The organism is Halalkalibacter urbisdiaboli (assembly GCF_002156385.1).
Taxonomy (GTDB): Bacteria; Bacillota; Bacilli; order Bacillales; family Bacillaceae_D; genus Halalkalibacter_A; species Halalkalibacter_A urbisdiaboli.
The window spans coordinates 1,156,824-1,214,494 of sequence record NZ_MVJM01000002.1; the positions used below are offsets into that span (position 1 = coordinate 1,156,824).

The 57,671-nt window shown below is 39.6% G+C and carries 59 protein-coding genes (1 of these 59 only partly in view); 13 read left to right on the forward strand and 46 right to left on the reverse strand.

Translation table 11 applies throughout. From position 1 onward, the window contains the following. From B1R93_RS23455 to B1R93_RS13350, 3 genes are all read right to left on the reverse strand, one after another. A partial coding sequence (locus B1R93_RS23455; protein ID WP_425348955.1) for a transposase occupies nucleotides 1-514 on the reverse strand: 514 nt, incomplete at its 3' end. Nucleotides 515-859: 345 nt separating this feature from the next. Then, nucleotides 860-1,051: a hypothetical protein gene (locus B1R93_RS22735; RefSeq protein ID WP_133058647.1), complete on the reverse strand. Its 192-nt coding sequence runs from the start codon at nucleotides 1,049-1,051 to the stop codon at nucleotides 860-862. 142 nt (nucleotides 1,052-1,193) lie between these two features. Beyond that, nucleotides 1,194-1,775, reverse strand: a complete 582-nt coding sequence (locus B1R93_RS13350; protein ID WP_088104441.1) for a hypothetical protein — start codon at nucleotides 1,773-1,775, stop codon at nucleotides 1,194-1,196. Nucleotides 1,776-1,920: 145 nt separating this feature from the next. Between B1R93_RS13350 and B1R93_RS13355 the strand changes: the two genes are divergently transcribed. Beyond that, entirely contained in the window at nucleotides 1,921-3,117 is a 1,197-nt protein-coding gene (locus B1R93_RS13355; RefSeq protein WP_088104442.1) for a hypothetical protein, read from the forward strand. Nucleotides 3,118-3,181: 64 nt separating this feature from the next. Here B1R93_RS13355 and B1R93_RS13360 read toward each other — a convergent pair whose 3' ends face one another. From B1R93_RS13360 to B1R93_RS13375, 4 genes are all read right to left on the reverse strand, one after another. Then, nucleotides 3,182-3,724: a hypothetical protein gene (locus B1R93_RS13360; protein WP_088104443.1), complete on the reverse strand. Its 543-nt coding sequence runs from the start codon at nucleotides 3,722-3,724 to the stop codon at nucleotides 3,182-3,184. 206 nt (nucleotides 3,725-3,930) lie between these two features. Beyond that, nucleotides 3,931-4,500, reverse strand: a complete 570-nt coding sequence (locus tag B1R93_RS13365; protein WP_088104444.1) for a recombinase family protein — start codon at nucleotides 4,498-4,500, stop codon at nucleotides 3,931-3,933. 126 nt (nucleotides 4,501-4,626) lie between these two features. Continuing rightward, complete coding sequence (locus B1R93_RS13370) at nucleotides 4,627-5,196, reverse strand: stalk domain-containing protein (RefSeq protein ID WP_088104445.1); 570 nt, start codon at nucleotides 5,194-5,196, stop codon at nucleotides 4,627-4,629. Between the two features lie 14 nt (nucleotides 5,197-5,210). Beyond that, a complete protein-coding gene (locus tag B1R93_RS13375) occupies nucleotides 5,211-5,525 on the reverse strand; it encodes a hypothetical protein (RefSeq protein WP_088104446.1) in 315 nt (104 codons plus the stop codon). 212 nt (nucleotides 5,526-5,737) lie between these two features. Here B1R93_RS13375 and B1R93_RS23030 point away from each other — a divergent pair, with 212 nt between their 5' ends. After that, nucleotides 5,738-5,902, forward strand: a complete 165-nt coding sequence (locus B1R93_RS23030) for a hypothetical protein (protein ID WP_165763815.1) — start codon at nucleotides 5,738-5,740, stop codon at nucleotides 5,900-5,902. Nucleotides 5,903-6,078: 176 nt separating this feature from the next. Here the strand turns inward: B1R93_RS23030 and B1R93_RS13380 are convergent, their stop codons facing one another. The 9 genes from B1R93_RS13380 to B1R93_RS13420 all read right to left on the reverse strand — a co-directional run bounded on the left by B1R93_RS13380 (nucleotide 6,079) and on the right by B1R93_RS13420 (nucleotide 16,371). After that, a complete protein-coding gene (locus B1R93_RS13380; RefSeq protein WP_088104447.1) occupies nucleotides 6,079-7,020 on the reverse strand; it encodes a hydroxymethylglutaryl-CoA lyase in 942 nt (313 codons plus the stop codon). Then, nucleotides 7,021-8,226 carry a CaiB/BaiF CoA transferase family protein gene (locus B1R93_RS13385; RefSeq protein WP_088104448.1) on the reverse strand — a complete coding sequence of 402 codons (1,206 nt, stop codon included), beginning with the start codon at nucleotides 8,224-8,226 and terminating at the stop codon, nucleotides 7,021-7,023. It abuts the gene before it with no gap. Between the two features lie 13 nt (nucleotides 8,227-8,239). Further along, on the reverse strand, nucleotides 8,240-8,959 hold the full coding sequence (locus B1R93_RS13390; RefSeq protein WP_088104449.1) for a FadR/GntR family transcriptional regulator: 720 nt from the start codon (nucleotides 8,957-8,959) through the stop codon (nucleotides 8,240-8,242). A 170-nt stretch (nucleotides 8,960-9,129) separates the two neighbouring features. Continuing rightward, a complete protein-coding gene (gene aroD / locus B1R93_RS13395) occupies nucleotides 9,130-9,906 on the reverse strand; it encodes a type I 3-dehydroquinate dehydratase (RefSeq protein WP_088104450.1) in 777 nt (258 codons plus the stop codon). Between the two features lie 328 nt (nucleotides 9,907-10,234). Further along, nucleotides 10,235-10,975, reverse strand: coding sequence for an IclR family transcriptional regulator (locus B1R93_RS13400; RefSeq protein ID WP_088104451.1), 741 nt, complete (start codon nucleotides 10,973-10,975; stop codon nucleotides 10,235-10,237). A 102-nt stretch (nucleotides 10,976-11,077) separates the two neighbouring features. Then, nucleotides 11,078-11,914: a sugar phosphate isomerase/epimerase family protein gene (locus tag B1R93_RS13405; RefSeq protein WP_088104452.1), complete on the reverse strand. Its 837-nt coding sequence runs from the start codon at nucleotides 11,912-11,914 to the stop codon at nucleotides 11,078-11,080. A 117-nt stretch (nucleotides 11,915-12,031) separates the two neighbouring features. Next, nucleotides 12,032-13,792, reverse strand: a complete 1,761-nt coding sequence (locus B1R93_RS13410) for a thiamine pyrophosphate-binding protein (RefSeq protein ID WP_088104453.1) — start codon at nucleotides 13,790-13,792, stop codon at nucleotides 12,032-12,034. Between the two features lie 2 nt (nucleotides 13,793-13,794). Continuing rightward, entirely contained in the window at nucleotides 13,795-14,790 is a 996-nt protein-coding gene (locus tag B1R93_RS13415; protein WP_088104454.1) for a zinc-dependent alcohol dehydrogenase, read from the reverse strand. A gap of 141 nt (nucleotides 14,791-14,931) precedes the next feature. Beyond that, nucleotides 14,932-16,371, reverse strand: a complete 1,440-nt coding sequence (locus tag B1R93_RS13420) for an aldehyde dehydrogenase family protein (protein ID WP_088104678.1) — start codon at nucleotides 16,369-16,371, stop codon at nucleotides 14,932-14,934. Nucleotides 16,372-16,593: 222 nt separating this feature from the next. On the opposite strand from B1R93_RS13420, the gene B1R93_RS13425 reads away from it, so the two are divergent. Next, nucleotides 16,594-17,943, forward strand: coding sequence for a hypothetical protein (locus tag B1R93_RS13425; RefSeq protein WP_088104455.1), 1,350 nt, complete (start codon nucleotides 16,594-16,596; stop codon nucleotides 17,941-17,943). A gap of 115 nt (nucleotides 17,944-18,058) precedes the next feature. Here the strand turns inward: B1R93_RS13425 and B1R93_RS13430 are convergent, their stop codons facing one another. The 5 genes from B1R93_RS13430 to B1R93_RS13450 all read right to left on the reverse strand — a co-directional run bounded on the left by B1R93_RS13430 (nucleotide 18,059) and on the right by B1R93_RS13450 (nucleotide 23,345). Further along, nucleotides 18,059-19,081, reverse strand: coding sequence for a LacI family DNA-binding transcriptional regulator (locus B1R93_RS13430; RefSeq protein ID WP_088104456.1), 1,023 nt, complete (start codon nucleotides 19,079-19,081; stop codon nucleotides 18,059-18,061). Between the two features lie 175 nt (nucleotides 19,082-19,256). Continuing rightward, nucleotides 19,257-20,528 (reverse strand): TRAP transporter large permease, encoded by a 1,272-nt coding sequence (locus B1R93_RS13435; RefSeq protein ID WP_088104457.1) that lies wholly within the window; start codon nucleotides 20,526-20,528, stop codon nucleotides 19,257-19,259. A 12-nt stretch (nucleotides 20,529-20,540) separates the two neighbouring features. Continuing rightward, entirely contained in the window at nucleotides 20,541-21,101 is a 561-nt protein-coding gene (locus B1R93_RS13440) for a TRAP transporter small permease (RefSeq protein WP_088104458.1), read from the reverse strand. A gap of 129 nt (nucleotides 21,102-21,230) precedes the next feature. Further along, on the reverse strand, nucleotides 21,231-22,280 hold the full coding sequence (locus tag B1R93_RS13445) for a TRAP transporter substrate-binding protein (protein WP_088104459.1): 1,050 nt from the start codon (nucleotides 22,278-22,280) through the stop codon (nucleotides 21,231-21,233). Nucleotides 22,281-22,817: 537 nt separating this feature from the next. Further along, on the reverse strand, nucleotides 22,818-23,345 hold the full coding sequence (locus B1R93_RS13450; RefSeq protein WP_088104460.1) for a YwhD family protein: 528 nt from the start codon (nucleotides 23,343-23,345) through the stop codon (nucleotides 22,818-22,820). A 196-nt stretch (nucleotides 23,346-23,541) separates the two neighbouring features. On the opposite strand from B1R93_RS13450, the gene B1R93_RS13455 reads away from it, so the two are divergent. Then, on the forward strand, nucleotides 23,542-24,939 hold the full coding sequence (locus B1R93_RS13455; RefSeq protein ID WP_088104461.1) for a PAS domain S-box protein: 1,398 nt from the start codon (nucleotides 23,542-23,544) through the stop codon (nucleotides 24,937-24,939). Between the two features lie 39 nt (nucleotides 24,940-24,978). On the opposite strand, the gene B1R93_RS13460 is transcribed toward B1R93_RS13455, so the two are convergent. The 6 genes from B1R93_RS13460 to B1R93_RS13485 all read right to left on the reverse strand — a co-directional run bounded on the left by B1R93_RS13460 (nucleotide 24,979) and on the right by B1R93_RS13485 (nucleotide 31,202). Next, the gene (locus B1R93_RS13460) at nucleotides 24,979-25,482 is read right to left on the reverse strand and encodes a YwgA family protein (RefSeq protein WP_088104462.1); all 504 of its coding nucleotides are present in this window, start codon (nucleotides 25,480-25,482) and stop codon (nucleotides 24,979-24,981) included. Nucleotides 25,483-25,495: 13 nt separating this feature from the next. Next, nucleotides 25,496-26,794 carry an HD domain-containing protein gene (locus B1R93_RS13465; protein WP_088104463.1) on the reverse strand — a complete coding sequence of 433 codons (1,299 nt, stop codon included), beginning with the start codon at nucleotides 26,792-26,794 and terminating at the stop codon, nucleotides 25,496-25,498. Between the two features lie 251 nt (nucleotides 26,795-27,045). Next, nucleotides 27,046-27,828, reverse strand: coding sequence for a PHP domain-containing protein (locus B1R93_RS13470; protein WP_088104464.1), 783 nt, complete (start codon nucleotides 27,826-27,828; stop codon nucleotides 27,046-27,048). 12 nt (nucleotides 27,829-27,840) lie between these two features. Then, nucleotides 27,841-28,650 (reverse strand): energy-coupling factor transporter transmembrane component T family protein, encoded by an 810-nt coding sequence (locus B1R93_RS13475; RefSeq protein WP_088104465.1) that lies wholly within the window; start codon nucleotides 28,648-28,650, stop codon nucleotides 27,841-27,843. Next, on the reverse strand, nucleotides 28,622-30,355 hold the full coding sequence (locus B1R93_RS13480) for an ABC transporter ATP-binding protein (RefSeq protein WP_342587526.1): 1,734 nt from the start codon (nucleotides 30,353-30,355) through the stop codon (nucleotides 28,622-28,624). The genes B1R93_RS13475 and B1R93_RS13480 overlap by 29 nt, the downstream gene beginning before the upstream one ends. Then, nucleotides 30,327-31,202: a DUF8171 family membrane protein gene (locus B1R93_RS13485; protein ID WP_088104467.1), complete on the reverse strand. Its 876-nt coding sequence runs from the start codon at nucleotides 31,200-31,202 to the stop codon at nucleotides 30,327-30,329. The genes B1R93_RS13480 and B1R93_RS13485 overlap by 29 nt, the downstream gene beginning before the upstream one ends. 191 nt (nucleotides 31,203-31,393) lie before the next feature. On the opposite strand from B1R93_RS13485, the gene B1R93_RS13490 reads away from it, so the two are divergent. Then, complete coding sequence (locus tag B1R93_RS13490; protein WP_088104468.1) at nucleotides 31,394-32,227, forward strand: MurR/RpiR family transcriptional regulator; 834 nt, start codon at nucleotides 31,394-31,396, stop codon at nucleotides 32,225-32,227. A gap of 152 nt (nucleotides 32,228-32,379) precedes the next feature. On the opposite strand, the gene B1R93_RS13495 is transcribed toward B1R93_RS13490, so the two are convergent. The 3 genes from B1R93_RS13495 to B1R93_RS13505 form a co-directional block, all read right to left on the reverse strand. Then, on the reverse strand, nucleotides 32,380-33,525 hold the full coding sequence (locus B1R93_RS13495; RefSeq protein ID WP_088104469.1) for a glycerate kinase: 1,146 nt from the start codon (nucleotides 33,523-33,525) through the stop codon (nucleotides 32,380-32,382). 30 nt (nucleotides 33,526-33,555) lie between these two features. After that, the gene (locus B1R93_RS13500; RefSeq protein ID WP_088104470.1) at nucleotides 33,556-34,824 is read right to left on the reverse strand and encodes a GntP family permease; all 1,269 of its coding nucleotides are present in this window, start codon (nucleotides 34,822-34,824) and stop codon (nucleotides 33,556-33,558) included. Between the two features lie 75 nt (nucleotides 34,825-34,899). Beyond that, nucleotides 34,900-35,124: a YuzB family protein gene (locus tag B1R93_RS13505; RefSeq protein ID WP_088104471.1), complete on the reverse strand. Its 225-nt coding sequence runs from the start codon at nucleotides 35,122-35,124 to the stop codon at nucleotides 34,900-34,902. A gap of 146 nt (nucleotides 35,125-35,270) precedes the next feature. Between B1R93_RS13505 and lipL the strand changes: the two genes are divergently transcribed. The 3 genes from lipL (at nucleotide 35,271) to B1R93_RS13520 (ending at nucleotide 38,325) form a co-directional block, all read left to right on the forward strand. Next, the gene (gene lipL / locus B1R93_RS13510) at nucleotides 35,271-36,095 is read left to right on the forward strand and encodes an octanoyl-[GcvH]:protein N-octanoyltransferase (RefSeq protein ID WP_088104472.1); all 825 of its coding nucleotides are present in this window, start codon (nucleotides 35,271-35,273) and stop codon (nucleotides 36,093-36,095) included. Nucleotides 36,096-36,285: 190 nt separating this feature from the next. Beyond that, entirely contained in the window at nucleotides 36,286-36,642 is a 357-nt protein-coding gene (locus tag B1R93_RS13515) for a hypothetical protein (RefSeq protein WP_088104473.1), read from the forward strand. A 171-nt stretch (nucleotides 36,643-36,813) separates the two neighbouring features. Continuing rightward, nucleotides 36,814-38,325, forward strand: coding sequence for a two-component system sensor histidine kinase NtrB (locus B1R93_RS13520; protein WP_133058648.1), 1,512 nt, complete (start codon nucleotides 36,814-36,816; stop codon nucleotides 38,323-38,325). 34 nt (nucleotides 38,326-38,359) lie between these two features. On the opposite strand, the gene pta is transcribed toward B1R93_RS13520, so the two are convergent. After that, the gene (pta, locus tag B1R93_RS13525; protein ID WP_088104475.1) at nucleotides 38,360-39,349 is read right to left on the reverse strand and encodes a phosphate acetyltransferase; all 990 of its coding nucleotides are present in this window, start codon (nucleotides 39,347-39,349) and stop codon (nucleotides 38,360-38,362) included. Between the two features lie 321 nt (nucleotides 39,350-39,670). On the opposite strand from pta, the gene hemQ reads away from it, so the two are divergent. From hemQ to gerQ, 3 genes are all read left to right on the forward strand, one after another. Next, entirely contained in the window at nucleotides 39,671-40,420 is a 750-nt protein-coding gene (gene hemQ / locus B1R93_RS13530) for a hydrogen peroxide-dependent heme synthase (protein WP_088104476.1), read from the forward strand. A 179-nt stretch (nucleotides 40,421-40,599) separates the two neighbouring features. Continuing rightward, nucleotides 40,600-41,031 (forward strand): cell wall hydrolase, encoded by a 432-nt coding sequence (locus tag B1R93_RS13535; protein WP_088104477.1) that lies wholly within the window; start codon nucleotides 40,600-40,602, stop codon nucleotides 41,029-41,031. Between the two features lie 25 nt (nucleotides 41,032-41,056). Further along, on the forward strand, nucleotides 41,057-41,524 hold the full coding sequence (gene gerQ / locus B1R93_RS13540) for a spore coat protein GerQ (protein ID WP_088104478.1): 468 nt from the start codon (nucleotides 41,057-41,059) through the stop codon (nucleotides 41,522-41,524). Nucleotides 41,525-41,564: 40 nt separating this feature from the next. Here the strand turns inward: gerQ and B1R93_RS13545 are convergent, their stop codons facing one another. Beyond that, complete coding sequence (locus B1R93_RS13545) at nucleotides 41,565-41,939, reverse strand: DUF423 domain-containing protein (protein ID WP_088104479.1); 375 nt, start codon at nucleotides 41,937-41,939, stop codon at nucleotides 41,565-41,567. Between the two features lie 127 nt (nucleotides 41,940-42,066). Between B1R93_RS13545 and B1R93_RS13550 the strand changes: the two genes are divergently transcribed. After that, the gene (locus B1R93_RS13550; RefSeq protein ID WP_088104480.1) at nucleotides 42,067-42,690 is read left to right on the forward strand and encodes a GNAT family N-acetyltransferase; all 624 of its coding nucleotides are present in this window, start codon (nucleotides 42,067-42,069) and stop codon (nucleotides 42,688-42,690) included. Between the two features lie 116 nt (nucleotides 42,691-42,806). Here the strand turns inward: B1R93_RS13550 and B1R93_RS13555 are convergent, their stop codons facing one another. The 3 genes from B1R93_RS13555 to xylA all read right to left on the reverse strand — a co-directional run bounded on the left by B1R93_RS13555 (nucleotide 42,807) and on the right by xylA (nucleotide 46,705). Further along, a complete protein-coding gene (locus tag B1R93_RS13555) occupies nucleotides 42,807-43,799 on the reverse strand; it encodes a Gfo/Idh/MocA family protein (RefSeq protein ID WP_088104481.1) in 993 nt (330 codons plus the stop codon). Nucleotides 43,800-43,819: 20 nt separating this feature from the next. After that, the gene (gene xylB, locus B1R93_RS13560) at nucleotides 43,820-45,319 is read right to left on the reverse strand and encodes a xylulokinase (RefSeq protein WP_088104482.1); all 1,500 of its coding nucleotides are present in this window, start codon (nucleotides 45,317-45,319) and stop codon (nucleotides 43,820-43,822) included. Between the two features lie 69 nt (nucleotides 45,320-45,388). Continuing rightward, nucleotides 45,389-46,705 (reverse strand): xylose isomerase, encoded by a 1,317-nt coding sequence (gene xylA / locus B1R93_RS13565; protein WP_088104483.1) that lies wholly within the window; start codon nucleotides 46,703-46,705, stop codon nucleotides 45,389-45,391. Nucleotides 46,706-46,921: 216 nt separating this feature from the next. Between xylA and B1R93_RS13570 the strand changes: the two genes are divergently transcribed. Further along, nucleotides 46,922-48,112: an ROK family transcriptional regulator gene (locus B1R93_RS13570; RefSeq protein WP_088104484.1), complete on the forward strand. Its 1,191-nt coding sequence runs from the start codon at nucleotides 46,922-46,924 to the stop codon at nucleotides 48,110-48,112. A gap of 94 nt (nucleotides 48,113-48,206) precedes the next feature. Here B1R93_RS13570 and B1R93_RS13575 read toward each other — a convergent pair whose 3' ends face one another. The 11 genes from B1R93_RS13575 to B1R93_RS13625 form a co-directional block, all read right to left on the reverse strand. Then, entirely contained in the window at nucleotides 48,207-48,494 is a 288-nt protein-coding gene (locus B1R93_RS13575) for a YwdI family protein (RefSeq protein ID WP_088104485.1), read from the reverse strand. A 256-nt stretch (nucleotides 48,495-48,750) separates the two neighbouring features. Then, nucleotides 48,751-49,014, reverse strand: coding sequence for a MerR family transcriptional regulator (locus tag B1R93_RS13580; protein ID WP_280949481.1), 264 nt, complete (start codon nucleotides 49,012-49,014; stop codon nucleotides 48,751-48,753). Nucleotides 49,015-49,046: 32 nt separating this feature from the next. After that, complete coding sequence (locus B1R93_RS13585) at nucleotides 49,047-49,790, reverse strand: 3'-5' exonuclease (protein ID WP_088104486.1); 744 nt, start codon at nucleotides 49,788-49,790, stop codon at nucleotides 49,047-49,049. A 7-nt stretch (nucleotides 49,791-49,797) separates the two neighbouring features. After that, entirely contained in the window at nucleotides 49,798-50,796 is a 999-nt protein-coding gene (locus B1R93_RS13590) for a DUF294 nucleotidyltransferase-like domain-containing protein (protein WP_088104487.1), read from the reverse strand. A 5-nt stretch (nucleotides 50,797-50,801) separates the two neighbouring features. Continuing rightward, nucleotides 50,802-52,064 (reverse strand): ammonium transporter, encoded by a 1,263-nt coding sequence (locus B1R93_RS13595; protein WP_088104488.1) that lies wholly within the window; start codon nucleotides 52,062-52,064, stop codon nucleotides 50,802-50,804. A gap of 335 nt (nucleotides 52,065-52,399) precedes the next feature. Next, on the reverse strand, nucleotides 52,400-53,437 hold the full coding sequence (locus B1R93_RS13600) for an AbrB family transcriptional regulator (protein ID WP_088104489.1): 1,038 nt from the start codon (nucleotides 53,435-53,437) through the stop codon (nucleotides 52,400-52,402). A 75-nt stretch (nucleotides 53,438-53,512) separates the two neighbouring features. Continuing rightward, entirely contained in the window at nucleotides 53,513-55,003 is a 1,491-nt protein-coding gene (locus B1R93_RS13605) for a tripartite tricarboxylate transporter permease (RefSeq protein WP_088104490.1), read from the reverse strand. 17 nt (nucleotides 55,004-55,020) lie between these two features. Continuing rightward, nucleotides 55,021-55,551 carry a tripartite tricarboxylate transporter TctB family protein gene (locus B1R93_RS13610; protein WP_165763816.1) on the reverse strand — a complete coding sequence of 177 codons (531 nt, stop codon included), beginning with the start codon at nucleotides 55,549-55,551 and terminating at the stop codon, nucleotides 55,021-55,023. Nucleotides 55,552-55,671: 120 nt separating this feature from the next. After that, nucleotides 55,672-56,736, reverse strand: a complete 1,065-nt coding sequence (locus B1R93_RS13615) for a tripartite tricarboxylate transporter substrate binding protein (protein WP_207634158.1) — start codon at nucleotides 56,734-56,736, stop codon at nucleotides 55,672-55,674. 94 nt (nucleotides 56,737-56,830) lie between these two features. Beyond that, nucleotides 56,831-57,523, reverse strand: coding sequence for a response regulator (locus B1R93_RS13620; protein WP_088104492.1), 693 nt, complete (start codon nucleotides 57,521-57,523; stop codon nucleotides 56,831-56,833). Next, on the reverse strand, nucleotides 57,523-57,671 hold the 3' end of the coding sequence (locus tag B1R93_RS13625; RefSeq protein ID WP_088104493.1) for an ATP-binding protein. 1,477 nt of this gene lie beyond the right edge of the window; the window shows 149 of its 1,626 coding nt (coding positions 1,478-1,626); its start codon lies off the right edge, out of view — the gene reads right to left on this strand; the stop codon is at nucleotides 57,523-57,525. Before B1R93_RS13625 ends, B1R93_RS13620 begins: the two co-directional genes overlap by 1 nt.

The following is a 57,671-nucleotide window of genomic DNA, read 5'->3' on the forward strand; positions in this document are numbered from 1 at the left end:
ACGCTCGTGCTTCTGAACGGACGACTTTCTTTCCAAACTTCCGCTTATTTGCATTGGCCTTGACGTGCGTTGAATCAATGAAGGCAATCTCTGGATTAACGAATCCCTTGTCCATTGCATTCCGAAGAATGCGGTAAAAGATCTGTTCAAACACATCACTTTCCCGGAATCTGCGAGCATAATTCTTTCCGAACGTAGAAAAGTGAGGGATTTTATCCTCGAATCCAAATCCTAAAAACCATCGATAAGCCACATTAGTTTCAATCTCTTTGATGGTCTGACGCATCGACCGAATGCCAAAGATATATTGAATAAAGACCATTTTCACTAAAACAACTGGATCGATACTAGGACGTCCTTTGTCGGAAGAATAAAGATCTTTCACCAAATCATAGATGAAATCAAATTCCATAGAGTGATCCAATTTACGAACAAGATGGTCTTCTGGAACTAGCTTTTCAATCCAAACCATCTCCATTTGCATCCGCTTATCTTCCAACTTTTTTGACATCATTCCCCATTCACCCCAGTCTTGTTTTCATTCATATTATAGAAAAAAATCTGTAAACTGTCTCCTATTTGCTTCGTATGAAGGATGGTTGAAGAGTAAGGGGATTCTCATGTCTCCTCTAAAAAAGCGGACGGGATGGGAGGGCCGACTCCTGCAGGAGGAAGGGCAGGTGGAAATCCACCGGCGGAGCCGGTTAGTTCCACGCCCGCCTGCGGAAAGCGTGCCCCCCATCCCGGGAGCGGATTCGAAGCGACTAGTCATGGCAACCCCCTCTCTAATCACAAAAAAGCCTGTCGACGCGAGACTTTGTCGACAGGCTGAGAGATTCTAACTATTAGAATCTCTTTTTTATTTCTTTTTGGGATTAATGCTATCTAAAGCAATTCCATTTGAAGTCAATAGACGTTTTACCTCTCGCTCTAAAACTGTATTAACAGTTTTTTGTAGTCCGAGTGTGACAATCATTTGTAAATCAAGAAACATCATGTCTTCGGGAAGAATTTCTCCTTTTCGACTTTGCAATTCACTACGGATTACCAATTGTAGAGGATACGTCCATATATTTAAATAAAGAGAATGGAATTCTGACAGTAAGACAAGCACATTAATTAAAGAAAAAGTCTACCTAAAAAGGTAGACTTTTATCTTTAGCAACAGCTTTATATACCTGTTAAGGTAATGTTTAGTTATTAGCTTTATGTTTTTCCTTTATCTTCTTTTTAAAATCTTCTTCAAAACTTCCTAAATCCACCAAATTTTCTTCTTTAAAAATACTTTGTTTTGGTTTTAGATGAGCTTTGACTTTATTATTTTCAACCAAATACCTACCGTATCCTTCTGAAACCATTGCTAGAGCTTTACCTTCGCCAGGTACATCATGTTCTTTTAAAAATAAGATATAGGTTTTTCCAACTTCTAAAAGTGGGTTTTCATAGAATTGCCACTCAGGTGACCCTGCTTGGAATAGAGTAATGTCATCTTCGTTAGCGGTGTTATTCTCATAATACTTTTTGACTTTACCACCAAATACAGTTGCACTCATGAAACCATCTGGTTCTTCAATGACGCTTTTTAATTCGGTTATTTTCACCTTAGCAATTATATCAGCTTCTTCAACTAACTCGTCTAAAGTTGTGTCCGGTAAAGAACCTTTAACCCATTTTATATCTTTTTTTTCTGTATCTAAATTAGCAAATACAGTAATAGAGAATATACTAATTATAAGAAAAAAAACTGAGAATAATGATAATGTCTTTTTATTCATTTTGACACGCCTCCTTAATTATAAATATTATGAAACCAAAATTAAAAAAGAATACACATCTATCAAATTAAAACACATAAAATTTTACATTTTATGTGTTTTATGCTTAAATAGTATATGATTTTACAAAAAAGGAGGAATTTATATGAGGTTTTTGCTTTTGGTAACTTTATCATTTTTATTATTTGTTATTCCTATTAATTCTGTTTTCGCGGATAATAGTGAGAAAATCTTGGTACATCCTACAGGTATTCAAGATTACACATTAACAGAAGCAAATAATGAACATCATAAGATTACTAGAGGAAAAGCTGTAAAGGGAAAATTTTCCGTTGATAAGGAAACGTTTGAAGCAGAGATTACGGATCAAAGTAAAAATAGTTATAGCTTAAAAGGACAAATAGTTGATAAGAACGACGATTTAGATGTATTAATTTATGAGGGAATTGATTCACAAGATAAATTGAAAACTTTTACAGCTATACTAATGAAAGAGCCAAAAAATAAGAATAGATATAGTGCGACTGTCACTATTGAAACTTATGAAAATGAAGATTATGAGGAATTACTAAATGGTGTAACATATCATTTTGATAATTCTTCTCCAGTAGTTAAATTACAAAGTATTGGAAATAAAAACTCGTTAAAAGACCCAAGCGCTACGAATGAAGACTTTAATGATGGTAATATAGAAGAACCAATGATGTCTATTAGTAGTAGCACTGACTACTGGGAATGGGTAGGAGTCAATAGAACAGATGGTATTCAAACAGGAGTTAGCTCTGAGTCTACTATAAAAAGAGGAGATGCTCCTTGGATATCAATCAGAAGTACTACAGATACTGGGCATGTTGAGGATGAGTGGGAAGATCATTGGTATTATTCAGTAAAGAGTGGGACTAGTAAAGTAGTTAACTATACATCTAGATTATGGACAAATGAAGCTGCATCATTTAGAAATTTAGACCCCAAATCTGGTAGCAAACGAGTACCTCTTCCATTTTATTTTGGACAATGGCTTGGGGTACAACAAATACCCATTGTAGTTAGTCAAGTTTCAACCAATGGTAACTACACATCTGATTTAACGTATGACTTTTCATGGAGCTCAACTGTGGCATATAAAGATGATGCTGATGTCCTTTGGAATAAGTCAGAGAAATCATATGTAACATTTATCGAGATGAATACAAACTACAATAATATTGGTACAGGAGATAAATACTTACATTCACGTACTGAATTTAATTATTCTACACAAGTTACTGCTAATTACAATACCTATACAGTATATAGCCAGAAGGCTAATTACTTTAATTTTCCTATTAAGGTAGAAAACTAACAAAAAAAGGACTGTTCCATATTTGGGATATCCTTTTTTGTTAAGAATATATAATTAAAGAGACTTATTCAACATTTAAAACCTTATAATCATTAAGACGAACATCTAACCTTTTACTATGTAGTGCAGATTTCTTATCAATATAAATTTTATATTCACCGAATTTTTTCTCTTCAATCTTTTTTAGTATATTATTTTTGTTTGAATCCAATATTTCTAGATCGATTATCTTTTCATATTGATAATCATTATTCAATTTTATAATTTCCGCGGGAACTAAATAATGATTTCCTTTTTTAAATTGTTGAGTTAAGGTAATGCTTAAAATAGTAAATTCACCTTGGCTATCTAAAGAAATATAATCAATCTGACTATTAATATTATTCCCAAACCTATGTCTATTAGACAAGGTTACTGTAGCGTTTTTACTTTTTTGAATATCATCATAGGATATCGAGTCAAGATGATTTATTATAGAAGCATTTTCTGCCTCGATGTAACTGTGGTTTGACTCGATTATGTCTTCTAAAGTTCTATTATTAAAGAATAGAAAATATAAAATGATAAAAGTAAAGATAATTAATAAAATCCATTTCGAAAATTTCATAATTCCTCCTAAAAAATGCCAGTCGGTATCCTCACTTTATATGGAAATTAATTGCATATTCCTAGTTTACAGGGAGAAAAAACTTAGCAAGGTTTTTTCATTTATTCATAACCCGTTATTTTATAACAAGCTTCCATTTTGTATAAGATAAACTGTTATACTGTGCAAGAAAATGGATATTGCTTAATTCAGAGGAAAACAAAACATTATTTTTCTTGGTGAATAAATCTGTATAGAGTACTTTTTGAAACCTTTGTAATTTCAGATATTTCTTTTACAGTTTTATCTCCCTTATTATATAGTTCGATTGCATGAGTTAATCCAGGATGTTTACTATTGAATTTTTTTGGTCTTCCTCTATATTTTCCTTTTATTTTTGCAGCTGCTATTCCTTCAAGCTGACTTTGCTTAATCATTTGTCGTTCATATTGAACAAGTCCACTCATAACAGTTAGTAAAAATTCACTAAAAGGATTGTTTGATGTTGTATCAAGCCAGGTATCACTTATTGACTTTAAGGAAACCTTTTTTTGTTTTAATTCATCTACTAACTGTAATAAATCGATAGTTGAACGACTAATTCTATTTAAACTATGAACAATAATAGTATCACCTTCCTTTAACTGGTTAAGCATATTATTTAGTTCAGGTCTATCCCTATTTGCTCCGCTTATTTTTTCCTCAAATATTTTTTCACAATTAGCATCTAACAAGGATTTAATCTGTCTGTCTAAATTTTGATCAGTGGAAGAAACACGAGCATATCCATAAATCATAAAATCCCTTCTTTCTAATTTATATTTTATCTGTAATTGTGGGATATGTAAATGGGACGTTAAACAGCTTTTACTTTCGTTTCAAAAAAATGTCCCAATAGGCTCTACCTAATTGGGACGTTTAATTTATTTAATTACAACTACAGGACCGTCATACATAGAACTAGGGTGATATTTTAAATCAAGATTTAACGCTTCTGTTACAGCTCTTACAGGAATGTATGTTGTAACTTCATCGAAATCTGCGACAATAGGTTCAGGTATTTCTTTTACTTCAGAGTTATTAATAAGTATTTCGTTATCATACTGTTTAAGTTCGATTGATTGGCCATTTTTTTCAATTTGAAGTTTAAAATGACTAATAGTTGGATATTCAGCTGGCTCGTATACCACTTTATCTGGCTTAATCATATTTATATAATCTTGATAACGCATATACAGATTTCCTTGGAGGATAAAAGCAGAAATGATGTTACTTTGCTGAAATTTGTATCCAGCATACGAAGAAGTTAATAGTAAATCAGAGTAATCAGTTGGCAGATCCTTGAAATGTTTAACACCTTCTAAATTAATAGTTGCATCAACTTCATAATTGATTTCACTCCATACTTGGTTGTGTTCTTCAGCTAAGGTTCCAGTTGAAGCAGCTGAAAATATTGCAGTAGCTAGTCCAAAAGTTAAAACTAATTTTTTCATATTGAAAATTCCTCCTAATAAGTTCGTATATTTTTATTTAAATGGTAAAAGAAAAATCCACCAAAACATAAGGCAATAAACATAAGTATTGAAATGAATGTTGAAATTAAGCTAACTCCTTTGTCTACTTCAGTTTCAATAGCTTTACCTGTGTTGTTGAACAACTGAAGAGGATGCTCAACGTTGGTGTTTTTTTCTCCGGCCATAATTTCTGACATATCTGTTCTAACTCCACCTTTAACATTATTAAAACTATCTACTATACCGTTTACCAATAAAAAAACTAATAAAAGAATTAATCCCCAGTGAACCAAACTACCTAGTTTCAACAAAACCAACTCCTCATTTTTCAATTATTATTTTCTTAAATCTATCCTAATTATAGCATAATTTACCTACAAAAAGTAATACTTTTTCTTATAAAATATGATAAAGTATGATTTATTCATATTAAAACTTATTAAATGTTACTAATTCATACTTTATCATATGTTGTGTTTGTGCTATATTAAGGATATTCAGGGAAAGGAGGTAATCGATTTTGCCTGAGAAGATAAGAAAAACAATTACTATTAGTAAGGATGTTTTAGAGGACATAGAGAAAATATGTATTGAAGAAAGTCGAAAGTTTTCAAACCAAGTAAATAAAATTTTAAAGGATTATGCTGAAAATTGGAAAAAAAATAGTGAACAAAACAATAAATAACTCCTTCCCAGAGTTGAGAAGGAGTTTGAAATCAAACGTTGATATTCGACAATATATCTAGTAAGATTTTGGTCTATTCCTTTTTCTCTCTAATAAAACGGGTCCACACCAACATATGAGTATGTACAATCCTTTTTTGAAGATAGCCTACTATCTTCTAGTAGGCTATCTTCTGTTTACTTCTCGACCTTCTCTTGTCCTTTCGGCTTAAGATGTAATGCTGAACACGGGCCAGCTTGAAGCATATAGCTTCCCCCATCATGACCGAGAATTTCCTTCGTATCTTTAGCAACAGCGATCATTTGGTCTAGATTAATTCCTGTCCCAATCCCCATTTGATGGAGCATATGAACTAAATCCTCTGAAGCAACGTTACCTGAAGCACCTGGTGCATATGGACAGCCTCCTAGACCAGCAATTGAACTATCAAAGTGAACAATTCCTTGTTGAAGGGCTGCATACACATTCGCTAATGCCATACCTCTTGTGTTATGAAAATGCATTGAGAACGTTGTTGTAGGGAACATCGTTTTTAAAGCACCTAACGTTTCGTATACTTGAATCGGATCCGCCATCCCGGTTGTATCGGCTAATGACACTTCGTAAACGCCAAATTTATTATATCGATCTACTATTGACATTAAACGGTCTATAGGAACTCTTCCCTCATACGGACAGCCAAAAGCTACGGAAATCGATCCACCTACTTGAACATTGTTTTTTTGGGCAAATTCAATCGTAGTCGCGTGATGATTTTGCGCTTCTACAACCTTACTATTCGCATTCGATAAACTATGAGAATCGGTTGCCGATAACATCAGCTTTAGCTTTTTGATGCCAACATTGATTGCTCGTTCCGCCCCTTTAACATTCGGAACAAGTGCCCGGAATTTAATATCCGTCAAATCTTGTGACTGCTCCACAACCTCTGCTGCATCCTTTAGCTGCGGGATTGCTTTTGGGTGAACAAAGGAGGTGATTTCTAATGATTGGATACCTGTTGTCGCCAATTGCCTAATAATATGAACCTTTTGCTCCGTTGGAATCCACTCTGCTTCTGCCTGAAACCCGTCACGAGGCGCAACTTCACAAATCTTGACTTGACTAGGTAATAACATTTAAATGACCCCTTTCTCTCTTAAGCTCGCTAGCTCTTCGTCAGAAACATCAATAAGGCTTTTTAGAATCTCATCGGTATGCTCGCCTAGATCCGGAGCACGATGACGAATCTTTCCTGGTGTTTTTGAGAATTTTGGTACAACACCTGGCACCTTTATCTTCCCTAAGCGTGGATGCTCCACTTCAACGATGTTTTCTCTCGCTTTGTATTGTGGATCATCAAAAATATCTTCAATTGTGTAGATTGGGCTTACTGGAACGCCAAACGAATCTAGCTTTTTTGTTAACTCTTTTTGGGTATAGCCTTTTATCCATTCTGAAACTATTTCTTGAACAGATGCATCATTTTTTAAACGGACTGCATTCGTATAATATCGTTCGTCCTCAAGCATATCCTGCCGCTCCATCGCCTCTGCTAGACGGTTAAAGGTCGAGTCCGTACTACATACTAAAACAACAAACTTACCATCCTTCGTTTCATACGTACCAGCTGGACTTGAATGCCCTGCTAGACCTGGACTTCTTTCTCTAACTTTTCCGTTTTGGTCATATTCAGCAATTAAAAATTCAAGCATTCTAAAAATCGATTCGTACAGTCCCATTTCAACAATTTGACCTTCATCAAGATCATTTACGTCCCGATTATACATTGCAGCTACCGTTGCAAATGCCACATATACACCTGTTATATAATCTAACAGTGAATAAGATGGACTTACTGGCGGACGATCCGGATATCCTTGAATCGACGTATGGCCACTGAACGCAGTGCACGGCGTTCCAAACCCAGCCTTTTCACGGTACGGGCCGGTTTGACCGTAGCCAGAAACACGTACCATAACGAGCTTAGGGTTCACCTTTTTTAATTCTTCATAGCCCAAGCCCCATTTCTCTAATGTCCCGGGTCGGAAATTTTCAATTAACACATCCATTTTCGCAATTAATCTTTTGAAGATTTCCTTCCCTTCCTCCGAGCGGATATCTAGGGTAACCGATTTTTTATTTCGAGCAAGACCCGGCCAACGAAGGGGCTCTGTATCCTTCCATGGGCCAACTGTCCGCAATGTATCACCCTTACCCGGAAGCTCAACCTTTGTAACCTCTGCACCTAAATCAGCAAGTAATGTTGCTCCAAATGGCGCAGCAATCATTGTCGAAATATCTAAAATTTGCACACCTGTTAATGGTCCATTTATGCCTTTCATTTCTCTCACTCTCCTATTCTTTTTCTTCAGGAAACTCTCCTAAAACATGTTCTCTTATATGCTGTAAATGAATATGGACGGCCGCTACAGCAGCTGCTGCATCTCCTTTTTTAACCGCTTCCAAAATTGCCTTGTGTTCAGCAAGTGATGTTCGATAACGCTGTTCTGAATGAAGTGTATTTCTTCTTACCTGTCTAATCATATTTAAATTTGATTGCATCATCGATGTGAACACAAAATTTTGCGATGCCTCCGCTAATGCAAGGTGAAAGCTGCTATCGGCTTCAACTAATTCATCGGGAAATTTCAGTTTCTCTTCCATCTTCATTAAAACGTCTTCCATTTTCTTAATGTTATCTTCCGTCGCCCGTTGGCTTGCCAGTTCCGCTATTTTCGGCTCAAGTACTTCTCTTGCCTCTAGGAAATAGATAATCGCTGATTTTTCAAGTATCCCGACCGTATTATATTGATAATCTAGCTGTAAGCGTTGATTTGCTTGTTGAATATAACGACCGCCACCAGGTTTAGAAACAATCAAACCCTCTGACTCTAATACTCTACATGCCTCGCGTAACGACGTTCGACTGCAACCTAACGTTTCAGCTAAAGCACGCTCTGCCGGTAAACGGTCTCCGGGCTGAAGCTTACCTTCATCAATGCGGTTACGAAGTTGTTGAACAATCTTCTCGTAAATTCGTTCACTCTTTACAGCAGAAAACGTCTGCTCAGACATCGCGCACCCCCTTCAGTACAAATTTGGACTATTGGTTAGTCCAATTTCTTTAATTATATTATTAGATCGTTCTAGTAATCAACCTTAAATTTTAGAAAAGGGTACGTTTTTCCCTCTTTATAAATAAAAAAAGACCACAGTTAAAACACTGTGGTCTTTGCAAAGCTATTCTAGTTCATATATTTTGAAGTGATTTCAATCACCCTTCTTACGTCTTCAACCGGAACTTGACCTGGGGCAGAGCTTTGTTCGCCAATTCCAAAGGTCATAGCTGAACCGAATACCCAACCAAACAATCGACTAACAGCTCCGAATTTGCCCATCGAAATCGTGACTAACTTGGCATTGATGCTCTTTTTCACTTCGTTTGTGGCACGAAGAAGCTCTAGGGCGTCATCCATGTTGTTTGGCATAACGGCCACTTTAACGAAATCTGCATCTAAATGGTCCATTTTCTTGCACATCTCAACAATTTCACTGCATTCAGGTGTTTTCTTAAAATTATGATAGGAAAGAATCATTTGGATATTATAGCGTAATGAAATTTGCCGTAAGTAATGAATACTGTCTACGTCATTACGTAGCTCGTAGTCAATAATGTCAACTAACCCCCGACAGCAAAGTGCTGCTAATAAACTTACTTTCCCTCTTTCTGTTAACTCGATCGATTCCCCACCTTCATGTACAGAACGGATTGTAAAAAGAATTGGGATGTTCGGGACCTTTGACTTCATCGTTTGGAGGATATGAAAGACTTTGTCACGATCACAAATATCTTCATAAAAATCAGCTCGCCATTCAATAACATCAGGCTTTTTATAGCGAATGTTTGTTAATTCATTTAAAATGTCAGTATCATTTTTTCCAACTAACGGTGCACAGATAAGTGGTTGTTGATTTATCTCTTCTGTTCCTATTAAATCAGCTGCTTTTAATGAAGATATCATATAAATCCCCCCTAGTTTAACCCATTAATTCATCTATTTTAAACGGTGACTAGTTATTTGTAAACGACTTTACCTATTTTCAAAAGGTCACTTTTGTGCTTTTATGCTTTAAAGTATATTAGATAAAAAATGAGTTGGCAAGATCAAATTAATGACGAAGCTCTCTAGTAAAAAAACAGGGTTTGTCTCAAAAGGTCAATTTTCACCTTTTGAGACAAACCCTCATACAAGTGTAATCGCTACACCTTTTAAAAAGCGCCTTATGCGTAGCGAATGGAGCCATTGGAGCTTCTTTGCCCTTTTGAAACATCCTCACACTATTTATACATTATTCCTCTCTAAATCCGAACTGCTTTGAAATGTCTAGGCATTGTTCCTTTAAATACGTTTCGTATTGGTTCACAAATTCTCGCGTAAATTGTCCGGTTGGACCAGAAATTGAGATGCTTGCAATGACTTTGCCATCTACATCATATATCGGAAATGCAATCGCAGAATAGCCACTATTACGGACATTTACTTCCCAATAATAACCTTGTTCACGTACCTTTTGAAGTTCTTCATTAATTTCGACTATTTTAACCTCTGGAGGAATCACACGAAAAATTTCTTTCTGAAACTCTTCCGTTTGAAAAGCTAAGAGCACCTTACCACTTGCCCCCGTCCACAAAGGCAGACTTTCCCCAATTTCGATTAATCCCTCTAGTTTATCAGAGGTTTTGCACTGTTCAATACAAATACGGTAATTTTCACGGAGAAGATACAAATTCACCGTTTGATTTGTTTTGTCTCTAATTTTCTCCATGACTGGATAAGCGATATCACGTAAATATAAGGATGAACCAGCAACATGACCAATATAATACACGTTATGTGTTAGTTTATATTTTGAGTTTCTCTCTAAATATTCAATTATTTCTTTTTCTTCAAGAATCTCAAGTAATGGCCTTATATCAGCTTCAGGTAGATTGATTTTAGATGATATTTCTGCAATGGTTTGCTCTTTTTTTCGTTTTGAAAAACTACTCAAAATGTCTAATGTATGTTTGACAGCTTCTAATGCTTCCAAAATGTCGCCTCCTTCTACTGAACTTAGGGCGGATTTCAACCCTATACTAGGGCTATCAATATTTTACCTTTTTTATTCTGTTTAAACAAATCACTTCTCTCGTTATCTGCATGGAGATTCATATTTTCTCGGATGTGCGGCTAAATAGTTTTTTGCAGAAATTAAACATCGTCTAGAAAATTCTTCGTATCCTAAAGCCTTCGCACGTTTATTGTTTGGAAGCTCGATTGAGTAAGGGATTTCTGGAATTCTATTAATCATACTAGCGACGTCAATTCCACCTTCACCAACATACAAGCGTTCCTCACGAAGGATTCGAGCGACTTCTTCTTTATTCGTTGGAATATTCTTTGTAGCATCACATAAATGAAAATAGCGAAACCATTCGCGTGGTACAGCATCCAAATCCTCTACTTTGTCTCCTGAGCGATGGAAATGATGGGCATCAATCATTAAACCCGCATTCTCCTGATTTACAGTTTGGAGTACATCGATAGCCCCCGCTAGATTATAGACACTCGCAATCGGCAAAAACTCGAGTTCAATAGTTAAATTATACGGTTTAGCTAATTCACAAAGCTGGTGAAACCGTTCAATCGCTACATTTCGATCATCCGTCCAAATACTACTAAGCACATGGCGTGCCCCCAGCTCTGCACCAACTTCTAAGGCTGGTTCGTAGGTTTGCGGATCAACCTCATCTAGAATACGGGCTAATTCAATATCTAGCACTTGTAAACCTGTTCGAGAAAGGGCTCTTTTCGTATCACGTAACATTTCCTTTTTTTCTGCTAAAGCATAGTTGGGTTCCCCTGGGAGTCCCATATAAATTGGACGTAGGCTTACAAAATCGTACCCAGTTCGGGCAGCAATATAGGTAAGCTCAGGAGGTGCACAACCTATGGCCGTAAGATGAGCAAGGGAAAATTGTGGTGTCATGCGTGTTCCCCCAATCTTTTTTTCTATGAAACTTGTATAGACAAAAACCATCTTCGACCTAGGCTCAGATGGTTTTGTCTTCGTTCTACATCAAGACGTTACGTTTATAAAACTTTATTACGTCGTTACATGATGTACCTTTTTATCTGGTGAATAGATGTCCATAATGTTCCAATGCCCAGCAGTTGGCGTTGGGTTGTTTATCATTGGCACATCAATAACAACAGGCTTATTCATCGCAATTGCCTTTTCAAGCGCAGGCTTAAATTCCTCAGCTGTATTTACTTTAATGCCCTCAGCACCATACGCTTTGGCAATCAACGCGTAATCAGGTGAATAGTTTTCCCCATCAATTTGGAAAAGGGTTCCGAGTGTTGTTCCAAAATGAGCTTTTTGTAAACCAGCAATGGTTCCAAATGCGTAATTATTCATAATCACCCAAATAACAGGGATGTTTTCTTCGACTGCCGTTGCGAGTAACGCTGGATTTTGTCCAAAGCCCCCATCACCTACTAAAGAAACAACGATTCTATCAGGGTGCGCGACTTTCGCACCAAGAGCAGCCGGAGCCCCAAAGCCCATCGTCGCAAAACCACCTGGAGTTAATACAGAACCTGGAGTATAAATCGGGAACTGCTGGCCGACACCATTTTTATTCCAGCCTACATCTGTCGTGATAAAGGCATCTCTTGGCATAACTTCACGTACTTCACTTAAAATTCGTTGTGGCTGCATCGGAAATGCATGATCGGTTTCAAACTGCTTATTGCTTTCTTTAAAGTCAGCACGAACCTGAGCAATTTCCTGTTCTAGCGCTTCGTTTTTAAACCCTTGCGGATAAAGCTCTTTCGCCACACGGTTGATGACCTTTAATGCTTGCTTTAAATCAGCAACAATTCCTATGTCTGCCGGATAATTGCGGCCAATTTCACTAGGGTCAATATCTATTTGCATTAATTTCGTTGCATTTGGAATATCAAATGTGTATTCATTCTCCCAAGAGCTACTATCTGCTTCAGCAAAACGAGTTCCTAAGCCTAAAATCCAATCCGCGGTTCTTGTTTTTTCATTAATAAAGGCTGTACCCCAGAATCCAGTCATGCCAAGTGTTAACGGATGGTCATCTGGTAATACTCCTTTGCCCATTAAGGAGTGGGCTACCGGAATCCCAAGATGGTCCACTAGCTCTTTTAATTCCTCTGTCGCATCAGCTAGAACGACACCGCCCCCAACGTAAATAACTGGTTTATTTGCAGCTACGAGTGTTTCTACGACTTTCTTTGCTGTTACATCGTCAATCGACGGCTTCTCAAGCTGCTTCGTATGATGCTTTACACGCTCAAAGGTTGCTTCTTCAACTTCTTTAGAGAAAATATCCATTGGTACAGAAACAAGCACAGGACCTGGATTGCCACTTTCAGCAAGCTGGAATGCTTTTTCAAGGATTTCTGCCATATGTTCTGGACGTTCCACTCTCCATGCCCGCTTTACAAACGGCTTATAAACATCTACTTGAGCCGCATCAGAATGGAGGTTAATTTCTTGGTGAGGATGCTTGCCGTAATAATGGCTTGGAATATCACCAGCAATGACGACCATCGGAATCGAATCAAGTGCTGCATTTGCGACACCTGTTGCTGCATTTGTTAAACCTGGGCCAACATGGCTTAACACAACGGAGGCTTTTTTTGTTACGCGTGCATAACCATCTGCTGCTGTTGAAGCAATTTGTTCATGACGAACATTTATAAAACGAATCGAACTTTTTTCTAACTCGGTTAAGACAGCAATATTCGTGTGACCACAAAGGCCAAATATATGTTCAACACCACGTTCTTCAAGATATTTTACTAATAAGTGAGAAACTAGCTTTTTCATGATTACTCTTCCTCCTTAAAATTCAAGATGATTTTTCCGTACTTTCCAGAGACTGCATCTTCATAAGCCGTTGCATAATCTTTAAAAGGAAGAATTTTTGAGATCACTGGTTCGGCATTAAAGCTGTCTTGAGATAAGAACTCAACACTTTTTTGAAAATCAGCCGGAAAGTTATAAATAATCGAGCCGTATAGAGTGATTTCTTTACGAACGATTCGAACAACTGGCAGATTTGCTTCAGGCGCCATCCCGACTAGCACGATGTCACCACCCGGCTTCACAATCTCAATCGCTTGAGCAACCGATGCAGCAACCCCCGCTGCCTCAATTACAACCTCATACGTATTTTCTGAAACGTCAGCTGGAAGCGCTGTTTTCACACCTTGAAAACTGTTTTCGACCTTCGTTAATTTATCCTCATTTATGTCTATAGCTGTAATATCAGCCCCTAGGAAATGGGCTAATGAAATGGCTAACATCCCCTCCGTACCAGAGCCAATAATAGCTACAGATGTGCCTTTTTTTATCGCTACTTTCTCTAACGCATGAACGATAACGGAAAATGGTTCAATTAACACTGCTTGCTCATCTGATAAGTGGTCTGGTATTGGCATAACGAATTTTGATGAAATGACAAATTCCTCAGAAAAACCACCATCTTTATTGACGCCTAATGATTCCTTGTGCACACAAATATTTGTAAGCCCTTTTTGGCAATATTCACACTCGCTGCAAAACGTATTTGGTCCAATGACGACCCTTGTTCCAACTGGAAGTACTGCCTGTTCGGCTGCTTCAATGATCGTCCCTACTAGTTCATGACCAGGTCGAACCGGGTAAATTGCATGTGGAATTTTTCCTCTATATACACCAACATCAGAACCACAAATGCCACCGTAAATTAATTTAATCTTTACTTCATCTGCTGTTAGGGAAGAGACAGAAGGAAATTCTTTAAGCTCTAACTGAGATGGATTGTTTAAATATAAGCTCAACACTGTTGTTCACCACCATACTAAGGCCGCTTATCGGCCATTCATTTTTCGAGAACACTTAAAAGAGCGAATGTTATTCTTTTTTAAACGTTCTCAGAATACACTCGCTCGCTACTCTCTTAGGAAAGCAACGAGCTTTGTGCATTAATTTCGGGAAGGAGGAACTCGGAATACGATCATTTTTGATTCTGTCATATCTTCAATCGCAAACCTTGGACCCTCCCGACCAATTCCACTATTCTTCACGCCGCCGTATGGCCAATGGTCTAAGCGGAAGTTTGATGTTCCATTGATCACAACTCCCCCTGCATGAAGCGCATTGGCAAACTTATAGGCTGTATCCATTTGATTCGTAAAAAGCCCTGCTTGTAATCCAAAGTCTGAATCGTTCGCCTCAGCAATTGCTTCATCAATCGTATCGTAAGGAAGAATACTCACAAGTGGACCAAACACTTCTTGGCATACAACATTCGCTGTTTTCGGAGGATTTATTAGCAACGTCGGTTCAACAGAAGCACCGTTTTGCTTTCCGCCGCAAGCAACCGTCGCTCCCTGAGATACTGCATCCTCAATCCAAGCGGAAATACGATTTGCTGCCTTTTCATCAACGAGCGTCCCTACATCCGTATCAGGTAACAATGGGTTGCCGACTTTTAATTTAAGAATTTCTTCTTTTAACAGCTCAGAGAACTTCGACACAACAGACCTTTGAACATATAAACGCTGCACAGAAATACAGCTTTGCCCTGAGTTACTAAAGCCCGTTTTTGCTGCTAGCTGCGCAGCATATTCTAGGTCGGCATCTTCATGAACGACAGTTGCCGCATTACCCCCGAGCTCCAGCAATACTTTTTTCATTCCTGCTAAGTCACAAATATTTTTACTTGCCACCGTTCCGCCCGTAAATGAAATAACATTGACTCGATCATCCTTGACAATTTGTTGCCCCGTTTCTACTCCTCCTAAAACCATGTTCACCGCATTGTTTGGCAAACCAGCTTCATGCATGAGTTTTAGAAATTCAGTCGCAATTAATGTCGTTTGCGGAGCCGGTTTAAGAATCGTTGTATTTCCTGCTGCAAAGGCTGGACCAACTTTATGGCACACTAAATTTAACGGAGCGTTAAACGGGGTAATCGCGGCAATAACGCCAACTGGCACCCGAAAAATAATCGCATGAGAATTGACGCCACGCTCTGACGCATCACCAGGAATCGTTTCACCTGTTAATCGTTTGGCCTCTTCCCCGGAGAGTTCTAATGTTTCAATTGAACGTGCAACTTCGTCTAATGTGTTTTTTATGGGTTTTCCAAGTTCAAGTGATATTAATTTGGCAAATTTCTCTTTTTGTTCCTCTAACAAAAACGCCGCTTTTTTAAGAATCCTCGAACGTTCAAATGCAGGAATGCTAGCAGTTTCTGATTTCGCTTTATAGACTGCTGCAAGTGCGCTCTCTACATCATCACTAGTTGCTAATACTTGATGTCCGATCGTGTCACCTGTATACGGGCTTTTAATTTCGACCTGTTCACGATTTTCTGAAGAAATCCATGTACCGTTAATATAAGGGCTTGCTGTCAACATCACGTTCACCTACTCCTTCGTTATTTTACTCGCAATTAGTAGATCGATCTAATGAAACGAAAAAAATTTTTTAGATCGGTCTAATAATCTTGTATACTATTAGTAGATCGATCTAATGAAACCGTTAACATCATGTTACGACATATTGAATCGTTGTGCAACTACTTATCTGAAAAAATACTCATCTTTTTATTTCAATTATTTAGAAAGGAATGATACGCAATGAGAATCACTCTCTACACCCTTGTTATTGTCCTATTTATCATTTCACGTTTTACCACCCATCCTTTGCTTTCACTTACAATCGGAATGATGGCGTTTGCTGCATTAATGATGGCTGCTTATTACGCAAAGGGCTTATATCGTATTTCTGGTACTGTATTCTTCATCATTGGTGTGGGCTTATTTTTCCGTTCCGGCGATTCTTTTTATTCTTTCTTTCTCCATTTTGAAACGATGCTTGGTATTCTCGGGCTCTTTCTCCTTTTACCCTTTCTCAACTCCTTAATACGTGTTGGGCGCTATGATACTAAATTAAGAATGTTTATTGAGCAAGGGGTCACTAGCACTGGGACATTATATCGTCGAAGTTTTTTCGTGTGTCATTTGCTTGGTTTATTTCTTAATATCGGCACTTTGCCACTACTAAAACGTTCGTTAAGTAAATCTTTATCGTCCTTGCCAAGAAAAGTTGCTGATAAGTTTTACTCACAAAATTTATTACGTGCTTACGCACTCTGCCTTACATGGAGCCCAATGGAGGTCATGGTCGTCACGTCTCTTGATGTCACAGGTAAAAGTTATTTTCAGCTGTTTCCGATAGTCATCTCGATTTTACTGATTGCCGTTAGCATTGATTGGATACGAGCAACTTATCAATATCGGGCAGTCCCATTACAGTATGAAAGTGATACCATTCTTTCTCAAAAGGAACTGTATCGTAATATTAGGGAGATGCTCGTCTTATTATTCATGTTTATCGTTCTTGTCTCACTTTTTAACTATATTTTTAATAAAGGCTACTTACTTTCGATTGTGATTCTTATCTTGCCAGTTACAATTGGCTGGGCATTCATAATAAAGAAAAGGAGACGTTTTTTTCGGCTTTCATTTCCTCATTGGCAGGAACGAACGAAAGGGTTATCTAACTATTACTTTATGTTTATAAGTGCTGGTTTCTTTGTAGAGATGCTTTCAAAATCAGGATATTTATCATTTTTGCAGGAGATATTTATAACTCATTCAGCAAGAACGCTTTTGCTATATGTTATCATTGCTAGTTTCTTTCTTCTGACTTCCCTGATTGGATTTCATCCACTTGTCTCGTTAACGTTACTGATAGAAATGCTTAATCCGGTTATTCTCAACATTTCTACCATTTCTTTAGCGGTCGTTCTCATTACTTGTAGCTTATCGACAGTTTTATACAGTCCTTATAACTTATCCGTTTCAATTTTAGCGGATTCGTTAAAAATAAACCCCTACCGATTAGGAATGTGGAACCTACCCTTTGCTCTTCTATACATAGCAATTGGTGTTTTCGTTGCCTATGCGCTCACTTTTTTCCATTAATCCACTTCGAGGACCCCGTTACTAGTAATTAATAACTTCGTAAAGCCCCGCTTAAATAGAGTAATCATCTACTATACTTTTCATTAAAAAAGGATAAACAAGCGCTATCGCTTATTTATCCTTTGCTTCCTGTTGAGTCTCGTACCTCAAGCTCAGGTTCTAATATGATATGCTTCCGTTCTAATTCAGAGTTAAGAATTCGTTTATGCAAAAGCTCTGCAGCGTTACTACCAATTAAACGGGCAAACGATGAAATCGTAGTAAGTGATGGATTTGTTAATGCCGCTTCACGGACATTGTCAAACCCTACTACATCTATATCTTTACCAGGTGTTAACCCCTTTTCTCTTAGACCTTCCATTACTCCAAACGCAACTAAATCATTAAAGCAGAAAACAGCTGTGGGTGGATTCTGATTCTGTAATACGACATTTATCGATTCTGCTCCACCTTCTCTTGCAGCTGCACTTTCTACTATTAAGGATTCATCTATTTCAATACCTGCCTGTTCTAAAGCGTGGCAATATCCTTGTTTTCTCGCTTGCCATGCAGAGGATTCAGATAATCCGCCAAGAAAAGCAATCCGTCTATGACCTTTCTTAATTAAATGGTTCAGTGCCATTTCCGTACCAGCTTTATAATTAATCCCCACATAATCATACTCAACACCTGGAATCTCTCTAACTGCTAAAACAATTGGAATATCCCATTGTGCGAGGCGATTTAATGTTTCGGGGTCACTTTTTGAAACTGGACAGAGGATGACTCCACCAACGCGATGTTCAAGCATTGTTGACAAAAGCTGTTCTTGTTTATGATCTAAATCAAAGGTTGTACCAAGAATAACCGTATAACCGTCCGCCTCTAATGTATGATGAACCCCTACTAATAACTCCGCAAAGAAAGGGTTTGCAACATCAGTTATAATTAAACCGATCGTATTTGATCGCTGAGAACGTAAATTAGCAGCAACACGATCGTAGACATAACCAAGCTCGCGCATTGATTCAAGAACTTTTTTCCGTGTTGGTTCAGATATGTTCGGGCTATTTCTAACAATAAGAGAAGCAGTAGCCCTAGATACCCCTGCATGCTCTGCAACCTGTTGTAATGTAACACGTTGTCGCTTCTTTTTCATTGTTTTCACCCTCGATTCATTCAACATCATTATTATTATGAGTGCGTTTAAATAGCCTGTCAAATGCTAGATTTCCAAAATGACAAGATAAATCAAATGATTCGGTTCCGTTTTCCGGTTTTTATGCCAAAAAAGAGCTTAGAGACTCCGCCCTAAACTCTTTCACATCATTAACCTATTCAATCAACAATAATGAAATTTGTGGAATGTACGTGATGAATAAGAGAGTAATAACCATCGCGACAAAAAAAGGCATAATTGCTCTTGAAAGAGATTCAATTGAAAGGCCTGAAATACCAGAGCCCACGAATAAATTTACACCAAGTGGTGGTGTAATAAAGCCAATTGCTAAATTCACGACCATTACAATACCAAAATGAATCGGATCAAACCCTAAATTGATCGCAATTGGAAGTAAAATCGGTGTTAAAATAATAATCGCTGCTAACGTATCCATAAAGCAGCCGACAATTAATAGCAACAGCGTAATTAATAAAATAATAACAAATTTATTATCAGAAATAGATAGCATTGCATTTGCGACTTGCCCTGGAATTTGCTCAATCGTTAATAAACGACCAAATGCAGTAGCAGTACCTACAATAATCAGCACTGTAGCAGTTGTTAACGCAGAATCGATAAACACTTTTGGTAAATCCTTTATATGAAGCTCACGATATAGAACCAACCCTGCAACTAAGCCATAGACAACGGCAATCACTGCCGCTTCTGTTGGTGTGAAGATTCCACCATAGATTCCACCAAGAATAATGATCGGAACGAGTAAGGCCCATTTGGCTTCCCAAGTTGCTCTTAAAAAATCCATAAACGTACTTTTTTCACTTTGTCCCCTATACCCCTTCTTTTTAGAATAGAAATATGTCCAAATGATAAGCCCTATCGCTACTAGTATCCCTGGTATTATTCCGGCAATGAATAAATTACCTATTGATGTACTTCCAACAACACCGTAGATAACCATTGGAATACTTGGTGGAATGATGACCCCTAATGAGCCCGCTGCACAAACGACTGCAGTTGCAAATTTTTTATCATACCCTTGGCGGACCATTGCGGGAATCATAATACCACCAATTGCCGCAACCGTGGCGGGACCAGAACCGGAAATGGCTGCAAAGAACATACATGTTAAAATTGTGGCGATGGCAAAACCACCTGTTTTATTACCCACAATCGTGTTTGCTACCTTAAACAACCGTTCAGATATGCCACCTTTCCCCATGATTTCACCAGCTAATATAAAAAATGGGACAGCCATAAGCGGAAAGGAATCAACAGATGTGACAAGCCCTTGAGCAAGAAAGTCCAACGGTAGTGAACCGCTATATAGAATCGTGACTAATGTAGCAAATCCTAGGGCAATCCCTATAGGAACACTTAATAACAAAAACAATGTAAAGCTACCGAATAAAACTGCTGCAGCCACAATAGTCCCCTCCTAACGATTAACGATTTCGTCAAAATTGCCATCATTTTTCTTTGCGAAAATTAATTCTTGTTCCGTCTTCACTTCAAAACTATGCTTGCCTATTAGAGTCAGTACTTGCTTTATAATTTGCTGAATAATACGAATAGCTGTTAAACCCATGCCAAGCGGTGTCGCCAAATAAACAAGCCCCATTGGAATCTGTAATGCAGGTGATGTTTGTCCCCAAGTAAGTAATTTGCTAACAATAGTGTATCCGTAAAAAATGATAAACATGGCAAACGCTAAGAAAACAAGATTAGAAATAATATTAAGAACAATCTTCCACTTATCTTTTAAAAGAATAAGTACAACATCGACTTTAATATGGCGCTGTTTCTTAACTCCATAACTAATCCCTATATATACAAGCCAAATAAAACAATATCTAGCAAGCTCCTCTGACCAATGAAGAGAAGAATCCAGTACATATCTCATAAATACTTGCAAAGCAATTACAACTACCATAACAATTGAGAATATGACTAAAAAAAGTTCTTCAAAGTGTTCATCAAGCCATTTCAACATCTTCATTGTTGATCCTCTCCTTTGCTTGTAAGAAAAACAAAACTGTATACCTGATACAAGATATATACTTTTGTTATCCTCGACACTCACATATAAGGTCTCAAGGAGAGTTCGCTCTCCTCGAGACATTTTTCTTTATTGAACCGTTTGAATCGAATCAATTAACTGATTCACAAACTCTTCACCAATCTGAGAAGAATACTTTTCATAGACAGGTTGAACCTCAAAAAGCTTTTGTGCCTCTTCTTCAGATAGCTCAGTGATTGTCATTCCTTCTTCTACTAATTGTTCAAACGCCTGAACATCTTCTTCTTGATTCAATGCTCGTTGGTAATCTTTCGCCTCATCCGCAGCATTCTTTACAATTTCTTTTTCTTCGTCTGTTAATGTACTCCAGAAAGATTCACTAATCATGAATACACTTGCATTGTAGATGTGATTCGTTTTTGTTAAGTATTGTTGGACTTCAAAAAAGTTCATTGTTGTCACATTTCCAGCTGGGTTTTCCTGTCCGTCTACCACTCCTTGCTGTAAACCTGCAAATAATTCTGTAAATGCCATCGGTGTAGGATTCGCGCCAAGCTCCTTCCACATATCAATATGAAGCTCGTTTTCTAGCGTACGAATTTTTAATCCTTTAATATCTTCGACGGTTGCTACTTCTCTCACATCGTTTGTTAAATGTCTAAATCCGTTTTCCCAGTAGTTGAGTCCGATAATCCCTTGCTCTGGTAAATCACCTAATAATTCTTCACCAATGGGGCCATCTAGTACTTCATAAGCAGTTTCTGTGTTTGGGAAAAGAAACGGTAAATCAAAGACCGTAAAACGTGGTGAAAATTGAGCAACTGGACCGGTTGAAACCGTCGTTCCCTCAATTGACCCTAACTGAAGACCTTCAAGAACTTCGCGATCTCCACCTAATTGTCCATTTGGATATACTTCAACTTTTATTGAACCGCCAGTTTGTTCTTCAACAATTTCTTTGAATTTAAATAATCCCTTTGTCAGCGATCTTTCCTCTGATGTAGCAACTGCTAGTTTCATTGTTTTTGGCTCACTACTAGGAGTAGCTTCTTCGTTCGTATCGCTACTTGATTCATTTGATCCGCCTGTCTCCCCTCCTCCACAAGCCGTTAAAACAAGTAACATAACCATTAATAAAGCACCGAGAAACTTTTTCATGATTAAACACCCCTTCATATGATTTCATCAACCACTACACTCATTAGATAACGCTTTCAAAAACTGACGTCTTAATAAGACCTGTCTCATTATATCGATCTAACAAAAAACAAAAGAGAGAAAAACAGCTTGCATTTTTATCCCTATCTACCTGTTAGATCGATCTAACAAAACCATGTAAGCGTTTAATCGATCTATTAGACCGATCTAATAAATGATATGAGTTCATCTTACATTACATTTTTTTAACTTTCAATACAAAATTCAAACTTTTTTCACTTCTCCCTAAATGGCGCCGTTTCTAAGCTTGACTTACCAACATTATCGTTAACTAATGTCAAAGTGTTACATGACATAATATGAAAGCACGTGAAGGGATCTCCCTCCACGTGCTTTCGTGTCCTAGTATAAATATGCCTTTATACTACATCAAGTTTACTCCGTCTTGTCGAAAAGCTCAATAGCCCCGATAAGTGTTCAAAAATCGTTCATAGTTAATTGAATATAGGGGTTTACAAATCACTTATCATCGTTCTTTTATTTTCCAAGTAAGTCATGATGCAATTTTTCCTCAGAATGGTTCCACATGTCCTCATTATGATTTATAAGAAAGTCAGCCAATATTTTTCGTGATGTTTCATCCATATGATCGACGAGAATATGCCCTTTCAACGATTTATCCATTTTATTCACATGCTCTGGTAGGCTCTTATAGCCACGGCGAATTTCCGTATCAACGGTCATCTCACAACCAGTTACTCCACCATAGTAAGGCTTTCCATCCTTATAATGAATCGAAACCCATACTAGCCAATAAAGCTTTCCATTTGGTACCTCTTCTTTATTCGGTAAAAATTTTATCCGCTTTTCAACAGCGGAACGAGCATGAAGTGCGCCCATATCAACAAACGCTTCTCCTGCTTTCGGATCGACAAAGACTGGTGACACATTATCGAGGTTTAGGACCCCTGCCCCATAACCACCGTGTCCGTCCGTAGAGTCTCCACTTAAAATGTTAAATCCGCCAGTTTTCTTTTTTAAATTATCGTTATTTAACAAATCCATGCTTACCATTCCCTTCCCAATGTCTCTTGCGGTTATTATAACATTTCAAGCGATTACAGGAAATCAAGGACAAACGAGAAAATATTTGTTCAAAAGCATCGATCATGATACACGAAACTAAGCACATTTTATTTCAGTAATATAGTATAGTATAATTGTTATAAAGTTTTAAACTTTCCGTATCTTTGGAGGAACTATGAATGTAAAAAAGTTAGATTCTTTTGAAATATTGGATAAAATAACGGATGGCTTCTATATTTTAGATGCAAATTGGAACTTTATTTATATGAACAACGCAGCCGAAACAATCCTAAATCGTTCAAAAGAGGAGTTACTCGGTCGTTCGATTTGGAATGAATTTTCTGATGCCGTCGATTTACCGATCTATGATCACTATCATTCAGCTTTGAAAAAGAAGCAATCTGTTAATTTTGAATTTTATTATCCTTCGATGAAACAGTGGTTTAATGTACGTGCCTATCCTTCAAATGAAGGACTTTCTGCTTACTTTCTTGATATTACAGCTGCAAAGAACCAGAGTCTTTCAAGAGAACAACATTATCAGTCGTTGTTTTTAAATAACCCTGATGCTGTCTTTTTATTTGATATTACTGGTAAATTTATTTCCGGTAATCACGCGCTTGAGGTTTTAACAGGCTATGGGATCGATGAATTGTTGAATATATCTTTTGAACCTTTAATTATTGAAGAGGATTTAGAAAAGACCGTCTATCATTTTAATGAGACAAAAATGGGCATTCCCCAAAATTATGAAACTAGATTTTATCATAAAAGTGGACAGGTTCTTCATTGCAGTGTTACGAATATCCCGATCATTCTTGATGGGCAAATTTCCGGTGTGTACGGAATTTCCAAAGATATAACGTTTCAAAAAAAAGCAGAGAAACTTATTGAAAACGCTGAGAAGCTTTCCTTAGTCGGACAATTATCGGCTTCGATTGCTCATGAAATTAGAAATCCCCTCACCACCTTAAAAGGTTTTTTGCAGCTATCGAAAACGGAAAGAGCAATGAGTGAAAAGTATATTGATATTATGCTCTCTGAAATGAATCGAATTGAATTAATTACTAGTGAGCTCCTATATTTAGCGAAGCCACAAGCCATGCACTTTACATACTCGAACATCGAAGACATTCTTGATGATGTTGTGCACCTTTTCCAATCTCAAGCACTCATAAAAAACATAACGCTCATTTATGAACCTATAAAAGAAATCGGTTCGATTTACTGTGTAGCGAATCAGCTGAAGCAAGTGTTTATTAACCTTTTAAAAAATGCATTTGAGTCTATGCCAGAAGGCGGGGACATTAAAGTTAGTCTTGAAAATTTTGATGAGGAACAGGTTTTAATCAAGATTATTGACCAAGGTTGTGGTATTTCTGATGAAATTGCCCCGAAAATTGGTCTGCCCTTTTATTCAACGAAAGAAAAGGGGACCGGGCTTGGCATGGGCACTACATACAAAATTATTCATGAGCATGGCGGGAAGATTACCTTTGATAGTGCGCAAGGCAAAGGCACAACCTTTAGAATCTTCTTACCGAAGCATCCTCCTAAAAGCGGAGGTAAATAGAAGAGCTTGTCAACGTCATGGTGTTGACAAGCTCTTTTATTAATGAACAATCACTCGTAGCTTCTCAATAAATTGATACGCTTCTTCTATATCAGCTTCACTATAATTTTGCTTCCGTTTTAACGTAAATACCTTTTCTACTACTTCTTCCTTTGACATTTCCTCAAAGTAAAGGAGCGTCGACACTAGCTCAAGAAAACGTGAGCTTTGTTCATTTAACGCTTCAATTAATGATTTCACTTCAGGGAGTTCTAGTTGGTAAAGCTCCAAAAATTTCATCCCTTCTTCAGAAAGAGTATAACGATATTGATAGTAATTCCCTTTGTCTTCCTTTTGTTCATTCACAAAGCCTAAATTACAAAGCTCTTCAATTCGGAGCGTCAATTCCTCTGAATAAGGGCCGAACATATGAAATTTGAAACGCTCTGAAAAAGGGATATTCATTTTTTTAGCTATATAAATTATTTTTTGCAGCTTTTTCCGTCCAATCACTTCACCAGCCTGCAAAAAAAGCGCCATCACCTTTGCATGGTCCTTTAACAACCCGTTCTCCCCCTTATTTTAATAATATATCTAGAATACGCCGCTTCGTTTCTTTATGTTCACGCTCATCCTCTAATAAATCGAGTGGAAAATATAGTTTATGGTCCGTACGTTTTTTTCCTGAAATCGCCTCTACTACATCTGATTCGCGAGAAAGCTCACGAATTTTTCCATTTGGCATCACAAGATGAATCGGTAGCCGTTCCTCCTCTTCGCCTGGGCGGTAAAAATCATACGGTAAGTCTGATGAAGAATCAACGACGAGATAATACTCGGGATCAATGCCTGCCTTAAGGAATAAGGCTTGTAGCTCGGGCCAATCCGTCATTCGTTGATTCGGATTAAATTCTACATATTTAAACAGCTTTCTATCTAGAAATCTTACACAAAGATCTCGTAAAATGCGATCCTCTTCTTCCTGCCAAATTTGAAAATAATAGAGTGCTATCGACTCATCTAGCCGCAAATAGTCACTCAGACTCCCTTTTCCACTAAAAAAAGAATAAAAATGATGCGGCAGCTGTTTGAATTCGTATCCACCTTCATGTAAGTCTTTAGCACGCTTAAGGATTTTACTTAAAATCACTTCCGCACTTCGAGTAACTGGGTGAAAATAGACTTGCCAATACATTTGATAGCGGCTCATAATATAATCCTCAACTGCATGCATTCCACTTTGTTTAAATACAACCTGGTCCTCAACCGGGCGCATTACCCTTAAAATTCGTTCCATGTCAAAATGTCCATAGCTTACACCTGTATAATACGCATCTCGCTGCAAATAATCCATCCGGTCAGCGTCAATTTGACTTGAGATAATGCTCGTTACTAGTTTATTTGAATAGGTTTTTTCAATGACATCGGCCACAGCCTTTGGAAACCCCGCTCCGACATTGGAGAGCACTTGGTTGATTTCCGTATCGCCAAGAACGATTTCGCGTGTCCATTCCTCATGGTCGGTGTCAAACACCTTTTCAAACGAATGAGAAAACGGCCCATGTCCAACGTCATGTAATAAAGCGGCTGATAAGGTTAAGAGTCGTTCTTCGGGGTCCCAATGTGGGCGCCCATTAAAATTATCCAATATTCGTCTTGTAATTTCATAAACCCCGAGTGAGTGATTAAATCGTGTATGCTCTGCCCCGTGAAAGGTTAGAAATGTCGTTCCAAGCTGACGAATACGACGTAAACGCTGAAATTCTTTCGTTCCAATCAGATCCCAAATTAATTCATCTTTAACATGTATGTAACGATGTACTGGATCTTTAAATACTTTTTCTTCGCTTAACTGACCGTAATAAGGTTTCGTCATGTCCGTCCCCTCTCATCTTCCGGTTAATCTGGTACCCTGTTATTATAACGAAATTATCCTACACTGTCTTTTAAAGATCGGCCAAGTTCTAAATTAAACCTATAACCAAGAGACGGCCCTAAAAAAAGCCACTGTAGAAGGTAAAATTCACCTTCCCAGCAGCTTGATTAAATAGGGATATATGGATTTACTACATTTATAGGGATGTTTACCTTTCTTATCGTAAGGCTTTGGAGACAGCTTAATGTTGTTTATACGAATTCATCGAGCGCTTCCGACACATTTTCAAGCTTTTTCTTCAATAGCTTCTTTACTAGCTTTGCTGCTTTTACCTTTGTGTACAGGCACGAAGACTGTTCAATTTCATAAGCACGGTCAACAATATTTGATCGAAGCTCTTCAATCGTCTCACATGCTCGCGCAAACCGATTGCTGATGCATCCATATTGCAAGAAATGATGTGTATCACTTCCACCGATAATCGGGATATTTAACCTTTCTCCTAACGCCATCACTTGCTGATAGTTTTCCTTAAGTCCTTGCGAATATTGGTCCTTGCCATTTAAATCAAACGCATCCAAACGTGAAAGCTGTTCAATAGATAGATGATGAAGCGGGGTACTCGAGCGATATGGATGAGCCCCTATCTTTAGTATGTTATAGCCTTCAACCAAATCAAGTAGTCTATCAAATTGTATAAAGTCTTGTTCATGCGTATGTGGTTCAAGCGCTTCTCTTATGGCAAGAATGTGCTCTCTTGGCCCAATAAGAAGAATATGGCCTGTTTCTTTTATATCCACTTCGATTCCTGGAAAAACCTTCATCCCTTCTGCCTCATAGTAATGCTGACGATAATCATAATTTTGATCAAGAAACTCGTAAATGTCCTGAAAGCGCAGCGTGTTAAAATGCTCTGTCACAGCAATTGCATCTAAGCCGCTAGCTTTTGCTTCCTGCATCATTTCTACAAAATACGCAGCTAAAAATGGTGATTTCTTTGAGAGTTTAACATGGGTATGAAAATCAATCTTCATTATCGTCTCCTTCTATGCACTCCAAAATAGGATGATTATAAACACGGTTGAAACGAATAGAAATAGATAATCCCGAGATTGGAATGACAAGTATGATAGTTTGATTTTTTTCACTTCAGGCTTCGTTGCGGCATACGAGAATCCTTTTGATTCAAGAGCCTCCACAGTTGTTCTTGCCCGTTTAGCAGTACTTAAAATAAGAGGGTAAAAGGAGAGTACAGCAATCTTCGAAAAATAAACAATCAATCTCCAGTACAAAAAGCCTTTTTTAGTAGGTGCTTTTCCACGAAGACGAAAGGATAGAAACACATGGTGATATTCTTCTAGTAAACTTGGCAGCATTCGATAGCCATAAGCGATACTAAACGATACCTGTCCAGGAACACCAATGCTTAACAATCCATCACTTAATTTCTCAGGGTCCATCGTGCTAAAAACTGAGATACTTGCTAATGAAATAATCGATACCTTTAACGTTAGAACTATGAGCGGAAAAATCGTATCAAGATTCCCACCAAAAAACCACGAAGCGACTAGTAAATAACCGGCTTGGCTAATTAAACCCATACATAATATGAAAATAATAAGTGGACTCACTCGTGACATGGCGGTCATAACGACGACAAACGCAAACATTCCGATTAACACCGTTTCTTGGTGGATAAACCATGGGGTAAAGCCGAAGAACAAATACCAGATGAACAACGTGCGCGGATCGAGCTTTGCCAGAAACGTATCACCATTGCCGTATGCAGTATGAAGTAATTCAATTTTCACTTGCTCAACAGACGCCTTATCCAACAGTTTGCGAACATACTCCATTTGCGGTCTCCTCCTTTTGTAGCGCCACAAAGTCTTCAACCGTGTAACAAAGTCGTTCGAGGTTAAGCACCTGACTAAGTTCTAGAATTTGTGGTGGGACTAAACCCGCCTGAGCAAGCAAATCAGGGTCACCAAAAACAGAATCTCGGTTTCCGTCATGAAGAATCTGTCCATTACTCATGACAATAATTCGGTTCGCCCATTCTGCAACGAGCTCCATATCATGGGTAGCTAGGATGACTGTTTCTACTTGTCCCTCTAGCTGGTTCATCGTTTCCAAGATATCCTTTCTCGTTGCCATATCGAGATTGGCGGTCGGCTCATCCAATAGCATGACAGCAGGATTCATCGCTACTCCTATCGCCAGTGAAGCTCGACGCTGTTGCCCTCCACTCATTAAACGTCCATCACGCTCCTGCAAATCGGTTAAGCGAAAGCGAGCTAAAATATCATCCACCCGCTGTTGATAGCCTGAGATGTTTCTAGCTTTAAGAAAGAATTCAACGTCCTTACGTACAGAATCATCGATAAACATTTGCTCTGGGTTTTGATAAATAAACGTTACAAGTTCAGCTAGGGTCTCGGGGGAGCTTTCCCGAGTATTAATTCCTTTCACCATCACTTGACCTTGATCAGGCTTCGTTAGTCCAGTTATTAGTCTCATTAACGATGATTTTCCGGCACCGTTATTTCCAACGAGAGCAACACGCTCTCCTTTATTAAAGCTAATAGAGATATCTTCTAATACTTGCTTCCTCGTTCGATTCACCGTTTTATAGGAAAAACTAACATTCATGATTTCAATGACAGCCTCCGTTTTCAACCGTTGCTTTAAAAGAGCATGATCGCGATTTCCTTTAGGAGGACATCGAAACTGTTGTACAGCCTCATCTAACGTCACTGGCAAGGTTGAATAATTCAGCCGATGAGCAGCCTGTGTCACCTGAGGGGGATAAATGTGTCGACTCATTAACTCATCTACTTGCGACAACGCCTCTTTCGTTCGCTTCTGCCAGATCACCTCACCGTCATCCATTAAAACAACATGCTTACAGTACTCCGCGATAAACTCCGTATGATGCTCAATGACAATAATCGTTTTCTGCTCCCGTTCATTAAAGGTTTTTAATATGTCATATATGTCTCGCGCATGCTGCGGATCCAACTGGGCGACTGGCTCATCGATAATTAATATATCTGGATCTAATGACATCGCACTCGCTAAAGCTAATAAATGCTTTTGCCCACCACTAAGCTGCCACACAAATTCACTCGCATACTGCTGTAATCCGGTAAGCTGTAATGCTTTTTGACCTTGTTCACGAAACGAACGAATCCCATAATTAAGTGGGGCAAAGCTAGCATCATCAAGCACGGTTGGACGAATAATTTGATTTTCAAAGTCTTGGTATACATATCCGACATGCTTAGACATTTCTGCCACTTTTGCTTGGGTTGTTCCTACTCCGTTGACCATAACCGTTCCGCTAAAATCTCCAACATAGTAGTGAGGAATTAAGCCATTTAATGTTTTACATAGTGTCGTTTTTCCACTACCGTTTCCTCCAATAAGGGCGACGAAATCTCCGCGTTCAATCGATAAGGAAACATTTTTTAATACTGGCTTTTCCCCACCAGGATATGTAAACGTAACATCCTCTAAATGAATGAATGTATTATCCTGCATGTCGCGACTCACTTTCACTATCTTTCCTTTTCCTTATCATGAGGGCGATAACAAGCATACTAATGACAGCCGCTACGGCAATACTCACCCAAATAAACCAATCTCCATACACCTCAACGAAATCAGCATCCCATTCAATTAATGCCATATCAGCCTCAGCCAAAAATTCTGAAATCATCGCAATAAAAGCTAGAATAATGGTACCTACAATTAAACGCGGCGTCATAATTTCCGTGAGCGAGTAACGAACCGTATTATCCCTTGGCTTCATCCCGAGGAGCGGCTCAACTTTTCCATATAGTCGAGGCACTAAATACATAGTCGGGAGTAAGGCAAACAAAACCCCTGAAAATAGAACATCATTTAAGAATGAAACCCCTTCGATTATAACAATGCTTTCCGCTAAGCCTGGGACCGCCTCTAACTCTTCCACTCCAATCCATACCTTTCCGATATCAACCATCGCCGAAATCATTTGGTGAATCGCTACTCCGGTAATAGCAGCCATTCCGACCTGCCGTTTGTTTTTCGGATCGTTGACAAGTGTACCGGCAATAAACATCGCTAGCGAGAAGGCAATAAACTTTTCAAGTTCGCCTAGACCCCCAAACTGCCCGAGCATAATTTCTCCAAAGATGACTTCCCCAAGTGAAGCTCCAATTGCGGCGTAGAGAGGGTGGAAAAGAATACAAAGCGTGAGCGGAATAAACGCAAAGTACTCAACGGATAGTTCAATTGGGCCTAGCTGTACTTTAGGTATAAGTTCCGTAATCATGTTTGATAGACCATATAAGGACATTGATAAAATAAACACCATCATTTTTTGAGATTGCGTTAGCATATACCTTTTTTTCAGAAGTGACATTCCTTCTTCCTCCTTGTTGTATTGGACTTACATTCAGTATAGAAATAGTTTATTAAAAAGGTTTGGTTGTCTTGTAAACGCTCAGTAAACTTTGTATCTTTTTCCTTTATTATGTAAAAAAACTTACATACACGTCCTTATTGAGCGATCTTTATGCTACGATGTTGGCAAAACTAGGAAGGAGAGAAGGAATGGTTCACTTTTATTGGGATACGAAAAACATGTCACAAAACCAATACAAAATTGCCGAATATATACAAAAAAACATTCATGATGTGTTGTTTTCGACCGAGCAGGAAATTGCCGATCAATTGGACATAAGCATCGCTTCGGTCTCACGATTTTGGCGCGCAGTTGGCTATAAAAATTTAAAAGAGTTCAAAGCAAAGGCGAAGGAACAATTAGAAGTTACCCCTGCAAGGAAGCTTAAAAACGTTCTCACAAAGGTTGATCGCACTCATCCCCAAAATCACTTCATGGAAAACAGTGTTCATCATATTCTCGAGACGATGAACCAGTTCTCATCTACTACGTTTACAGAGGCGGTTGAAACATTAACGTCGGCAGAACGGATTTATTTGTATGGACCTGGCCCTTCCGTAGGTTTAGCCGAACTGATGCAATACCGCATTCATCGTTTCGGATTATCGATTCATCGATTCCAACGAAGCGGAAGCGAACTGCTCGAGGATTTGCTTCATATACGTAAAGACGATGTTGTTGTTCTTTTTTGCTTTATTCGGCTTCTACCGGAAGCTAACGTTATTTTAGCGGAGGCAAAGCGAATTGGCTTTCGAACGATTGTTATTACGGATCGGCTGCTTTCTACGTTCCATAAGGAGGCAGATGTCGTCTTATTTACGAGCAGAGGAGAGTTATGGGAGTTTCATTCGATGGTTGCCCCAACCTTTATGGTGGAAAACTTAATTATTGCCATCGGTATGAACAATCAGCACGAAAGCATTGGGCATCTTGAACAATTAGACACGCTTCGGAGGCAATATCGCCATCAGCTACCTAGATAGTAAGAGGAATGTGCGGAGTCGTTACATCTTTTACTGTGCCAGAAGGTTGTTGGCACAGCCTTCATACAGTGAGTGGGGCACTGAAAAAGGATGGGTTTCCCTTTTTCAGTGCCCTTTAAGTAAGTGGGGTTCTCATCGTCTAGCGAACGGAGTCATTGCAAGCACTTCCTTAATTTTAACGTTCTTGCGATATTGGTTGCTGTTTGTTCTAAGTAGAGTAAACCATTTTCAAAGGCATCATCTAATGAGATCACACTCGGGACTATCGAAAAGGCTGCGTCAATTCCGTGTTCAAAAATGACGTCGTGACCTGGTGCTAGCTGTCCGGCAATCGCAATAACTGGAATGCTTTCTAGCTTTGCTGCTGTTGCGACGCCAATAGGCGTTTTTCCGAAAACGGTTTGCCGATCTAAGCGCCCCTCACCTGTAATGACTAGGTCAGCACCTTTCATACGTTCGCTGAATTTCGTTGCTGCTAAAATGAGGTTTATACCACGTTCTAAGCGAACATCAAGAAACGCTAGCAGCCCCGCACCTAAGCCCCCGGCAGCACCTGCACCTGCGCGCTGGCGAACGTCCTTCCCTGTTGTCTCATAGATAATCGTAGCATAGTGAGCAAGACACTGGTCTAACGTTTCAATCATCTCGTCAGTAGCCCCTTTTTGAGGTCCATAGATGGCTGCGGCTCCTTCTGGTCCTAGTAATGGGTTATCGACATCACAAGCAACCTCAATCGTCACATCTTGTAAACGAGGATCGATTATTGAAAGGTCGATTTCATGTAATGTAGAGAGAGCACTTCCCCCATATGCAATAGCCTCCCCCTCTCTTGTTTTCAGCTGAACGCCTAACGCCTGGGCTAATCCTGCTCCCCCATCATTTGTCGCACTCCCGCCAATCCCGAGAATGATATGCTGAGCTCCTTTTTCCAAGGCATCGACGATTAATTGCCCTGTCCCGTAGCTCGTTGTATAAAGTGGATTCCGTTTCTCTCGTGGGACTAGGTGCAGGCCAGAGGCTGCGGCCATTTCGATTACTGCGACGTTGCTATCCCCGGAAAGTCCGTAGCTAGCCGTTATTTTATGACCAAGTGGACCAACAACCTCAACATGCTGAAGTGTTCCGTTCCATGCATCAACAAGCGATTGAACCGTCCCTTCTCCCCCGTCCGCCATCGGTATCTTCTCATAAATAGCTTCAGGAAATATCCGTTTAAAACCGGTCTCGATCGCTACTGCAGCTTGCCTTGCTGAAAAGCTTTCTTTAAATGAGTCTGGTGCGATTACAATTTTTTTCATAGCTATCCCTACCTTTTCGATCGAATCATCTTACAAAAACCACTTAAACACGCCAAATATGACAGTTGAAACCATCGCGATAGCAAGGCCAACGAGAGATTCGTATGGGATCAGCTTAAGTCTCTCATTTACCTGCATCGCGACACTCCCCGCCGTAGCATGAAAAAAGCTTCCATGCGGTAAATGGTCAAAAACGGTTGCCCCGGCATGAATCATTGCGGCACCTGCCAAGCTCGCCACTCCTACATCCAAAATTGTTGCCCCAAATACACTGCTCGCAACAGCTGATCCCGCAGTAGTGGAAGCCGTTGCTGCTGACATAAACATTCCTGAGGCTGGTGCTAGCACATACGCTGGTAACCCTAAACTGTCTAACCCGTTTATAAGCAAATGTCGTAAACCCGAATTTGAAATGATTCCAGCAATTGCACCAGTTCCTATTAACAAAACCGCAACCCCGGTCATTTTCTTTAAGCCTTTTGCGGCATATTCATTTAGACTTCGAAACTTCCCCATCATAATGGCACCTAGTATGCCTCCAATCGGCAGAGCAATCATTGGATCGATGACAATGTTAAACAGCGGACGAAGCATTAGTAATATGATGGCGATGATAGGTGCGGCGACAGCTACAAGAAAAGACGGCTTTGTATCCTCTGTTTGACTTTCGATTTCTGCACGCTCGACAGCCATTCCTTTCGTCGATAATCGGTTTGCCAATACATATGTAACGATAAGGCCAAACAGCCCTGGTATAATCCCCGCTGCCATAACCGAAGAAAGTGGGACATGAAACGCTTCTGCTACTGCAATTGCATTTGGATTAGGGCTCATTACATTTCCGGCTTTACCGCCCCCAATCATCGCTAACAGTATGGCTGTTTTTGAGAGCTCCGCCTTTCTTGCAATCGCAAGTGCAATCGGTGCTACGGTAATAACCGCCACATCGACAAACACCCCGACAGCCGTTAACATCATTGTAGCAACTGCTAAGGCGAATAACGCGCGCGTTTGTCCGATTTTATTAACAATCCCATTCGCAATCGTAGCAGCAGCACCTGATTCGATTAATACACCTGCTAAAACCCCTGCCGCTAATATGCGTAGGACAGCAGGAATCATCCCTGATGCCCCGTCAATCATTAAGTTCACAGTCTGAACAACCGAGACACCTCCAACCATTCCACCTATAAGCGCTCCTCCTAACAACGCGTAAACGGGTGCTGCTCTTTCTAAAATCATAACAATCGCCAGTATTAGCCCTATTAAGGCACCAGCTGCCGAAACTTGGATGTCCATCCATCCTCCCCCTTACTATGCTCGAATCATTCCATAGAAAAGGCATGAGTTCGATTCACTCCGAACTCATGCCATTTATTTCTTTATCTTTTTTTGCACCTTCTCAAGTAATTGATCTTCATCTGGTGCTGAAACTGGGCGATTGTTCACGAACGCGAAGGATTTTTTCCGCCCTGGTCCACAATATGACTGACAGCGAATATCAATCGTTGCCCCTGGATCAACCTTCTTTAGACGAGGCACCAACGTTTTAATATTCGTTGCTTGGCATTCATCACAAATCCGAAATTCGTTTGCCATGGTTCCTTTCCTTTCTATATGATAACTCATCTATTTTTATGTGATAGTTTACAATTTACCAACCTAAAGTATAACATAAACCTGATGAAGAGCAATGAGAAAGTGATGTGCTATAATAGTTATTACACTAATGAAGGAGATCAATCATGAACGATGTTTTTAAGCAAGCATGGAAATTTCTTGATCATACAAGCTTTGGTCCGTCCTTTCATGCACTCCAATCGTTTGCATATGACGATACACTCTGTACGCTAATTGGACAAGAGCAGGCCTCACCTACACTTCGAGCTTGGGTTCATCATGATACGATTGTGCTAGGAACACAAGATAGTCGCCTTCCTTATATTCAAGACGGAATTTCCTTTTTAACCGAACATGGCTATGATGCCATTGTCCGCAATTCTGGCGGACTTGCTGTGGTCCTTGATTCAGGAGTATTAAACCTCTCACTTATTCTGAAAGAGGAACGCCATTTATCGATTGATGCAGGCTATGACCTCATGTATACATTTATCAAACATATGCTTAAAGCTGATACGACGGATCCTATTGAAGCGAAAGAAATTGTCGGTTCCTACTGTCCCGGAAGCTATGATTTAAGCATTCATGGAAAAAAATTCGCCGGCATTTCACAGCGACGGATTCGTGGTGGTATCGCTGTTCAAATCTACCTTTGTGTTTCAGGAAGCGGCTCAGAGCGTGCTGCCCTTGTACGTGATTTTTATACTGAAGCGATTAAGCAAGCTGAAACAAAGTTTACAACACCTTCCATTATCCCCGAGACGATGGCCTCTTTATCAGAGCTTCTCGGGAAACGCTATACAGTAAACGATATCCTACTTAGAATGCTTGAAACGATGCATAACTTCGGTGCTACATTGACAACGTCGTCTTTCACCAATGAAGAGCATCTGCTTTACGAACAGAATCTCACACGTGTTACGCTTAGAAACGAACGTTGCTTAGCGTAAGAAGAACGATTGGGGGATGTCCCAAAAGGTTTCTCTTAACCTTCTGGGGCATCCCCTTGTTTGTTTCAATCTATATTCTTTCCGGGTAGACCTCTAATAAAAACGGCGAAATGAAAAACTGATTTTAGGGCATAGTATTCTTGCACCGCACCTTTGCGTAATTGCAACAGATCATACAAGGGAGTTTGTCATGCGTAAAACAATGTTTATTGGCGTAGCTGCTTTGTGGATGACATTTGCATCCCTGTTTAGCTCAGCTTATTTTCCAACATCGTTTTTTCAAATGAATATCGCTCAAGCAAAGTCTTCACAAGACCAAGAACTAGTGTTTACAACGAAGGAAGAAGCCCTTGACGTTATTCTCACCCATTTTACCATCACCGAACTGTTTCATATTTATCGTGCGATTCAGAATGGATTAACGGAGGAGGAACAGGAAGCGTTACTAACTTTGTTACATGAACGCTTTACTGATGAGGAAATATCCGCCTTAAAGGCCATTGGGATGAAGGAGTTAAAAAGTCTTTTCCCAGATGAAGCTAATTGATTCACTTTTCTAGCGAATATTATATCCGCTTTCATACAATATGACATAACATTTCACCTTTTTACTTTTTTTTCCTACAAAAACGGAAAAAGGTATTGTATGATGATGATGGATACTGTAATAGAAGGGTGAGACGTTCCCTTGGACTTCATTAATCAAAGAAACTGGCTTATGATCAAAATTTTATGGATTTCATATGGCTTTGCCATTTTAACAAATTTATTATTTGACCCTAATGTACTATGGCCACCTTTTGGACTTGCTATTTGTCTTGGCGCCACCTTACTCCTTTACTTTGTAAAACATGAATATTTAATGATGTATATAATGATTTGCAGCATTTTTATGTATTTTTATGTGTTAAATGTGATGCATGCCGAACTTATTAATTACTTATTTATCTTTCTTGGCATCATTCTTAGCTCTCTATATCAAAGGTACGAAGCCGTTCTTTTTTCAGGACTGTTAGCAAGTCTTCTCCTCTTTTACTTTTTTCAAAGACAGTTTGATTTGATGATTGGAAATATAGTGAGGTACGATTATACGTACTTTTTACTATTTTGCTTATTAATTGTTGTTTTCTTTTTATATCATGTCAACATGACGAAAATGCTCTGGAAACGGGCACAGCAAAGTGAGTTACTTGCAAAGCAACGCCTAAAGTCAACCGAACTGCGCTTGGATTCTTTTATTAATCGGACATATGAGGCTGTCATGATTTTGAATCAAGATGGTGTTATTCTTCAAGTGAATCCAGCGTTCACAGCATTGTTCGGATGGGAGCCAGAGGAGATTGTTTCAAAACATGCTGCGGATTTTGATTTCCATTTTCAAATACAGTCAACGGAAATGAATAGGCTAGATGTTACAATGAGAAATAAATGCGGACAACAAATCCATGTTAACCTTTCGTTAACTACAATCAATACAGGCCACGAGCATGAAAGTATTACTCTCGTCCTTATTCAAGATTTAACTGAAAAAATGAAAACAGAGGATTTTTTAAGAAGGAATGAAAAGCTAGCTACAGCGGGAAAGCTTGCAGCAAGTATTGCTCATGAATTACGTAATCCATTAACCGTCGTTATGGGGTTAATCAAGATAACAGATGAAAAAACTGAGAATTTCTCAAAGCATAAACAACTCATTTTAACAGAGCTTGATCGCATGAAGATGATTACATCGGAACTATTACTCATTGCCAAACCGAAAGACATTCAAATGAAAGCGGTTCAACTTTTTGATGTTTTTCACGATGTATTTCAACTGTATGTTCATCCATTAAAGGAGCAAGGAATTGTTCTGACCTATGAAGGACCACAGGAAGTTCCTAAAGTATTAGGTGACGAAATTCAACTAAAACAATTATTTATGAACATTATTCGAAATAGTGCCGAGGCGATGAAGAACAACAAAGGCGTCATTCATGTTCAGATTGATTGTGATGAGGAGCATGTGTACATGCTGATTCAAGATGAAGGCTCCGGAATCCCGTCTTCTGTCTTTGCTAAAATCGGTGAACCGTTTGTTACAACGAAGGAAAACGGAACAGGACTCGGACTAATGATCATGTTCAATATTATGAAAGCCCATCACGGAACAATCGATATCCGTAATCGGGAGCCTCAAGGCGCAGAGGTTCAGTTAACCTTTCCACGTAGTCAAAAGAAAAACAAGCAGTGACTAGTTCTTTCAAACTTTTCACTGCTTACCTTCTTTAATGAGCTACTTTTTGATTTATAGACTGCATCGCAGTAATAAGCGACAATTTATAAACATCGGCGGCATTACATCCACGCGACAAATCATTTACTGGTTGGTTTAACCCTTGTAGAATCGGACCAATGGCATCATAGCCCCCTAAACGCTGTGCTATTTTATACCCTAAATTTCCGGATTCTAGACTTGGAAAAATAAACACATTTGCTTGGCCTTGAAGAGGTGAATCTGGCGCTTTCTTTTGTGCAACCGCAGGAACAAAGGCTGCGTCAAATTGGAACTCACCGTCAATCACTAGATCAGGTCTTGCTTTTTGTGCTAGTTTTGTCGCTTCTGAAACCTTCTGTGTTTCAATCGAGGATGCAGAGCCTTTTGTTGAGAAACTTAGCATGGCCACTTTCGGGTCGATGTTAAATACTTTCGCTGTTTCCGCTGTAGCAATTGCAATTTCAGCAAGCTCTTCACTATTTGGCGCAATATTAATGGCACAATCACCAAAGACGAACTTTTTGTCATCCTTAACCATCACAAATACACCAGACGTCTTTTTAATGCCAGGCTGTGTTTTTATAATTTGTAATGCTGGTCTCACTGTGTCACCTGTCGAATGAGCGGCTCCACTCACAAGACCATCTGCTTTATGCATATAAACAAGCATCGTTCCAAAATAATTAACATCCATTAATTTTTCTCTAGCGGACTCTTCTGTTTCTTTGCCTTTTCTTCGTTCAACAAAAGCTTGAACCATGGCATCGAGATCATAGTAAGCATGTGGATCTAAAACTTCTACTTCGGATAGGTCAAGTTCCAATTCGTACGCCTTTTGGGTTATCTCTGTTTTCTTTCCAATCAATATAGGCTTAACAACTTGGTCCTTGGCCAATTTTACAGCAGCTTCAAGTATCCGCTCATCAGTCCCCTCTGGTAATACAATGGTTGGCTGATGTCGTTTTACTTGTTCACTGATTTGTGTAAATAGTTCATTCACGACCTATCCCTCCTATTCATTCAAACGATTTACTCCTACTATAAGAATACTCCTCTTTTTTATAAAAGGGAACGGTTTGTTAAAAAGTAGAAATATTAGAAGTAGTCTATCTTCAACCGCTTTCACTTTGACTCATTTTAAGAATGCCCTTTCCGTTTTCTTGTTATGATTCGGTCTCAAACTTGGTATGAACCGTACTAAAATGGGATGTTTTTTCGTATCCGAGTAATGCAGGAACATTTATAGAATCAATTCATTTATGGTATAGTAAATTTGTCTTGGAAAAAAGAAACTGGTACGTACATAAAGGAGTGTAGAAAAATGAGTGAAGCTGCGATCACACTAGATGGCTGGTATTGTTTACATGACTTCAGAACAATGAACTGGCCGGCTTGGAAGGCAGTACCTTCCGAAGAACGCGAACAGATGATAAGTGAAGTTAGACAATTAATTGAAAAATGGGAAGCCGTTGAGGCTAATGAAAACGGAAGCCATGCGGTTTATTCCATTGTCGGTCAAAAAGCTGATATGATGTTTATGCTACTTCGTCCAACGATGGAGGAGCTTAATGAAATTGAAAACGCCTTTAATAAGACACGCTTTGCTGAATTTACGATTCCTACTTATTCTTATGTGTCTGTTGTCGAACTAAGTAACTATATGGCTGGGGAGAGCGATGAAGATCCTTACCAAAATCCGCACGTTCGTTCACGCTTATACCCTATGCTTCCACAAGCGAAGCATGTCTGCTTCTACCCGATGGACAAGCGTCGTCAAGGGAACGATAACTGGTACATGCTACCGATGGAGGATCGCCGCTCGCTTATGCGTAGCCATGGAATGATCGGTCGCAGCTATGCTGGCAAGGTGAAGCAAGTGATAACAGGCTCAGTTGGCTTTGATGATTGGGAATGGGGTGTCACATTATTTGCAGACGATGTCCTTCAGTTTAAAAAGCTCGTATATGAAATGCGATTTGATGAAGTGTCTGCACGTTTCGGTGAATTTGGTTCATTCTACGTCGGGAATTTATTGAAAAAAGAACAGCTTTCCAACTTTTTTTATGTTTAACCATTAAAGACTGCTACTTTTTGAAGTAGCGGTTTTTTTTTATAAAATTGTCATAGGACCCTTGAGACATACGTATAGTGGAAATAACTGCACTGCTTATGACAGCTACATAGGTCCAACACCGATTCAACCTTACCTCACAACATCATGAACGATCAATTTTAAATGGAGGTGAAAAGATGGCGGTTATTAAAGTGTCATCAAGTGATATTGATATGTTAGCAAGACTTATGCGAGCAGAAGCAGAAGGTGATGGAGACTTGGGGATGCTGACAGCTGGTAATGTCATGGTAAACCGAACTAGGGTAAGATGTTCTGATTTTAGTAATATTAACACCATTTCGGCTATGACGTTTCAAAGTCCTGGAGGCTTTGAAGCAACGCAGAAAGGGTACTTTTATCAACATGCCCGTGATCGTGACAAACGTTTAGCAAGACGGGTGGTTAACGGGGAACGGTTCCACCCCGCGGAGCATTCATTATGGTTTTTCCGTCCAACAGGCTCATGCCCTGCACAATGGTGGGGACAATGGAACTCCGGTCGGTATAAATCCCACTGTTTCTATACACCGCTTGCCTCGGTGTGTCCTGATGTTTATAACACATATTAATTTAATCATAAAGGAGCGATGAAAGATGTATCAACAACCATGGAATCCACAAGCTGCACAAGCACAGCCTACGCAGCAAGGCTTTGCACAGCCGCAAGCCCAACAACAGCCTCAATTACCTTATAGCTTTCCGGCAACAGCGTTTGGATCACCTCAATTCCAGCAGCCACAGGCACCAGTAGGTAATCAGCCTGGTATGCTACCAATTGAGCAATCTTACATTGAAAACATTCTTCGTCTAAATCGAGGAAAAATTGCGACTGTGTATATGACCTTTGAAAACAATGAGGAGTGGAACGCTCGCATTTTTAGAGGACGTGTAGAAGAAGCGGGTCGCGATCACCTTATTATTAGCAACCCCGAAACAGGACAGTACTACTTATTACTTATGGTTAACCTCGATTATGTAGAATTTAGCGAGCCGCTTGAGTACGACTATCCATATGCCTACGCACCAGGGCAATTATCCCAATATCCTCCTCGTGATGAATAGGATTTACAAAAAAGGCGGCAGAGCCGCCTTTTTTTGCTAATTATAGTCCTCTTACTACTGCGGTAACTAATAGCACCCAGCCAATGATAAAAGCTAATCCACCAATAGGTGTGATTGCGCCAAGCTTTGTAATCCCTGTAAGCGCCATAACATAGAGACTTCCTGAAAAAAGCAAAATCCCGATTAAAAAGCTCCAGCCCGCTCCATTTAACGCACTCGATGCCGTTAATTTTAATGCGATAACCCCAACCGCAAGCAAACCGATACCGTGGATCATATGATACAGTACACCTGTCTGATAATTTTTCATCATCTTTTCTGTTAACTTACCTTCTAAGCCATGTGCCCCAAAAGCACCGATAATGACAGCCAGTCCCATGATAATACTTCCTAAAGATAGAAATAACTTTGCCATATGTTCATTTCTCCCCTACCTCTTTTTTCTTAGCTTATCATACTTTATGAAAACAGAACAAAAGCTAAGTAGCTGAAGCTTGCCAATTAATTGGGTAAAATGAGAAGAAAAGTGAGGAGGATGATTAATGAGTCAATGTACGGTTAGACCTTATACAATGGATGATTTTAAGGGTTTACTTGAGGTACAAAAAGAAGCATTTCCACCACCATTTCCAGAAGAGCTTTGGTGGAGCAAAGACCAAATTCAAGCACATCTCGAGACCTTTCCAGAAGGAGCACTGCTTGCTGAAATAGATGGAAAAGTCGTCGGCTCAGCTACCTCTTTACTTATTACGTATGATGGTAAGCCTCATACGTGGGAAGAAGTTGCAGATAACGGCTACATTCGAAACAGTCATAATCCAAACGGCGATAGCTTATACGGAATTGATGTCTGCGTTCGACCAAGCTATCGTGGCCGTGGGATTGCTAAAGCGTTATATGAGGCACGAAAGGAAACGGTACGAAAACTCGGTTTAACACGTTTTCTTGCCGGGTGCCGCATCCCAAATTTTCACGAATATGCCGATAAAATGAGCGTCGAGTCTTATATAGAAGCCGTTAAACGTGGGGAAATTCACGATTCGGTGCTTTCCTTTATGCTAAAACAAGGATTAACCGCCATTCAAGCCCTCCCTCATTATCTTGACGATGATGAATCTTTAGATTTTGCTGTATTGGTAGAATGGAGACCATCATTTGATAGGTGATCAGCGATTTATCAGCGACTTTTTGGATTTATCATCATTTTTATCCGAGTTATCATCATTTTTTTCAAATTTATCATCAAAAAAAGAGGATGACTCTCATCATCCTCTTCTCAATTTTATAGCTTTACTATTTCTCCCGTTTTCAATGCTTTGTAACAAGCATCGATTACACGCATATTTGCTAGCGTGCTTTCCGCTGTATAGGAAGGTGCGGTATCTGTTAACACCGCTTCGGAAAAATGCTCCACTTGTAAGGCATATTGGTCGGCGACAATTCTTTCAGTGCGCTGCTGTGAACCGGTATCAACGATGATGAGCCCTTCTCCACCTTGAACATCCGGACGGAACGCTCTTGGAACAGTGATTTTGCCTTTTGTTCCAATCACTTCATACTCACTTGATGGCGCCATTTTCACACTGCTTTTAAATGTGACGTGAACACCATTAGCCATTTCCATGTAAGCAAAAAGTGATGTATCAACGACCCCATCTTCAGCTAAATCTCCACTTACTCGGACCGAAACAGGTTCAGCTCCTAACACATTACGAGTGACATGAATGCAATAGCAGCCAACATCATATAAACTCCCGCCACCCTTATTTGGATCGAGTCGGATGTTGCCCGTTCCATCCTCAAGGTAAAACGTAAAGCTTGAATCAATCGTTTTCACTTCACCAATTTCTCCAGCTGCAACAATTTCTTTCACGCGGTCATGCTGAGGATGGAATTGATACATGAACGCTTCCATAAATTTCACATTGCGTTGGCGGCAATAGTCAACCATTTCCTTCGTTTCTGCTTCTGTTAAGGCTGCTGGCTTTTCGCATAATACATGCTTCCCATTGTCTGCTGCCTTCATGACCCATTCCTTATGTAAATGGTTCGGAAGCGGGATGTAAACGGCATCAATGTTTGTATCCTTTAAAAGCTCCTCATAACTTGAATAGATAGTCGGGATGTGGAGTCTGTCTGCAACCTCTTGTACTTTTTCATTTGGACTTGCAATTGCCACAACCTCAGCATTCTTCGCACGATGAATCGCTGGTATTAATTGATTTTGACCAATTTGTGCTGTACTAATAATGCCCCACTTAAGCTTTCTTTCCATGTAAGAACCTCCTGATACATCTATTTGCGATACTGTTGTACTCGCTCATTCAAACTTTTTGTTTGTTGATACACATCTTTATAAATAGAGAATAACTCTTTATACTTCTCGACAGCGTCTGGATTTGGTTGATACGTCTTCACGACCTCTAACCATTCATTTGCACATTGCTCTAATGAGTCATACCAGCCGCAGCCATAAGCAGCTAGCATCGCTGCTCCAACACCTGGACCTTGTTCACTCGCCATTTTTTGAACTTCTGCGTTGAAAATATCCGCCTGCATTTGGAGCCATGTTTCATTTTTGGCACCGCCGCCAATCGAGACAATCGTATTAATCGTTTTGCCGCCTTCTCTGAAAATTTCAATCGATTCACAAAGAGAGAATGTAATCCCTTCTAAAACAGCGCGAACAAAATCCTTACGTTCATGGGAAGCATCCATGCCAATAAAGCTTGCACGAATGACGGAATCGGCATGAGGTGTACGTTCACCTACGAGGTATGGCGTAAAGATCAGACCGTTCGCACCGACAGGAACCGAATCAACATCTTGTACGAATGTGGAAAAATCCTCCTCTTCTGCAAACACATCCTTAAACCAGCTTAAGCTGTAACCAGCAGCTAACGTAACACCCATCGTATAGTAGGCATTTTCCTCACCGTGGTTAAAATAATGAACCTTCCCGCCAAAATCGAGGTCACTTCTAGGCTCATAGGAAAGAACAACACCAGAAGTCCCAATACTGCAAAGCGTTTTTCCTTCTGTTAAAATTCCTGTTCCTATCGCCCCACACGCATTATCAGCACCACCCGCAAAGACCTTCGTCTCCGTTGAAAGTCCTGACTCTTTTGCAAATACGTCTGAAACGTTTCCGACATAGCCGTGTGATTCAATCAGTGGCGGACAAATGTCCACATCAAGCCCTAATGCATCACACATTTCGTCGCTCCATGTTTTGTCACTAATATTTAACAGCAACGTTCCCGCTGCATCGGAATAGTCCATATGAAGTTCACCTGTCATACGGAAACGTAAATAATCCTTTGGGAGCAAGAATACAGCCGCTTTTTCAAAAATCGCGGGTTCATTTTCTTTTACCCATAAAATCTTCGGTAGTGTAAAGCCTTCAAGTGCAGGGTTTTTCGTATATTGCAACAGCTTTTCTTCTCCTACTGCCTCATAAATGTCACGACATTGCTTCGTCGTTCTCGTATCATTCCAAAGAATGGCTGGGCGCAACACATGATGGCTTTCGTCCAATAGAACAAGGCCATGCATTTGACCTGAAAAACTTACACCTTCAATATTCGCCACGAGCTCGGCATTTTCCTGCGCAATTTCTTGCAATGCTTGCTTCGTTTTTTCTACCCACTCTTCTGGATCTTGTTCACTATAACCTGATTTCTCTTGAATTAACGGATATGACTTTGATGCTTCCTTTACAACTTCGCCTTGCTTGTTCATGAGCATCACTTTAACTGCACTCGTTCCTAAATCTACCCCAACAACATAACTCATTTCGCTTCCTCCTTATGGTGAAAAAGTGCTGGACACATTATGGCCCCAGCACTCTTCCTATTTTTTATCTTAAGCTAAACCTAATAAGTATTGATTAATTACCGCTTTAATGCGCTCTTGTCTTCCAGAAACATTCTTGATTGGCTCTAGTCCTAATGCATACTCTTCAAGCTTTTTAAAGTCTGTTTTTCCTTCGACAATGTCCTTACCAATTCCTTCTGTATAAGACTGATAACGTTCTGAAATAATGTTTTCGAACACGTTATCTTCAATTAATTTGCTTGCAACTTTTAATCCAATTGCAAATGTGTCCATACCAGCAATATGTGCGTGGAATAGGTCATCTTGGTCAAATGATGCTCTACGAACTTTTGCATCAAAGTTCAAACCACCTGTACCTAATCCATCATTTTTAAGAATTTCATACATCGCTAACGTTGTTGAATATAGATCTTGAGGGAATTCATCTGTATCCCAGCCGATTAACGTATCACCTTGGTTTGCGTCAACTGAACCTAACATACCGTTAATACGTGCCACTCTTAGCTCATGCTCGAATGTATGACCTGCAAGTGTTGCGTGGTTCGCTTCGATGTTAAATTTGAATGTTTTATCAAGATCATAAGTTTTTAAGAATCCGATACCAGTTGCCACATCAAAGTCATATTGATGCTTTGTTGGCTCTTGAGGCTTAGGCTCTATTAAAAATTGTGCATCAAAGCCAATTTCGTTTGCATAATCCTTTGCCATATGGAAGAAACGTGCAAGGTTGTCAAGTTCAAGCTTCATATCTGTATTAAGAAGCGTTTCGTATCCTTCACGTCCACCCCAGAATACATAGTTTTCAGCACCTAATTCTTTACCAACCTCTAAACCTTTTTTCACTTTAGCAGCTGCATAAGCAAATACATCCGCATTACTTGATGTTGCTGCACCGTGTACCCAGCGTGGGTGTGTGAACATGTTTGCTGTGTTCCAAAGAAGCTTTGTCTTACTCGTTTTCATGTAATCCTTAATCATTGCAACAATGACATCAAGGTCTTCGTTCGTTTTCTTTAATGTATCTGACTCAGGAGCAATATCGAAATCATGGAAGCAGAAATAAGGGACGTTCAACTTCTCAAAAAATTCAAATCCAGCTTCTACACGTGCCTTTGCTAGGTCTAGACCTGAAAAACGGTCCCAGCCGCGTACCATCGTTCCAGCACCAAACGGATCAGAGCCATCAGCCGTGAATGTGTGCCAATATGCAACAGAGAAACGTAAAAACTCTTCCATTGTTTTTCCGTTTACTACTTCGCTTGGATTGTAGTGCTTAAATGCAAAATCGTTTTTAGACGTTGGACCTTCGTATTTAATTTGACCGATGTTTTCAAAATATGCCATGTTTGTATTCCTCCAATTAGTTTATTTACCTATCACTAGATAGCGTTTTCGTAAATCTATGATCGTATTATAACAACTCAAACTTAGTTTGTCTATTGGATAAACTAAGTTTGTAATAAAAATATTTTCCGTTATAATAGAGGTAATACTTTGTTCTTATATATACTCAAGCGCTTTAACAAAAAGACGCTTAGAAACTTATTTAGGTGGATAATCATGAAGATATCAATGAATCAACATTTAGTGAAATTAAGTAATAAATCGCTCGTTCTTCACATTATTAAAGAGCAAGCCCCCTTATCACGCGCAGAGATTTCGCAACGTTCAGGATTAAACAAAGGTACGGTATCTTCTCTAGTAAATGAATTATTAGAAGAAAAACTTTGCTATGAATCTGGCCCGGGAGAATCAAGTGGCGGGCGACGTCCTGTTATGCTCTTATTTAATCAGCTCGCTGGCTATTCGATCGGTATCGATCTTGGGGTCAATTACATTTTAGGTCTTTTAACAGATTTACAAGGAAACATTGTGATTGAAAAAAAGCTATCATGTACAACAACAGCTGCTGAGCATGTTTTAGGAAAAGTAACGGACATTATTCAACAGCTTATTAATGAGGCTCCAAGCAGTCACTATGGCATTGTAGGAATTGGCATCGGCGTCCCAGGTGTCGTTGACAACACCGGAACCGTTTTACTCGCACCAAACTTAGGCTGGAAGTATCTAAACCTGAAAGAGAAAATTGAAGCATCTTTCCAACTGCCTGTCATTATTGAAAATGAAGCAAAGGCTGGCGCTTACGGTGAAAGTAAATTTGGCTTTAATCAAAATAGCGAAAACTTAATTTATGTAAGTGCGGGTATCGGAATTGGTGTTGGGATTATTTTAAAAGGGGAACTCTATCGCGGGGTGAATGGCTTTTCCGGGGAAATGGGCCATATGACCATTGAAATTAACGGAAAGGACTGCCGCTGTGGAAATAAAGGCTGCTGGGAGCTATACTCATCTGAACAGGCTCTAATTGAAGAGGCTAAGAATCTGAATCTTGCTCCGAATTCAGAAACAATTACGTTAGAATGGCTAATTGAGCAGGCAAATAAAAATAACGAACAAGTAATTGAACTGTTCCATACGATTGGGGCGTTTCTTGGCACTGGCTTGAATACTATTATTAACACGTTTAATCCACACCGCGTTATTATTGGTAATCGTCTAGCTGAAGCAAAGAAATGGTTAGAAGATCCGATACTACGAATTATTAATCAAAACCATTTTCAATTTCAACGCGAGGAGTTAGAGGTCAGCTTCTCAAAATTAACGATTTACTCCACAGCCTTAGGCGTCGCTGCTTTTTCAACCGAGCAATTTTTAAAAGCGGATTACCAAGAAATTGAGTCATCGATTTAAATAATATAAGTGAGGGGCTAAAGGTTACCTGCCCCTTTGCTTTTTTTATCTACTAATTGAAAAAACACTTGGCTGCCGAGTACTACGCCCGCATCTAGAAGTCTAATAAGTTGCGGCTACCGGTAGCTTTTTCGTCGAGTGGCACCGATGGAGTGACTGGTGTTGATGTTGATTGAGCGGTTGCCGGATACGGTTGCGGGGCACGACTTTGCTTTGTAGCCTGCGTTTTTTGTACTGAATCTCCCTTTAATAGCTGGCAATAAGCTTCAATCACCGCAGCAGCTTCACGGACAGCTTGCTCATCTTGATTGGTGACAGATGTATGTAGCTTTTGCATTTGATTTTGCATTTGTTCGATAATTTGCTTTGCTGGTATATTCATTCCTTCACACCTCACTTTTTCGTGCTAACTCGTCTCTTATAATAGCATAGGAAACGTTAAAAAAGACAACCGGAATCAATTCTCATAGTAACAATGGCTCTCTCGTTACCCGCCTTTTCTAGAAAACCACTCACAGCAGGCTTTATATAACGCACTGCTCCTTTCATTACAAAGGCCACTAAAAAAGGGATATACCGGAGGGCACTGATAAAGGATGCTTTTCCCTTTTTCAATGCCCTCTAATACCGTTCCTTTTTTAGTGGCCTTTTCGTTTTTTTGATGTGGATGCAAAGATGGCTTTAATTCCTGCTATATTTACGCCTTGTTCGATATACGATTTTATTTCGTGAAATCGTTCAATATCTTCAAGTGAAAACATGCGCTGATTTCCTTCGTTTCGTACAGGTTTTATTAACCCTTGTTCCTCATAATACCGAATTTGTCTTGCTGTTAAATTGGTCATATCCATGACAACACGAATCGGAAAGCATGCTTGCTCTCTTGGAATATTCCGCTTCAAAAGCCCTCCCCTCCTCCATTACTTTCACGTTTTTAAAGGTGAGCGGTATTCCCTCTAGCTAAGAACGTGTAGACATCACGCAATGTTTCAAAGCCGGCTTCCTTTGCTTTGCGAATATTTGCTTGCCAGAGCATTGCCGCCATTATTGCGTCTTCCTCCGCATGATGTCGATTCCCTATTGGAATCCCATAATAGGAACAACACTCGTCTAATGTCACAAGCTTCTCCATTGGGGCCACTACTTTTGTTAAAAACGACGTATCCACAATTCGATGCTGAAAGGTCGTACGTAACGTTTGCCATGTGGCATGAGACATAAACCTTTTTTCATGATTGGCATGATGAGCGACAAGTGTTGTACGACCAACAAATTGAAAGAAATCAGTCAGTACATCGACAAGTGGAGGAGACTTTTGCAATTCTTCCTTCGTTAACCCTGTTAATGTCAGAACTTCCTCGGAAATTTCTTTATTACATTGGACGGTTGAATAAAACGTCTCCTTCTCGAAAATTTCCTCGCCCTTCATTTTGATTGCCCCTATCGATAGAATGCAATCGCCATTATCAGGATTAAATCCACTTGTTTCTAAATCAAAGACAACGAAGGGCAGCTCTGAAAATGGTCTATCAAGGACGTCCTCTTGCTTGAGTTCACGTTGAATTTGACGGAGATGGGACAAACGCTCAGCTTGAGATTTTTGTTGTGTTGACGTGTAGACATTTGGGCTAAGCTTTGATGAAAGCTGTTTCATGATCTGTATCATATTGTTCATCATGAGCTCATCATCTCCCCATCAAAGATTCAATGTGTTTATATAAGTCTCGCCCTTCTTGCACCCACTTTTTGAGCTGCTTCTTGTCTTCAGTCGAAAGCTTTTTTACAGAAAGATAATGAATATCATCATAGGTCGTTACATCACGCTGCCAAACTAATCGTTTTTGCAGCAATTGGTCATAAGATGTTTGTAACGCTTTTACTCGCTTATATTTGGCCGGCAACAATTCAAAACGACTGTGGGTTGATGTTTCATAAATTTCTTCCTTTAACGCTAGCAACCTTAATCCATTCACAAACGGAAAAAGAGCAATTTGTTTAAGATCAAACTTCCCTTGATGCTCCCCTTTCGTTTCTACAAGTAGTTGACCAAAAGGGCCAACCCCTCTTCGTAAACGTCCGGTATTGTCTGCTAATCTATCTAAGAGTCTAGGTTCTTTCTGTAATGTTGTAAAAAGACGTTCCTTTATTGAATGAATGAAAGAATGTTCCCCTATTAGGACCCTTGAGTCAAAAAATGTTAAGGCAAACCGCAAATTTTCCCAAGTATCATTTTCTAACCAAGCATCAATTTGTTCATACCACCCCTTGAGTGACTTACACCAACGTGGGTTCGATGCCATCACCTTTCCATCACATTTTTCGTAACCGGCTTTCTCAAGTACAAGCACAATTTCCTCACCTAATCTTAAGAAATAGTCTTGAACTGCTTCGTCTTCACTATCGAAAACCAATCCATGGTCCTGATCACTCCAAAACGATTGTTCATGACGTCCCGCACTCCCCATGACAAAGAAAGCAAAGTGAGCAGGGGCAGGGCCCCACTCACTCTCATTTTTCTCAATTGCCAGACGAACCGCCTTTTTCATCAATGACTCATGTAACAGATGAAGCGCTTCTGGTGAAGGCTCAAGTCCTTGCATCTCTTGCATTCTTTCTATCTTTAAGACTTGATAACATCTTTCCCAATCATCACTTTCATGACTTGGTCGTCTGATTTCAGACATCGTCCTTAAGCTCCTGGTGACTTTTGTTGTGCTGGCATGCTTTCTGGATATCCATAGCTACCATGCTCGCTTAAATCAAGACCAACAATCTCTTCTTCTTCAGATACACGAAGCCCGCCAACAATCGCACTTGTAATTTTTAATAAAATGTATGACGCGATAAATGCGAATGCTCCACACGCCACTACACTTAAGATTTGAACGCCCAATTGTGAGAAACCACCACCATAGAATAAACCAGGGGAACCCGTATACGCTAAGTCTGGTGTAGCAAAGAAACCGTTTGAAATCGTTCCCCATACCCCAACTGTACCGTGGACAGATAGAGCAAAGATTGGGTCATCAATACGAGCCTTATCAAAGAAGCGTTGACTTCCGAATACGATTAATCCACCGATTGCACCAATGATTACAGCTGCCCAAGGCTCAACGAATGCACACGAAGCTGTAATCGCAACAAGACCGGCTAATGCACCATTTAACGTTGTTGGTACATCTGCTTTACCTGTCACAGCCCAAGCAACAAACATCGCTGCAACTGCACCGGCTGCCGCACCTAATTGCGTGTTAAGCGCAACATAACCAAAGAATGCATCTGCAACTTCTAACGTACTACCAGCATTAAATCCGAACCAACCTACCCATAGTAGTAAAACCCCTAAAGCGGTATAAACTTGGTTGTGTCCTGCTAAGTCATTTGAAGAGCCATCCTTGTTGAACTTACCAAGACGTGGTTTTAAGATAAGCGTTGCTGCTAAAGCCGCCATCGCACCTGTTAAGTGAACAACCGTTGAACCTGCAAAATCTTGTTTTCCAAGATCGGCTAACCAACCATCTCCCCAAATCCAGTGAGCGACAACCGGATAAACAAATGCTGAGAACAGAACAGCAAAGATGACGTAAGCTGATAATTTCGCACGCTCAGCGAAACCACCAAACGCAATCGTTAATGCAATTAAAGCAAACATCATTTGGAAGAAGAAGTCTACTGAACCAACCAAGCCTTCTTCTGCTGTTTCATAGTTTCCAAAAAAGAAATCAGATAAACCGATAAATAAGTTCCCGTCACCATAGGAGAAACCCCAACCTACAGCCCAATAAACCAATGAACCAATTCCTAGTGTAAAGATGGTTTTCCCTGCAATATGACCCGCGTTTTTCATTCTTGTAGAACCCGCTTCTAAAAGTATGAAGCCACCTTGCATAAGAAGTACTAATACCGCACAAAGCATAATCCATAAATTATCCATAAGAGCAATTTCCGGCATAATAACTTTCTCCTCTCCCATTTAAGTTGAAACATTAGCTGTTAAGATAACTAACATCTCTTGTTAATGTTCATTATACGTGTCTGAACATGAGATTCTACCGTTTTGTAAGGTTATCTAACACGTAAATCTAATCGAGATTTTTATGAGAACGCCATCATTGGTGTACTCTAACGGATTACGCCTTCTTACAACTACAATTCTCTAACAAAAGCTCATGTCATTCATGAAAGAAATCATAAAAAAAACAAGTGATCGAGGAATCAACCACTTGTTTTTCTTACCTTATCTTAGGAAATAACGGAATATGGATTCCCTCCGGCTAGCTTCAAACTTTATTTTGAAGCAACATTTTTTAACGGTTTGGCAAACAAATGGATTAAAAACGGCAGTGTTAAGAACAGCGCAAGTACGCGAATCATTTGTAAAGTGGCCACCATCGTCGGTTCAATCTTCAATGCCGTTGCCGTGGAAGCCATTTCTGCAGCACCAGCTGGAACTATACTTAACAAGCTCGTAAAAAATGGAGTCGGGGTCAACACGAAGAAAATGCTTGCTAAACCGAAACTCATGCAAAAATACAGGGCTAACGTTAGTGCACTGATCGCCCCAATTCGCCTCAACTCAGCAAACGTTTCCTTATCAAAACGCATTCCAATTATCGCCCCCATTAAGGCTTGAGCCATTCCAGTTACGAATAATGGCATCTCACTTGATGGAATGATCCATTGATGAGCGGTAAAGCCAAGAGCAATCGCAAAAAACAGGGCTGAACCAGGGAAACGAACTCTAGTACCGAAATAAATGGTTAGAAAAACGATAAACGGTAAGGCCACTAACGCAGACAGATTCGCTCCCCATTGAATCGGTGTTGACACCGTTCCTGTATTTGGAGTTTGTATGCCTACAATAAACGGAACAAGTAAGACAAATAACGTTATCCGGGTCGTATGAAATGCAGCGACAATTCGCTGGTCAGCCCCGTACTCTTTACTAAGTGCAATCACTTCAGACGCTCCGCCCGGTAAGCAACAAAAGAACGCCGTATTATGATTCAAGGTTGAGAATTTCTTCATCATGCGACCAAGTAATAGGCTGCTAATAAGCGTAATGATTAAGGTTAGTAAAAAAGGACCTAGTAACGTATGGTAGGTCAGAAATTGTTCAGGAATGACCATAAAGCCAATATTACCACCAATAATCGCTAAAGAAATTTTAAACAAGGAATCGGGAAAGAACAATTTTTTAATAAAAAGGGCAGCTACCATTCCAGTCAATAATGAGCCTAATAGCCAGCCAGCCGGAATATGAAGCCAAGAAAAAACCGCCCCCATTCCAATCGCAATCGCTAAATAGACGATTTTTTGCAGCATAACACCATCTCCCTAACGATGAAGTAACGGAATTGCAACAGAAAAGAGAGCGGCTTCTTTCATCCGCCCTCTCTATTATAATAGCTTTCTTCGTTTTTTTACGGCAGCAAATACGTAAGGTAATCCTAATGATAGAACAGCAAGGACTAACAAGCCTAAAGAGATCGGCTTATCAATAAAAATCGCCCAATTCCCATTTGAAATTTGCAATGCTCTTCGCATCGATTCCTCCATCATCGCCCCTAAAATAAGAGCGAGAATGAGCGGAGCTGCCGGAAAATCGTAAAGCCTCATAAAAAATCCGATGATTCCAAATACGACAACCATTCCTAAATCAAATGTGCTAAAGTTCAGTCCATACACACCGATCATACAAAAAACAATAATAAGCGAAAGCAACATCGCTCTTGGTAAATTCAATATTTTTGAAATGAACGGAATAAGCGGTAGGTTTAAGACTAGTAGAAAGATATTCCCGATATACATACTTGCGATAACACCCCAAAATACATCAGGTCTTTGCTCAAGCATCATCGGACCAGGCGTTACACCCATAACAAGTAACGCACCTAATAATACCGCTGTCGTTCCCGAACCCGGTACACCGAGGATTAGTAACGGAACAAAGGAGCCACCACATGCAGCATTATTTGCCGATTCTGGTGCTGCTACCCCTTTAATATTTCCTTTTCCGAATGTGTCGCCATCTTTGGCGAGCCTTTTTTCCATACTGTATCCGAGAAACGAGCCAACCGTTGCACCTGCACCCGGTAAAACTCCAGTGAAAAACCCTAAAACAGAGCTTCGTCCGATTGGTCCGGAAATATCTTTTACTTCCTGCTTAGATAATTTAAGTGAACCAATTTTATTTTGTTTTGCTGCCTGACGTCCACGAAGAAGCATCACAAACACTTCAGCTAAGGCAAACACCCCTAATGCAATAATTAAAAAGTCGATCCCGCCTAATAGCCTTACTTCTCCAAATGTATAGCGCGGCGTCCCTGTTTGTAGGTCGATTCCGACAATCGAAATCATCACCCCAAAAACAGCTGCAATAAGACCCTTTACGAGCGATTTATCTGATAAACTAACGACTGCCGTTAAACCTAACACCATTAACGCAAAATACTCAGTTGGACCGAAGCTAACAGCCACTTTAGAGAGAAGTGGCGCTATTAACATTAACCCGATAACACTGACGGTACCACCAATAAAAGATGCATACGCCGCAATGGCTAATGCCTTTCCAGCCTGACCTTTACGTGCCATTGGATATCCATCAAATGAGGTTGCAACCGTACCAGCAACACCGGGAGCGTTTAGCAAGATAGAGGACGTTGAGCCCCCGAAAATGGCTCCATAATAAACACCAGCCATTAAAATTAGTCCTGAGGCAGGATCCATTCCGTATGTGATTGGAATCATTAGCGCAAGCGCACTAATAGGCCCTAACCCCGGCAACATTCCAATAATAGTCCCGGCTAACACACCGATAAAAACATATAGAAGATTTTCTAATTGAAGGGCAACTTGAAACCCATATAATAAGTTTTGTAATGCATCCATTCGTTACTCCACCTCCTTTAAAACGGTAACAAGCCTGTTGGCAAATAGACATTTAATCCTTTTGTCATAATCAAGTAAAAGCCTACACTTACACTTACTGTGACAATTCCATTGATAAGATGACGTGTGTATCCATAATAAAAAGTAAGAAAATAAAGTAATCCAATTGTACTTAAAACAAAACCGAGAAATTCAAATAGTACAATATAAACGATTAAAGTCACAATCGTAATCAAAACTTGCATTTTCGGGTGCTTCCATCCTGTTTCTTCTGTGTTATCTTCACTTTCAGCAGCTTCTTCTACTTCTTCTACTTCTTCTAATGTCTTCTCTTCTTCCTCCATATCTACTACCGGCTCTACTTTCTTTTCAAAGAAAAGCAATACGGATAGAACTAACATCGACATTCCAAGAACCTTCGGAAATAAATCCGAGTCGATTGGTCTTGGGATTGAAAAGCTTGGAATCTGAAAAGCTATAATTAAATAGGCTACAGAAAAAATGAATAGAATGACGGCAATTTTTTTATTCACATGCCATGTTTTCACATTCGTCAGCCTCCTTATTAAATAGATTACAAATACATAGCTTTCTCCTCAAAAAGGGGAAAGCTATGTATTTGTTTCAGTGTATAGAAGGGTGGACTAAATCGGTCCACCCTCCTACTATTATTGCTCGATTAAGCCGATATCTTCTAAAATCGTTTCAAATTGCTCGTATTGTTCATCTAAGAATACCCCGAACTCTTCACTACCTTGGTAAGCATCAAGCCAGCCAAGCTGCTCACGAACATCCTTCCAAGTCTCAGTTTCTACCATTTCTTGATACATGTTTTCATAATAGCGAACAGCCTCTTCTGGCATATCCTTCGGTCCCATGATTCCACGCCAGATGTCAAACGTATAGTCAATGCCTTCATCCACGAAAGTAGGAATATCAGGTAAAACATCTAAACGTTCTGGAGCAGAAATAGCTAGAGCTCTTAGTTCACCAGACTCAATTTGACCTTGTGCCTCACCAACACCAGTAGCAACTGCATCGACATGACCACCTAATAGATTCGTCATCGCTTCGCCACCACCTGAGAAGGCAATATAATTTACAGATGCTGCATCAATACCCGCTTCAACCGCAGCTCCAGCAATTGCAATATGGTCCATACTACCAGCAGCAGAACCACCACCGATACTAATCTCAGAACCTCTTTCTTTAATATCATCAAATAAATCATTGATTGTTTCATAAGGTGAATCATTTGGGACAAGTACGACAGAATAATCCGTAATTAAACGTGCAATTGGTGTAAAGTCTGTATGGTCATAATTCGATGTTCCACTTAATGGTACAAGAATAATAGGTGGACTCGTTGCAAATAGTAAATGTGGATTTCCTTCCTCAGCTGCAATTTGCGACCAAGCTACAGCTCCACCACTACCAGGCATATTAACTGCTGCAAAATTTTGTGGCGCTAAGCCTTCCTCTGAAATGACTCTTGATGATTGACGAATCAATGTATCCCAACCACCACCTGGGTTAGCCGGAGCAATATACTCAATTGGCTTTGTAGGTTCCCATGCCACCTCAGTATCTTGTTCAGTACCTGCTTCTTCGTTACTGTTTGCCTCTGGTTCTTCTACTGCAGGCGTATCATCCCCACCACAGGCAGCTAACACTAACAAACTAGAAAGAGCCATCGTTGAAATTATACTTTTGAAACGCTTACAAAATTTCATAAAAAATTCCCCCTTTTCTTTCTTAGTTTTACTTTAACGTCAGATAAGAAAAAGAGGAATATTGTTTAAATAAGCTCCATTTTGTTCATTTTGTTCACAGCGGAAAATAACGTCGCTCAGGTCTACCAACATCGCCATATTTCATCTCAGCATGTGCATGTCCAGTTGAAATTAAATATTCTAAATAGCGCCTCACCGTTGAGCGACTGGCACCAATCTGCTTTGCTCCCTCAACGGCTGTAACACCTTCCTCTATATGCGAAGTAAGAACCGCTACAACCTTTTCAAGCGTATACCGATCGATTCCCTTTGGTAGTTCTTCATAATCTGGCTCAATTGGAATGGATGCCCGTTCACGAAGCTGATCAATTTCCGTTTGAGTAAATTCCTTTTTTTGCATTAATAGTTTTTGCTTTTTACGGAAGCGATTCAAACTATCATGTACTCGCACGCGATCAAGAGGCTTAATCATATAATCAAAAATACCAGCTCGCATAGCCTCCTGCACCGTCTCTACTTCTTTCGCTGCCGTCATCATAATAATGTCAATTTCCTTATAATCAGTCCGGATCGTCCATAGCAACTCTAAGCCTATCACATCTGGAATAAATACATCGAGTAAGATTAAATCCGGTAAATGTTCAGTCATTTTCAAAAACTGCAAGGCTTCGTCTCCCGTTTTACAAACATCTACGACATTAAACCCTTCTAAGTCTTCAACGAATTGACGATTGATTGCAGCTACACGAAAGTCATCTTCAATAATTAAAACCTGAAAATTACTCACTACTTCACCTCATTCCCCTCTTCTATTTGCTTAGGAATCGTCACAAGGAAACATGCCCCTCCATGTTCTCCTTCCTCTAATAGGATTGTCCCACCTACTTCATCTACTGCTTTCTTCACTAAGGCTAGTCCAAACCCACGATGTGTCC

Coding starts and splice junctions, on each gene's coding strand:
- B1R93_RS13350 (WP_088104441.1), bottom strand. CDS start 1,775: ATGAATAAAAAGACATTATCATTATTCTCAGTTTTTTTTCTTATAATT.
- B1R93_RS13355 (WP_088104442.1), top strand. CDS start 1,921: ATGAGGTTTTTGCTTTTGGTAACTTTATCATTTTTATTATTTGTTATT.
- B1R93_RS13360 (WP_088104443.1), bottom strand. CDS start 3,724: ATGAAATTTTCGAAATGGATTTTATTAATTATCTTTACTTTTATCATT.
- B1R93_RS13365 (WP_088104444.1), bottom strand. CDS start 4,500: ATGATTTATGGATATGCTCGTGTTTCTTCCACTGATCAAAATTTAGAC.
- B1R93_RS13370 (WP_088104445.1), bottom strand. CDS start 5,196: ATGAAAAAATTAGTTTTAACTTTTGGACTAGCTACTGCAATATTTTCA.
- B1R93_RS13380 (WP_088104447.1), bottom strand. CDS start 7,020: ATGTTATTACCTAGTCAAGTCAAGATTTGTGAAGTTGCGCCTCGTGAC.
- B1R93_RS13385 (WP_088104448.1), bottom strand. CDS start 8,226: ATGAAAGGCATAAATGGACCATTAACAGGTGTGCAAATTTTAGATATT.
- B1R93_RS13390 (WP_088104449.1), bottom strand. CDS start 8,959: ATGTCTGAGCAGACGTTTTCTGCTGTAAAGAGTGAACGAATTTACGAG.
- aroD (WP_088104450.1), bottom strand. CDS start 9,906: ATGATATCTTCATTAAAAGCAGCTGATTTAATAGGAACAGAAGAGATA.
- B1R93_RS13405 (WP_088104452.1), bottom strand. CDS start 11,914: ATGACACCACAATTTTCCCTTGCTCATCTTACGGCCATAGGTTGTGCA.
- B1R93_RS13410 (WP_088104453.1), bottom strand. CDS start 13,792: ATGAAAAAGCTAGTTTCTCACTTATTAGTAAAATATCTTGAAGAACGT.
- B1R93_RS13420 (WP_088104678.1), bottom strand. CDS start 16,371: ATGTTGACAGCAAGCCCTTATATTAACGGTACATGGATTTCTTCAGAA.
- B1R93_RS13425 (WP_088104455.1), top strand. CDS start 16,594: ATGAGAATCACTCTCTACACCCTTGTTATTGTCCTATTTATCATTTCA.
- B1R93_RS13430 (WP_088104456.1), bottom strand. CDS start 19,081: ATGAAAAAGAAGCGACAACGTGTTACATTACAACAGGTTGCAGAGCAT.
- B1R93_RS13440 (WP_088104458.1), bottom strand. CDS start 21,101: ATGAAGATGTTGAAATGGCTTGATGAACACTTTGAAGAACTTTTTTTA.
- B1R93_RS13445 (WP_088104459.1), bottom strand. CDS start 22,280: ATGAAAAAGTTTCTCGGTGCTTTATTAATGGTTATGTTACTTGTTTTA.
- B1R93_RS13450 (WP_088104460.1), bottom strand. CDS start 23,345: ATGGATTTGTTAAATAACGATAATTTAAAAAAGAAAACTGGCGGATTT.
- B1R93_RS13455 (WP_088104461.1), top strand. CDS start 23,542: ATGAATGTAAAAAAGTTAGATTCTTTTGAAATATTGGATAAAATAACG.
- B1R93_RS13465 (WP_088104463.1), bottom strand. CDS start 26,794: ATGACGAAACCTTATTACGGTCAGTTAAGCGAAGAAAAAGTATTTAAA.
- B1R93_RS13470 (WP_088104464.1), bottom strand. CDS start 27,828: ATGAAGATTGATTTTCATACCCATGTTAAACTCTCAAAGAAATCACCA.
- B1R93_RS13475 (WP_088104465.1), bottom strand. CDS start 28,650: ATGGAGTATGTTCGCAAACTGTTGGATAAGGCGTCTGTTGAGCAAGTG.
- B1R93_RS13485 (WP_088104467.1), bottom strand. CDS start 31,202: ATGTCACTTCTGAAAAAAAGGTATATGCTAACGCAATCTCAAAAAATG.
- B1R93_RS13490 (WP_088104468.1), top strand. CDS start 31,394: ATGGTTCACTTTTATTGGGATACGAAAAACATGTCACAAAACCAATAC.
- B1R93_RS13495 (WP_088104469.1), bottom strand. CDS start 33,525: ATGAAAAAAATTGTAATCGCACCAGACTCATTTAAAGAAAGCTTTTCA.
- B1R93_RS13500 (WP_088104470.1), bottom strand. CDS start 34,824: ATGGACATCCAAGTTTCGGCAGCTGGTGCCTTAATAGGGCTAATACTG.
- B1R93_RS13505 (WP_088104471.1), bottom strand. CDS start 35,124: ATGGCAAACGAATTTCGGATTTGTGATGAATGCCAAGCAACGAATATT.
- lipL (WP_088104472.1), top strand. CDS start 35,271: ATGAACGATGTTTTTAAGCAAGCATGGAAATTTCTTGATCATACAAGC.
- B1R93_RS13515 (WP_088104473.1), top strand. CDS start 36,286: ATGCGTAAAACAATGTTTATTGGCGTAGCTGCTTTGTGGATGACATTT.
- B1R93_RS13520 (WP_133058648.1), top strand. CDS start 36,814: ATGATCAAAATTTTATGGATTTCATATGGCTTTGCCATTTTAACAAAT.
- hemQ (WP_088104476.1), top strand. CDS start 39,671: ATGAGTGAAGCTGCGATCACACTAGATGGCTGGTATTGTTTACATGAC.
- B1R93_RS13535 (WP_088104477.1), top strand. CDS start 40,600: ATGGCGGTTATTAAAGTGTCATCAAGTGATATTGATATGTTAGCAAGA.
- gerQ (WP_088104478.1), top strand. CDS start 41,057: ATGTATCAACAACCATGGAATCCACAAGCTGCACAAGCACAGCCTACG.
- B1R93_RS13545 (WP_088104479.1), bottom strand. CDS start 41,939: ATGGCAAAGTTATTTCTATCTTTAGGAAGTATTATCATGGGACTGGCT.
- B1R93_RS13550 (WP_088104480.1), top strand. CDS start 42,067: ATGAGTCAATGTACGGTTAGACCTTATACAATGGATGATTTTAAGGGT.
- B1R93_RS13555 (WP_088104481.1), bottom strand. CDS start 43,799: ATGGAAAGAAAGCTTAAGTGGGGCATTATTAGTACAGCACAAATTGGT.
- xylB (WP_088104482.1), bottom strand. CDS start 45,319: ATGAGTTATGTTGTTGGGGTAGATTTAGGAACGAGTGCAGTTAAAGTG.
- xylA (WP_088104483.1), bottom strand. CDS start 46,705: ATGGCATATTTTGAAAACATCGGTCAAATTAAATACGAAGGTCCAACG.
- B1R93_RS13570 (WP_088104484.1), top strand. CDS start 46,922: ATGAAGATATCAATGAATCAACATTTAGTGAAATTAAGTAATAAATCG.
- B1R93_RS13575 (WP_088104485.1), bottom strand. CDS start 48,494: ATGAATATACCAGCAAAGCAAATTATCGAACAAATGCAAAATCAAATG.
- B1R93_RS13585 (WP_088104486.1), bottom strand. CDS start 49,790: ATGATGAACAATATGATACAGATCATGAAACAGCTTTCATCAAAGCTT.
- B1R93_RS13590 (WP_088104487.1), bottom strand. CDS start 50,796: ATGTCTGAAATCAGACGACCAAGTCATGAAAGTGATGATTGGGAAAGA.
- B1R93_RS13595 (WP_088104488.1), bottom strand. CDS start 52,064: ATGCCGGAAATTGCTCTTATGGATAATTTATGGATTATGCTTTGTGCG.
- B1R93_RS13600 (WP_088104489.1), bottom strand. CDS start 53,437: ATGCTGCAAAAAATCGTCTATTTAGCGATTGCGATTGGAATGGGGGCG.
- B1R93_RS13605 (WP_088104490.1), bottom strand. CDS start 55,003: ATGGATGCATTACAAAACTTATTATATGGGTTTCAAGTTGCCCTTCAA.
- B1R93_RS13615 (WP_207634158.1), bottom strand. CDS start 56,736: ATGAAATTTTGTAAGCGTTTCAAAAGTATAATTTCAACGATGGCTCTT.